At 57.8% G+C, this 55,971-nt stretch carries 55 protein-coding genes, 3 tRNA genes and 1 pseudogene (1 of these 59 only partly in view); 23 read left to right on the forward strand and 36 right to left on the reverse strand.

What is annotated here, in order from left to right; translation table 11 throughout:
- The first annotated feature begins 200 nt into the window (after positions 1 to 200).
- Entirely contained in the window at positions 201 to 575 is a 375-nt protein-coding gene (locus ACI3K0_RS24765) for a hypothetical protein (RefSeq protein WP_183821867.1), read from the forward strand.
- Between the two features lie 65 nt (positions 576 to 640).
- Here the strand turns inward: ACI3K0_RS24765 and ACI3K0_RS24770 are convergent, their stop codons facing one another.
- From ACI3K0_RS24770 to ACI3K0_RS24785, 4 genes are all read right to left on the reverse strand, one after another.
- Positions 641 to 1,126 carry a hypothetical protein gene (locus tag ACI3K0_RS24770; RefSeq protein WP_183821869.1) on the reverse strand — a complete coding sequence of 162 codons (486 nt, stop codon included), beginning with the start codon at positions 1,124 to 1,126 and terminating at the stop codon, positions 641 to 643.
- 137 nt (positions 1,127 to 1,263) lie between these two features.
- Positions 1,264 to 2,886 carry an ABC-F family ATP-binding cassette domain-containing protein gene (locus ACI3K0_RS24775; protein WP_183821871.1) on the reverse strand — a complete coding sequence of 541 codons (1,623 nt, stop codon included), beginning with the start codon at positions 2,884 to 2,886 and terminating at the stop codon, positions 1,264 to 1,266.
- Between the two features lie 88 nt (positions 2,887 to 2,974).
- On the reverse strand, positions 2,975 to 4,447 hold the full coding sequence (gene tig, locus ACI3K0_RS24780; RefSeq protein WP_183821873.1) for a trigger factor: 1,473 nt from the start codon (positions 4,445 to 4,447) through the stop codon (positions 2,975 to 2,977).
- 159 nt (positions 4,448 to 4,606) lie between these two features.
- Positions 4,607 to 4,691 (reverse strand) — tRNA-Leu (locus tag ACI3K0_RS24785).
- A 643-nt stretch (positions 4,692 to 5,334) separates the two neighbouring features.
- Here ACI3K0_RS24785 and ACI3K0_RS24790 point away from each other — a divergent pair.
- The 3 genes from ACI3K0_RS24790 (at position 5,335) to trmFO (ending at position 7,534) form a co-directional block, all read left to right on the forward strand.
- Positions 5,335 to 5,481: a DUF1127 domain-containing protein gene (locus ACI3K0_RS24790; RefSeq protein ID WP_112507721.1), complete on the forward strand. Its 147-nt coding sequence runs from the start codon at positions 5,335 to 5,337 to the stop codon at positions 5,479 to 5,481.
- 315 nt (positions 5,482 to 5,796) lie between these two features.
- Complete coding sequence (locus tag ACI3K0_RS24795) at positions 5,797 to 5,940, forward strand: DUF1127 domain-containing protein (RefSeq protein WP_119940433.1); 144 nt, start codon at positions 5,797 to 5,799, stop codon at positions 5,938 to 5,940.
- 184 nt (positions 5,941 to 6,124) lie between these two features.
- Positions 6,125 to 7,534, forward strand: a complete 1,410-nt coding sequence (gene trmFO, locus ACI3K0_RS24800; protein WP_183821875.1) for a methylenetetrahydrofolate--tRNA-(uracil(54)-C(5))-methyltransferase (FADH(2)-oxidizing) TrmFO — start codon at positions 6,125 to 6,127, stop codon at positions 7,532 to 7,534.
- Here trmFO and ACI3K0_RS24805 read toward each other — a convergent pair.
- The 4 genes from ACI3K0_RS24805 to yajC all read right to left on the reverse strand — a co-directional run bounded on the left by ACI3K0_RS24805 (position 7,512) and on the right by yajC (position 9,825).
- Positions 7,512 to 8,072, reverse strand: a complete 561-nt coding sequence (locus ACI3K0_RS24805; protein ID WP_246435751.1) for a hypothetical protein — start codon at positions 8,070 to 8,072, stop codon at positions 7,512 to 7,514. The two genes, trmFO and ACI3K0_RS24805, sit on opposite strands and share 23 nt — an antisense overlap.
- A 40-nt stretch (positions 8,073 to 8,112) precedes the next feature.
- Entirely contained in the window at positions 8,113 to 8,967 is an 855-nt protein-coding gene (locus tag ACI3K0_RS24810) for a phytoene/squalene synthase family protein (RefSeq protein ID WP_183821877.1), read from the reverse strand.
- A 1-nt stretch (position 8,968) separates the two neighbouring features.
- Positions 8,969 to 9,355 (reverse strand): Mth938-like domain-containing protein, encoded by a 387-nt coding sequence (locus ACI3K0_RS24815; RefSeq protein ID WP_183821879.1) that lies wholly within the window; start codon positions 9,353 to 9,355, stop codon positions 8,969 to 8,971.
- Positions 9,356 to 9,468: 113 nt separating this feature from the next.
- Positions 9,469 to 9,825, reverse strand: coding sequence for a preprotein translocase subunit YajC (gene yajC / locus ACI3K0_RS24820; protein WP_148146415.1), 357 nt, complete (start codon positions 9,823 to 9,825; stop codon positions 9,469 to 9,471).
- 182 nt (positions 9,826 to 10,007) lie between these two features.
- Between yajC and ACI3K0_RS24825 the strand changes: the two genes are divergently transcribed.
- Positions 10,008 to 10,880 (forward strand): ATP-binding protein, encoded by an 873-nt coding sequence (locus tag ACI3K0_RS24825; protein WP_404946414.1) that lies wholly within the window; start codon positions 10,008 to 10,010, stop codon positions 10,878 to 10,880.
- A 132-nt stretch (positions 10,881 to 11,012) separates the two neighbouring features.
- Here the strand turns inward: ACI3K0_RS24825 and ACI3K0_RS24830 are convergent, their stop codons facing one another.
- From ACI3K0_RS24830 to ACI3K0_RS24890, 13 genes are all read right to left on the reverse strand, one after another.
- The gene (locus tag ACI3K0_RS24830; protein WP_183821881.1) at positions 11,013 to 12,554 is read right to left on the reverse strand and encodes a LysM peptidoglycan-binding domain-containing M23 family metallopeptidase; all 1,542 of its coding nucleotides are present in this window, start codon (positions 12,552 to 12,554) and stop codon (positions 11,013 to 11,015) included.
- Positions 12,555 to 12,678: 124 nt separating this feature from the next.
- Entirely contained in the window at positions 12,679 to 13,320 is a 642-nt protein-coding gene (locus ACI3K0_RS24835; protein ID WP_148146506.1) for a protein-L-isoaspartate(D-aspartate) O-methyltransferase, read from the reverse strand.
- 8 nt (positions 13,321 to 13,328) lie between these two features.
- Positions 13,329 to 14,099, reverse strand: a complete 771-nt coding sequence (surE, locus tag ACI3K0_RS24840) for a 5'/3'-nucleotidase SurE (protein ID WP_183821883.1) — start codon at positions 14,097 to 14,099, stop codon at positions 13,329 to 13,331.
- Between the two features lie 12 nt (positions 14,100 to 14,111).
- Positions 14,112 to 15,392, reverse strand: coding sequence for a serine--tRNA ligase (gene serS, locus ACI3K0_RS24845; protein WP_148146411.1), 1,281 nt, complete (start codon positions 15,390 to 15,392; stop codon positions 14,112 to 14,114).
- Between the two features lie 50 nt (positions 15,393 to 15,442).
- Complete coding sequence (gene tatC / locus ACI3K0_RS24850) at positions 15,443 to 16,264, reverse strand: twin-arginine translocase subunit TatC (RefSeq protein WP_148146410.1); 822 nt, start codon at positions 16,262 to 16,264, stop codon at positions 15,443 to 15,445.
- Positions 16,261 to 17,094, reverse strand: a complete 834-nt coding sequence (gene tatB, locus ACI3K0_RS24855; protein WP_183821886.1) for a Sec-independent protein translocase protein TatB — start codon at positions 17,092 to 17,094, stop codon at positions 16,261 to 16,263. Before tatB ends, tatC begins: the two co-directional genes overlap by 4 nt.
- 33 nt (positions 17,095 to 17,127) lie before the next feature.
- Positions 17,128 to 17,340, reverse strand: a complete 213-nt coding sequence (locus ACI3K0_RS24860; protein WP_112507697.1) for a twin-arginine translocase TatA/TatE family subunit — start codon at positions 17,338 to 17,340, stop codon at positions 17,128 to 17,130.
- A gap of 154 nt (positions 17,341 to 17,494) precedes the next feature.
- A complete protein-coding gene (gene scpB, locus ACI3K0_RS24865) occupies positions 17,495 to 18,223 on the reverse strand; it encodes an SMC-Scp complex subunit ScpB (RefSeq protein ID WP_183821888.1) in 729 nt (242 codons plus the stop codon).
- Complete coding sequence (locus tag ACI3K0_RS24870; RefSeq protein WP_183822451.1) at positions 18,220 to 19,023, reverse strand: ScpA family protein; 804 nt, start codon at positions 19,021 to 19,023, stop codon at positions 18,220 to 18,222. Before ACI3K0_RS24870 ends, scpB begins: the two co-directional genes overlap by 4 nt.
- A 69-nt stretch (positions 19,024 to 19,092) precedes the next feature.
- A complete protein-coding gene (nagZ, locus tag ACI3K0_RS24875) occupies positions 19,093 to 20,109 on the reverse strand; it encodes a beta-N-acetylhexosaminidase (RefSeq protein WP_148146407.1) in 1,017 nt (338 codons plus the stop codon).
- A 127-nt stretch (positions 20,110 to 20,236) separates the two neighbouring features.
- Positions 20,237 to 23,233 carry an SPOR domain-containing protein gene (locus ACI3K0_RS24880; RefSeq protein WP_183821890.1) on the reverse strand — a complete coding sequence of 999 codons (2,997 nt, stop codon included), beginning with the start codon at positions 23,231 to 23,233 and terminating at the stop codon, positions 20,237 to 20,239.
- Positions 23,234 to 23,298: 65 nt separating this feature from the next.
- Positions 23,299 to 25,056: an arginine--tRNA ligase gene (gene argS, locus ACI3K0_RS24885; protein ID WP_183821892.1), complete on the reverse strand. Its 1,758-nt coding sequence runs from the start codon at positions 25,054 to 25,056 to the stop codon at positions 23,299 to 23,301.
- 63 nt (positions 25,057 to 25,119) lie between these two features.
- Positions 25,120 to 26,337 carry a deoxyguanosinetriphosphate triphosphohydrolase gene (locus ACI3K0_RS24890; protein WP_183821894.1) on the reverse strand — a complete coding sequence of 406 codons (1,218 nt, stop codon included), beginning with the start codon at positions 26,335 to 26,337 and terminating at the stop codon, positions 25,120 to 25,122.
- Between the two features lie 170 nt (positions 26,338 to 26,507).
- Here ACI3K0_RS24890 and erpA point away from each other — a divergent pair, with 170 nt between their 5' ends.
- Both erpA and xth read left to right on the forward strand, forming a co-directional pair.
- Positions 26,508 to 26,837, forward strand: coding sequence for an iron-sulfur cluster insertion protein ErpA (gene erpA, locus ACI3K0_RS24895; RefSeq protein ID WP_148146403.1), 330 nt, complete (start codon positions 26,508 to 26,510; stop codon positions 26,835 to 26,837).
- Between the two features lie 94 nt (positions 26,838 to 26,931).
- Positions 26,932 to 27,738: an exodeoxyribonuclease III gene (gene xth, locus ACI3K0_RS24900; RefSeq protein ID WP_183821895.1), complete on the forward strand. Its 807-nt coding sequence runs from the start codon at positions 26,932 to 26,934 to the stop codon at positions 27,736 to 27,738.
- Between the two features lie 47 nt (positions 27,739 to 27,785).
- Here the strand turns inward: xth and exoR are convergent, their stop codons facing one another.
- From exoR to ACI3K0_RS24930, 6 genes are all read right to left on the reverse strand, one after another.
- A complete protein-coding gene (gene exoR, locus ACI3K0_RS24905; protein ID WP_183821897.1) occupies positions 27,786 to 28,580 on the reverse strand; it encodes an exopolysaccharide production regulator ExoR in 795 nt (264 codons plus the stop codon).
- A gap of 469 nt (positions 28,581 to 29,049) precedes the next feature.
- Positions 29,050 to 30,306 (reverse strand): OmpP1/FadL family transporter, encoded by a 1,257-nt coding sequence (locus ACI3K0_RS24910; protein ID WP_148146400.1) that lies wholly within the window; start codon positions 30,304 to 30,306, stop codon positions 29,050 to 29,052.
- A 352-nt stretch (positions 30,307 to 30,658) separates the two neighbouring features.
- The gene (locus tag ACI3K0_RS24915; RefSeq protein WP_183821906.1) at positions 30,659 to 33,574 is read right to left on the reverse strand and encodes a valine--tRNA ligase; all 2,916 of its coding nucleotides are present in this window, start codon (positions 33,572 to 33,574) and stop codon (positions 30,659 to 30,661) included.
- A gap of 133 nt (positions 33,575 to 33,707) precedes the next feature.
- Positions 33,708 to 34,601, reverse strand: a complete 894-nt coding sequence (locus ACI3K0_RS24920) for a PopZ family protein (RefSeq protein WP_183821908.1) — start codon at positions 34,599 to 34,601, stop codon at positions 33,708 to 33,710.
- Positions 34,602 to 34,819: 218 nt separating this feature from the next.
- Positions 34,820 to 35,473: a protein-L-isoaspartate O-methyltransferase gene (locus ACI3K0_RS24925; RefSeq protein ID WP_183821910.1), complete on the reverse strand. Its 654-nt coding sequence runs from the start codon at positions 35,471 to 35,473 to the stop codon at positions 34,820 to 34,822.
- Between the two features lie 172 nt (positions 35,474 to 35,645).
- Entirely contained in the window at positions 35,646 to 35,843 is a 198-nt protein-coding gene (locus tag ACI3K0_RS24930; RefSeq protein ID WP_148146396.1) for a hypothetical protein, read from the reverse strand.
- 241 nt (positions 35,844 to 36,084) lie between these two features.
- Here ACI3K0_RS24930 and ACI3K0_RS24935 point away from each other — a divergent pair.
- From ACI3K0_RS24935 to ACI3K0_RS24945, 3 genes are all read left to right on the forward strand, one after another.
- Positions 36,085 to 36,158, forward strand: a tRNA-Cys gene (locus ACI3K0_RS24935).
- A 219-nt stretch (positions 36,159 to 36,377) separates the two neighbouring features.
- A complete protein-coding gene (locus ACI3K0_RS24940) occupies positions 36,378 to 36,635 on the forward strand; it encodes a DUF982 domain-containing protein (RefSeq protein WP_183822088.1) in 258 nt (85 codons plus the stop codon).
- A gap of 772 nt (positions 36,636 to 37,407) precedes the next feature.
- Positions 37,408 to 38,049: an exopolysaccharide biosynthesis protein gene (locus ACI3K0_RS24945; RefSeq protein ID WP_148146394.1), complete on the forward strand. Its 642-nt coding sequence runs from the start codon at positions 37,408 to 37,410 to the stop codon at positions 38,047 to 38,049.
- Between the two features lie 67 nt (positions 38,050 to 38,116).
- On the opposite strand, the gene ACI3K0_RS24950 is transcribed toward ACI3K0_RS24945, so the two are convergent.
- A complete protein-coding gene (locus ACI3K0_RS24950) occupies positions 38,117 to 38,290 on the reverse strand; it encodes a hypothetical protein (protein ID WP_183822090.1) in 174 nt (57 codons plus the stop codon).
- A 265-nt stretch (positions 38,291 to 38,555) separates the two neighbouring features.
- Positions 38,556 to 38,630, reverse strand: a tRNA-Asn gene (locus ACI3K0_RS24955).
- 153 nt (positions 38,631 to 38,783) lie between these two features.
- On the opposite strand from ACI3K0_RS24955, the gene ACI3K0_RS24960 reads away from it, so the two are divergent.
- Both ACI3K0_RS24960 and ACI3K0_RS24965 read left to right on the forward strand, forming a co-directional pair.
- Positions 38,784 to 39,107 carry a hypothetical protein gene (locus ACI3K0_RS24960; protein ID WP_183822457.1) on the forward strand — a complete coding sequence of 108 codons (324 nt, stop codon included), beginning with the start codon at positions 38,784 to 38,786 and terminating at the stop codon, positions 39,105 to 39,107.
- 172 nt (positions 39,108 to 39,279) lie between these two features.
- Positions 39,280 to 39,522, forward strand: coding sequence for a DUF982 domain-containing protein (locus ACI3K0_RS24965; protein WP_183822132.1), 243 nt, complete (start codon positions 39,280 to 39,282; stop codon positions 39,520 to 39,522).
- 88 nt (positions 39,523 to 39,610) lie between these two features.
- Here ACI3K0_RS24965 and ACI3K0_RS24970 read toward each other — a convergent pair whose 3' ends face one another.
- Positions 39,611 to 40,255, reverse strand: coding sequence for a ChrR family anti-sigma-E factor (locus ACI3K0_RS24970; protein WP_148146392.1), 645 nt, complete (start codon positions 40,253 to 40,255; stop codon positions 39,611 to 39,613).
- Positions 40,256 to 40,490: 235 nt separating this feature from the next.
- Between ACI3K0_RS24970 and ACI3K0_RS24975 the strand changes: the two genes are divergently transcribed.
- The 5 genes from ACI3K0_RS24975 to ACI3K0_RS24995 all read left to right on the forward strand — a co-directional run bounded on the left by ACI3K0_RS24975 (position 40,491) and on the right by ACI3K0_RS24995 (position 44,310).
- Positions 40,491 to 41,528 carry a cysteine synthase A gene (locus ACI3K0_RS24975; RefSeq protein WP_404946415.1) on the forward strand — a complete coding sequence of 346 codons (1,038 nt, stop codon included), beginning with the start codon at positions 40,491 to 40,493 and terminating at the stop codon, positions 41,526 to 41,528.
- Positions 41,529 to 41,550: 22 nt separating this feature from the next.
- Entirely contained in the window at positions 41,551 to 42,288 is a 738-nt protein-coding gene (locus ACI3K0_RS24980) for an alanyl-tRNA editing protein (RefSeq protein ID WP_183822135.1), read from the forward strand.
- A gap of 21 nt (positions 42,289 to 42,309) precedes the next feature.
- Complete coding sequence (gene sseA / locus ACI3K0_RS24985; protein ID WP_183822137.1) at positions 42,310 to 43,185, forward strand: 3-mercaptopyruvate sulfurtransferase; 876 nt, start codon at positions 42,310 to 42,312, stop codon at positions 43,183 to 43,185.
- A 15-nt stretch (positions 43,186 to 43,200) separates the two neighbouring features.
- Complete coding sequence (locus ACI3K0_RS24990; protein WP_183822139.1) at positions 43,201 to 43,758, forward strand: GNAT family N-acetyltransferase; 558 nt, start codon at positions 43,201 to 43,203, stop codon at positions 43,756 to 43,758.
- A gap of 81 nt (positions 43,759 to 43,839) precedes the next feature.
- The gene (locus ACI3K0_RS24995; RefSeq protein ID WP_183822142.1) at positions 43,840 to 44,310 is read left to right on the forward strand and encodes a DUF1203 domain-containing protein; all 471 of its coding nucleotides are present in this window, start codon (positions 43,840 to 43,842) and stop codon (positions 44,308 to 44,310) included.
- A gap of 87 nt (positions 44,311 to 44,397) precedes the next feature.
- Here the strand turns inward: ACI3K0_RS24995 and ACI3K0_RS25000 are convergent, their stop codons facing one another.
- Together ACI3K0_RS25000 and ald are read right to left on the reverse strand one after the other, a co-directional pair.
- Complete coding sequence (locus ACI3K0_RS25000; RefSeq protein ID WP_183822144.1) at positions 44,398 to 45,108, reverse strand: PadR family transcriptional regulator; 711 nt, start codon at positions 45,106 to 45,108, stop codon at positions 44,398 to 44,400.
- Between the two features lie 161 nt (positions 45,109 to 45,269).
- A pseudogene (gene ald / locus ACI3K0_RS25005) lies at positions 45,270 to 46,388 on the reverse strand (alanine dehydrogenase).
- A gap of 157 nt (positions 46,389 to 46,545) precedes the next feature.
- Between ald and ACI3K0_RS25010 the strand changes: the two are divergent.
- Positions 46,546 to 47,007: an Lrp/AsnC family transcriptional regulator gene (locus tag ACI3K0_RS25010; RefSeq protein WP_148146384.1), complete on the forward strand. Its 462-nt coding sequence runs from the start codon at positions 46,546 to 46,548 to the stop codon at positions 47,005 to 47,007.
- 64 nt (positions 47,008 to 47,071) lie between these two features.
- Positions 47,072 to 47,824: a pYEATS domain-containing protein gene (locus tag ACI3K0_RS25015; protein ID WP_183822148.1), complete on the forward strand. Its 753-nt coding sequence runs from the start codon at positions 47,072 to 47,074 to the stop codon at positions 47,822 to 47,824.
- A 15-nt stretch (positions 47,825 to 47,839) separates the two neighbouring features.
- On the opposite strand, the gene ACI3K0_RS25020 is transcribed toward ACI3K0_RS25015, so the two are convergent.
- Positions 47,840 to 48,673, reverse strand: coding sequence for a DMT family transporter (locus ACI3K0_RS25020; protein ID WP_183822150.1), 834 nt, complete (start codon positions 48,671 to 48,673; stop codon positions 47,840 to 47,842).
- Positions 48,674 to 48,893: 220 nt separating this feature from the next.
- Between ACI3K0_RS25020 and ACI3K0_RS25025 the strand changes: the two genes are divergently transcribed.
- The 3 genes from ACI3K0_RS25025 (at position 48,894) to ACI3K0_RS25035 (ending at position 52,241) form a co-directional block, all read left to right on the forward strand.
- Positions 48,894 to 49,232: a PilZ domain-containing protein gene (locus ACI3K0_RS25025; protein WP_148146381.1), complete on the forward strand. Its 339-nt coding sequence runs from the start codon at positions 48,894 to 48,896 to the stop codon at positions 49,230 to 49,232.
- Positions 49,233 to 49,327: 95 nt separating this feature from the next.
- Entirely contained in the window at positions 49,328 to 51,316 is a 1,989-nt protein-coding gene (locus ACI3K0_RS25030; RefSeq protein WP_404946416.1) for a bifunctional 2',3'-cyclic-nucleotide 2'-phosphodiesterase/3'-nucleotidase, read from the forward strand.
- Positions 51,317 to 51,404: 88 nt separating this feature from the next.
- The gene (locus ACI3K0_RS25035) at positions 51,405 to 52,241 is read left to right on the forward strand and encodes a PhzF family phenazine biosynthesis protein (RefSeq protein WP_183822155.1); all 837 of its coding nucleotides are present in this window, start codon (positions 51,405 to 51,407) and stop codon (positions 52,239 to 52,241) included.
- 3 nt (positions 52,242 to 52,244) lie between these two features.
- Here ACI3K0_RS25035 and ACI3K0_RS25040 read toward each other — a convergent pair whose 3' ends face one another.
- Positions 52,245 to 52,853, reverse strand: coding sequence for a DUF2087 domain-containing protein (locus ACI3K0_RS25040; RefSeq protein WP_404946417.1), 609 nt, complete (start codon positions 52,851 to 52,853; stop codon positions 52,245 to 52,247).
- Between the two features lie 202 nt (positions 52,854 to 53,055).
- Entirely contained in the window at positions 53,056 to 54,039 is a 984-nt protein-coding gene (locus ACI3K0_RS25045; protein WP_183822159.1) for a LysR family transcriptional regulator, read from the reverse strand.
- Positions 54,040 to 54,193: 154 nt separating this feature from the next.
- Between ACI3K0_RS25045 and ACI3K0_RS25050 the strand changes: the two genes are divergently transcribed.
- On the forward strand, positions 54,194 to 54,811 hold the full coding sequence (locus ACI3K0_RS25050; protein WP_148146376.1) for an FMN-dependent NADH-azoreductase: 618 nt from the start codon (positions 54,194 to 54,196) through the stop codon (positions 54,809 to 54,811).
- A gap of 14 nt (positions 54,812 to 54,825) precedes the next feature.
- On the opposite strand, the gene ACI3K0_RS25055 is transcribed toward ACI3K0_RS25050, so the two are convergent.
- Positions 54,826 to 55,971 carry the 3' portion of a diguanylate cyclase gene (locus ACI3K0_RS25055; RefSeq protein ID WP_148146375.1) on the reverse strand. The gene runs 111 nt beyond the window's last position, so 1,146 of the gene's 1,257 nt are visible here — the last part of the coding sequence; its start codon lies beyond the right edge, outside the window; it ends in the stop codon at positions 54,826 to 54,828.

The raw sequence follows: 55,971 nt of genomic DNA on the forward strand, positions 1-55,971 counted from the left end.
ATTTGATGCTGGGCCCGGTTCCAAACGTGAGCCCGTATTTCCATCTTACCGGGGGCAACCACCCATGTCAGATATTGCTGAGGCAATGCCTTTGGGCAAACCGTCCCGCGATTACCCCATGTTCAAGCTACGTTAAGGCAGACTGACGCAATGTCCGCCATCGAAGCGCCAAGACAACCCGGCGCCCAGGGACGAAACACATGAAGAAGATCGCTCTTTCTGTCCTTTCCATTGCCATTCTCACCAGCGCCGCAATGGCGCCGGCAGGAACTGCGATGGCGCAATGGCGCGATGGACCGCCGCCCCGCTGGGACGACCGCAGGCCACCACCGCCACGCTGGGATCGCGACCGTGACCGTCATCATCGCCACCACGACAATACCGGCAAGGTCATTGCCGGAGGCTTGGCTGCAGGTATTGTCGGCGGCCTGATCGGCGGGGCCTTGGCCAATAGCGGCGGTCCCCGTTACGTGGAGCCACCACCGCCTCCGCCGCGCTGCTGGTTCGAGGATCAGCGGGTTCGCAACGCCTATGATGGCGGCTGGCATATGGAATCTATCCGCGTCTGCCGTTGAGGCATATCGCGAGCTTTTTGAAAGCCGTGCATTGCGCGGCTTTTTTTCATGAAATGGCGCTCCATTCATCGCGCCTTTTTCTTGCGGGCATAAATCAGGCAATTGTCGATCATGCTGACGCAAAGACCGTTCAGATCGGTTGCGGTGTTGTTGTCACCCGCGAACTCCATCTGCTTCAGCCTGTTTTCCGCGAATCGAAACTGCGTGCTGCAATTACCGCCCGAGGAACCGCTCGTCGACGTATTCACCGCGGGTATCGCGCCGAAAAGGGTGAAGGACGGATTGACGACGTTCCAGTTTCCGCGCGGCATGTCACGGCGATAGGCCCAGATCGTGCCGCCGTCGGCCGTCACAGTGCTTGCTGTCGGAAAGCCCGCACACATGCGAACATCGTCTTCATCCAGCCCGACGAGTTCAGTTCGCGCCGCGGCTATCGTAGAATTTTCACCGATAACCCGAGATGTGTCCGGAGGGATCGTGCAGGCGCCGAGCATCAGGCTCAAAATCGATAATCGGGCGAAAGCCCGCAAATGCAGTGTCTGAAAATTCATAATCCAACATCGCCGTTTTACCTTTACCAGCCACCAGAGGACTAGCTAGGCGCAAGGCGCTACGGATCAAGACATTCAAAACCAGTAACCGGCCAGAGAACCGATCACAATTTCCAATGTTGTGCTCGACGGGGACGTCAGGCGACAAGGCCGGGAGCTTCGTAACCGGTGCGCTCGACGTATTCGCGGTAGCCGCCATCATAACGATGGACGCCTTCGGAGGAGACTTCCAGCACGCGATTGGAAAGCTCGGAAAGGAAATGGCGATCGTGGCTGACGAAAAGCATCGTGCCTTCATATTCGGATAGTGCCTTGATCAGCATTTCCTTGGTATCGAGGTCGAGGTGGTTGGTCGGCTCGTCAAGAACGAGGAAATTCGGCGGATCGAACAGCATGGCCGCCATCACTAGGCGGGCCTTCTCACCACCCGAAAGCACGCGGCACCTCTTCTCGACATCATCGCCGGAGAAACCAAAGCAGCCGGCGAGCGTCCTGAGAGCGCCCTGCCCGGCACGCGGGAACTCCGATTCGAGCCATTCGAACACGGTCTGCTCGCCATCGAGCAGATCCATGGCGTGCTGGGCAAAATAGCCCATCTTAACGCTGGCACCGATCGCAACAGATCCCTGATCCGGTTCGGCCGAACCGGCAATCAGCTTCAGAAGCGTCGACTTGCCGGCACCGTTGACGCCCATGATGCACCAGCGCTCCTTGCGGCGAATGGAGAAATCCAGGCCTTCATAGATCGTCCTGCTGCCATAAGCCTTGTGAACGCCCTTGAGGTTGGCAACGTCTTCACCCGAACGCGGCGGTGCCTGGAATTCGAAAGCGACCGACTGGCGGCGCTTCGGCGGCTCGACGCGCTCGATCTTGTCGAGCTTCTTCACCCGGCTCTGAACCTGAGCGGCATGCGACGCACGCGCCTTGAAGCGCTCGATGAACTTGATTTCCTTGGCGAGCATCGCCTGCTGGCGCTCGAACTGCGCCTGCTGCTGCTTTTCGTTCTGCGCCCGCTGCTGCTCGTAGAACCCGTAATCACCTGCATAGGTATTGAGCGACCCGGCATCTATCTCGATGATCTTGTTGACGATCCGGTTCATGAACTCGCGGTCGTGCGAGGTCATCAGAAGCGCGCCGTCATAACCTTTCAGGAACTGTTCCAGCCAGATCAGACTTTCGAGATCAAGATGGTTGGATGGTTCATCGAGCAGCATCACGTCCGGGCGCATCAGAAGAATGCGGGCGAGCGCGACGCGCATCTTCCAGCCGCCTGAAAGCTTGCCGACATCGCCATCCATCATTTCCTGGCTAAAGGAGAGACCGGCAAGCACTTCGCGAGCCCGGCTTTCCAGCCCATAACCGTCGAGTTCCTCGTAACGAGCCTGAACCTCGCCGTAACGCTCGATGATGGCATCCATCTCGTCCACACGGTCCGGATCGACCATGGCGGCTTCGAGTTCGCGCAGTTCGGCCGCAACCGTGCTGACGGGACCCGCGCCATCCATCACTTCGGTGACGGCGCTGACGCCGGACATTTCGCCGACATCTTGATTGAAATAGCCGATGGTGACGTGCTTCTCGACCGAAACTTGGCCTTCATCGGGGATCTCACCGCCGGTGATCATCCGAAACAGTGTCGTCTTGCCGGCGCCGTTCGGGCCAACGAGGCCGATTTTTTCACCGCGATTGAGCGCAGCCGAAGCCTCGATGTAGAGAATGCGATGGCTGTTCGACTTGCTGATATTTTCGATACGGATCATGGCTCGGCAAACGTCAGTTGATGGGTTGTAGACAATAAAAAAGCCGGATCGTTGCCGACCCGGCTTTTCCAATCATTTTCTGCGAAGATTATTCGGCGCTGTCTTCAGCGGCCTTCTTCTTCGGAGCAGGCTTCTTCTTCGGAGCGGCTTCTTCGCCTTCCGCAGCTTCAGCCTTGGCCTTCTTCGGCGCAGCCTTCTTCTTGGCCGGCTTGTCGTCGCCTTCGGCTTCGTCGTCAGCCATCAGCTCTTCCTTCGTGACGGTCTTGTCGGTGACCTTCACTTCGGTAAGCAGCTTGTCGATGACCTTTTCTTCGAAGATCGGAGCGCGCAGCGAGTTGGAAGCACCAGGCGTGTTGCGGAAGAAATCGAGGATTTCCTTCTGCTGGCCCGGGAACTGCTGCAGCTGTGCATAAAGCGCGCGCTGCAGCTCTTCTTCGGTCACTTCAACACCAGCCTTCTCACCGATTTCGGAGAGAACGAGGCCCAGACGAACGCGACGCTCGGCAAGCTTGCGGTATTCCGCACGGGCTTCTTCCTCAGTCGTTTCTTCGTCTTCGAAGGTCTTGCCGGACTGGGCAAGATCGGTGTTGATCTGGCGCCAGATGTTGTCGAACTCGGCGTCAACGAGACCCTGCGGGGTGTCGAACTGGTACATTTCATCGAGCTGGTCGAGGATCTGACGCTTTACCTTCTGGCGTGTCAGGTTGCCGTACTGGCTTTCGATCTGGCCGCGAACGATTTCCTTCAGGCGATCGACTGATTCGATGCCGAGCTTGGAAGCGAGTTCGTCGTTGATTTCGACTTCGCCCGGAGCAGCAACATCCTTGACGGTGATGTCGAAGGTCGCTTCCTTGCCTGCGAGATTTGCAGCCGGATACTGTTCCGGGAAGGTAACCGTGATGACCTTTTCGTCACCAGCCTTAACGCCGACCAACTGGTCTTCGAAGCCCGGGATGAACTGGCCGGAACCGAGAACCAGTTCGGCATCTTCGGCAGCGCCGCCATCGAAGGCTACGCCGTCGACCTTGCCGAGGTAGTTCATGGTGACGCGGTCGCCGTTGGCGGCCTTGCCCTTCTTGGTTTCGTAAGTACGAGCGCTTTCAGCGATCTTGACGATCTGCTCGTTGACTTCTTCGTCAGCGATTTCGACGACTTCACGAGTAACCGTGATCTTGTCGGTCGACTTCAGCTCGATCGGCGGAATGACTTCGTAGGTGAGCGTGAACTCAAGGTCAGCCTGTGCGGACAGGATCTTTTCGGCTTCTGCCTGATCCTCGGTCATAGCGATCGACGGCTGGGTTGCCGACTTCTCACCGCGATCTGAGAGAATCTTGCCCGGACGGTCGCGGATGATCTCGTTGACGAGATCTGCCATGATCGACTTGCCGTAGGTCTTCTTGAGGTGCGCCAACGGCACCTTGCCCGGACGGAAGCCGTTGATGCGGACCTTATCCTTCGCATCGGCAAGGCGCACGTTCAGCTGTGCTTCCATCTCCTGCTTAGGGATGACAACTTTGATTTCGCGCTTCAGCCCTTCAGCGAGCGTTTCGGTAACCTGCATTTTCAAACCTTCATATCGTGGCGGCGGCACCAACTATCCGGCATCTCCAGCCGTTCAACAGTCAGCACATCGCCGGAACTTCAAAGAGACCAGCCGCGGCATTAAAGGCGCCGGTCGTTCGCCCTATTCTTTGGCTCAAGACCACACCTTGGCGGTGCTTGGTGCGGGTAGAGAGACTTGAACTCCCACGCCTTGCGGCACCAGAACCTAAATCTGGCGTGTCTACCAATTTCACCATACCCGCGCCCCAAACCGCGTCGAAATACCTCGTCGCCGGAGGCCTTCCAGAGCGCGCGTCTCTATATCATCCGTTTTCCTGCACGCAAAGGAAAAATGACAGGGACAAAAGAAGACTGTCAGAACAGGATGAAAGCGGGGGATATTCGTTCTGGCGGCGTCAGCACAATCTCCCAGACGCCACGTGCGCCGACCAAAACAGCCATGCACAGAAAGCATGCCATCCATTCAGCGTTTGCAGTGCACAATTTATCTTCCTTTATATAGGTTCAGCTTAACGAACGAAGCAGTGATCAGGCCGGGGCAAACGCCTCCTAAATGCGAAAGCTTTAAAGGCGGATTTTCCCGCAAGACATTCGGGGCACGCACTCCTCCTCCCAGCGTTGTCCCGTACAGACCGGCGAGACTCCTTCTCCCATTTGCCGGTCATTCATATGACGCCCACCGGACCTCCTCCCCCGGTGGGCGTTATTTGTTTCAGCAGTGTCTCCATCACCGAACATACCAGAGCCACGCACCTCCATATCGCAATGCGCCAGACGCATAGGTGGCATACGTAACGGGCGCTGTTTTTTGTGCAGAAGAACATTTAAAACGATTAGCAGATGAAGAGGGCGGATATGACGCCCACAGGGCAAAGGATCCCCACAATGAGCATCGCAAAGAAATTCAGCGACTGGCGCAAGTACCGCGAAACCGTTTCCGAGCTCGGCCGCATGACCGACCGCGAACTGGGTGACCTCGGCATCGGCCGTGCAGACATCCGCCGCGTAGCTCGGACTGCAGTCGGCTTCTAATAATACCTCGACTCTCCAGTCGGTCGAAAGCGCCTCCTTCGGGAGGCGTTTTTCGTTTGTGCAGTTCATTATTGCCTGGAAGCCTTTTCGCCTGCTGTTGAAACGCGAAATCGCTCTGTCTTTTGCTAGAATTGCCATAGCGCAAATTCTCAGCTCATTTTTCGCCCATCGCCCAGAAAAGCGACAATTCACCGCACAAATGCATGGCAGTTGCACATAATTTGCACTGCACATTCTTATTATTCGGTCGTATAAGAAGCACATCGCCGGAGCCGATAACGAGCGCCGGGAAAAAGACGACTTGAGGAAACCACCATGAACCCGATCCGCATCGCAAAGAACTGGGTCAGCTACCGCCGCACGATGAACGAACTCGGCAACCTGTCGAACCAGGCCCTCTCCGACATCGGCCTGACCCGTTACGATATCCGTAACATCGCTGCTCGTTCCTTCCGTTAATCCCTGACGGGGGCGGTATCCCAACCGCCGGAGGAACAAGTCTAGCGGCTGAAATGCCCAAGGATGATCAAAGGCACCTTCTCAGGTGCCTTTTTGATTCTAGTTCGCCTCAGGCGCCAAATTGACTTCGAATGAAGTGCTTTTTGATTCCTGTCGGCAGCTTGTCGTGATAATGACGCGGCCCATGACAGAGACATCCTATTCCCCCATTCACGTGATCGGCGGCGGCCTTGCCGGCTCCGAAGCAGCCTGGCAGATCGCACAGGCCGGCATCCCGGTCATCCTGCACGAGATGCGCGGCGTTCGCGGCACCGATGCCCATAAAACAGACGGCCTTGCCGAACTGGTGTGCTCCAATTCGTTCCGCTCCGATGATGCGACAGCCAACGCCGTCGGCGTGATCCATGCAGAGATGCGACTTGCGAACTCGCTGATCATCGCCTCGGCCGACAAGCATCAGGTTCCGGCGGGTGGCGCTCTTGCCGTCGACCGCGACGGATTTTCGGATGCGGTCACTGCCGCAATTTCCAGCCATCCGCTGATCACAGTTCTCCGAGAAGAAATCCAGGGACTGCCACCGAAGGAATGGGACCTGGCAGTGGTCGCCACCGGCCCCCTCACCTCGCCTTCGCTTGCCGCATCCATCCAGGCGGAGACGGGTGAAGACCAGCTCGCCTTTTTCGACGCGATCGCACCCATCATCCATCGCGATTCGATAGATATGGATACATGCTGGTACCAGTCGCGCTACGACAAAGTCGGCCCTGGAGGCAACGGCAAAGACTACATCAACTGCCCACTCGACAAGGATCAGTACGACGCCTTCGTCGACGCCCTGATCGCCGGCGATACGGTCGGGTTCAAGGAATGGGAAGGAACACCCTATTTCGATGGCTGCCTGCCGATCGAGGTGATGGCGGAACGCGGCCGCGAAACCTTGCGCCACGGACCTATGAAGCCGATGGGCCTCACCAATTCGCATAACCCGACGGTCAAGGCCTATGCGGTCGTGCAGCTGCGCCAGGACAATGCGCTTGGCACGCTCTACAACATGGTCGGCTTCCAGACGAAGCTGAAATACGGCGCGCAAGCAGAGATTTTCCGCATGATACCCGGCCTGCAGAATGCCGAGTTTGCGCGGCTCGGCGGCCTTCACCGCAACACCTATATTCAGTCGCCGATCCTGCTCGACAAATCACTGACGTTGAAAAGCCGGCCCGGCTTGCGCTTTGCCGGCCAGATCACCGGCTGCGAAGGGTACGTGGAAAGCGCCGCGATAGGCCTCCTTGCCGGACGATTTGCGGCTGCCGAGCGGAAGGGGGAACCGCTTGCGCCACCTCCTGCCACCACAGCCTTTGGCTCGCTTCTCGGCCACATCACCGGTGGCCACCTCATTCATGATGAGGAGCCCGGCAAACGATCCTTCCAGCCGATGAATATCAATTTCGGCCTTTTTCCAGAACTCGAGCCCGGCTCGATCGTCAAGCCGGAAGGCGTCAAACGTTTTCGTGGCAAGGACAAGACCGTTATGAAACGGCAGTTATTGTCGGCGCGGGCGCTGAAAGATTGCGCTAATTGGCTCGGTCTGGCGTAGAGGCATCACCATCGGCGGCGGCCATTTCACGCCCGCCATCCGGCTGGCCGTCGTCGCTGATTTTACCTGTAACGCTGACATAATTGTCGAGCAGCCAGAGAGAAACTTCGGCTGCTTCACTTTCCTTCACGAATACAAATTCGCCATTCAATGTCGGTGCATCGAGAAATTCAGCAACGAACCCTTTAGCATTTGCCAAGGGAACGATCCGCACTCGACCGGGCTGGATGAGATGGCAGGCATAGTGGTTGCGTCGATTACGCATGAAGCCCGTCTTGTCATTATGCAAGCGAACGAAGACATCACCATCCTTTGTGCCATGCAGGCTGCGAATCGCTTCTTCCGGAAAGGCCCGGCCGAATTCGAGGATTGCGGTCCCGAGATCGTAACGCCCCTGTTCGTCGTTCCTACGGGCAATTCGCCTTATGTAGAAAACGAGAATGAGAATCAGCGCAACGATCGTGATCCAGATGATAAGGGCACTCAAACCGCTTCTCCTAGGCATAGAAGGTTTGGGGGGCAGGTTTTTGGGTTGCATAGTGCCTAACGCGCGAGGCTTGCGCGAGTGTTATGTCGCATCAGAAGCGGCGAAGCAGCGTCGCTTTCATCATGCTGATCTGGCGACGCCATTGCGGTTGCTGCAATCCACCGAAAAGCGCCGAAGCGCCCAGTTTTCTGGCCCGCTTCAAAATGTGCTCCGCCAGAGAGACGGGCAAAAAGGCCGGAAAAAGTGGTTTGGCGATCGGCCCTGCATGGCGGGCCTTTTGCAAATGCTCCAACCCTAGGCCGGAAAAAGCCTCGATCGCTGCCGAGATACGCGTCTTGTCCTCGCCGGCCAAAAAGCCGTCACGATCAAGGCCTGTTGCGGAAAGGATATCGAGCGGGACATAGATCTGCCGCCTGCGGTTATGGATCGGCAAAAGCATCAGCAAGCCGGCTATCGACTGTGCCACGCCCGCATGCCCGGCAGCATCGGCCGATTGAGTCGCATCTTCGGGTGACAAGACAAGACCAGCAAGCTGGATCAAAGCCGATGCTGTCTCACCCGAATAGCCCTCCAGCGCGTTTTGGTCGGGCATGGCATCGTCATAGAGGTCGAAGATGCGTGCCTCTGTCATGGCAACCAGTGTTTGCCGTGGCAAACGATAACGGTCTATGGTCTCCAGCAGACCAGCGGCGAGCGGATTGCCGCCGGTATCTCCTGCGGCTCCACCTTCCAAGAGATCCCGCCACCATTGCAGGCGGATTTCGCCGGGGAGCGGCTCACGCACCACGTCGCGAACGCGGGCAATTTCCGCATTGAACGCATAAAGTGAGGCAAGTGCACCCCGCTTGTCTTCAGGCGAAAGAAGACAGGCCAGATAACGGTCGCGGTCCGTCTCCCGCAGCATGGAGAGGCAAAGCGCGCCGTTTTCGGAAAGGGTATCGGTCATGTCAAACCGCGATGAGAGCCGCCGCGACAGCGCGGGATTCGGCCAGCATGATGTTGAATGTGCGCACGGCTGCACCGGTGCTCATCGGATCGGAAGAGATGCCTCTGGACTTCAGCGCAGCTTTCACGTCAGCGGGTATAGGCCTGAGGTTGGCCCCTGCGCCGATCAGCAGCACTTCGATGCCGGATGCATCGGCCAGTACGCGCTCCAGAGAGGCGATCGTCAGGAGATCGCCCTCCCGCATGTCCCAGCCATGAATGCCAGAGGGCAAGCATAGAATGGAGCCGCGATGGGACATGTCAGCGAAACGGAAACCACCATTGCCGTAGGCATCGATCGGCGCGCGGCCCGGAAAATGAGCGTCTCGGATTTCGATGCCTTTCGCCATTGGCATGGCTTCCTTCCAGAACAACTTTGCCCGGATCAAGCCTCCGTCGGATAGACAGAAACGATCCGGGCAATCAGGTAGCCGACTTTCGAGCAAGCCGGTTATCGTGCCGCTTACTTGGTCGGAGCAGATTCGGTCTTGACCGGTTCGCCCTTTACCTTGACTTCGGCGATATAGGCACGCTGGGCGCGGATCTTGACGCCTTCGGCGATTTCGACTTCCAGTTCGTTGTCGTCGATGACCTTGCTTACCTTGCCCGTGATACCGCCACCGAGAACGACCTGATCGCCACGACGAATGTTATCAAGCGTTTCCTTGCGCTTCTTGGCCTGGGCACGCTGCGGACGGATGAGAAAGAAATACCACACCACCATCAGGGGTGCGAACAGCATGACCATCTGCAGGATGGAATCGGTGCCCGAGGGGGCTGCTGCGCCACTCGCCTGGGCGAATGCTTCGGTAATGAACATCGAGAACTCCTAAAACTACCGGAGACTCCCCGCCCCCGTTCAAGCCGCCGGAATATAGTTGCGATGGCCCGGAATGCAACAGAAAGCGGCAATTTGCGTACCGAATCCACGGCTCAAAGCCTTTCTATGCAATGACGAGCGTGTTACCCGGCCCGAAACACAGGAAAAGGAAGGGCAGCGTCATGAGCGAGGACATTAACGCACAGGTGCTTGCCGAAATAAGGCGCCTTGCCGATGCGGTCGAACGTCTTGCGGGACCGCCTCCCGCAGTCAACGACTGGGATGCCGCCGATTGCTTCGTCTGGGTGCCATCCAACCTGAAACTCCAGCCAGTGCCGCGGCCGAACCGTATCGCGTTGACGCTGATCCGCGGGGTCGATCATGTGCGCGATATCCTGCATGAAAACACGCTTCGTTTCGCCGAAGGATATCCGGCAAACAATGTGCTTTTATGGGGCGCGCGCGGCATGGGCAAATCGTCGCTCGTCAAGGCCGTGCATGAAGATGTGCGTGTTGCAACCGGCTCATCGCTCAAACTCGTAGAGGTTCACCGCGAGGATATCGCTTCACTGCCCGGCCTTCTGGACATTCTCAAATCATCGAAACGGCGCGTCATCCTTTTCTGCGACGACCTGTCTTTCGACCATGACGACACCGCCTACAAGTCGCTCAAGGCCGCGCTCGACGGTGGCATAGAGGGGCGACCGGACAATGTGCTCTTCTATGCAACGTCCAACCGTCGCCATCTCCTGCCCCGCAACATGATGGAAAACGAGCAATCGACGGCCATCAATCCCTCGGAGGCCGTGGAAGAAAAAGTCTCGCTTTCCGATCGTTTCGGCCTGTGGCTCGGCTTCCACAAATGCAGCCAGGACGATTATCTGGCAATGATCGACGGATACGCAGCACATTTCAACCTGGGCCTGGGTCAAGAAACACTTCACGCCGAAGCACTGGAATGGGCAACGACACGCGGAGGCCGTTCGGGTCGTGTGGCCTGGCAGTACATTCAGGATCTCGCCGGCCGACTGCGCAAGCCGCTGGATCGCATATAACGCCACAAAACTCGATCGCCAGGGCATAATTCCGGAAAGAACAACGGCTGCCGCTTCTACTGGATCAAGTGAAAAACGCAAAAAAGCCCGGCAGAGCCGGGCTTTTTCGTTGTCCCCTTGAAACGCACTACATTATTCAAGGTAGGTATTCGGATTGACCGGCGTTGCGTCCTTGCGGACCTCGAAGTGAACCTGCGGACGCTGTGCGTCGCCGCTCATACCCGAAGAAGCAAGCGTCTGGCCGCGGGTAACCTTCTGGCCACGGGTCACGTTGATCGCGCTGGCATGGCCGTAAACGGTGACCTTGCCGTCGTCGTGACGTACGAGCACGGTGTTGCCGAGTTGCTTCAGACCATTGCCTGCGTAGATAACGACACCGTTTTCGGCTGCCTTGATCGGCGTACCTTCCGGAACCGAGATGTCGATACCATCATTGCGGCTGCCATTGACGTTGGAGCCGTAGCCGGCAATGACCGCGCCATTGACCGGCCAGCGGTACTTCTCGATCCCCGTGGACTGTGGGGCGACAGACGCAACATCAGCTTTCTTTTCGACTTCGCTGAGCGATGCATTTTCTGCAGCGGCAGGCTTGGATGGTGCTGCTACGGCAGGCTCAACCTTGGCGACGGCCGGCTGCTGCGGAGCTGCAGCCTTCGGCGCTGCGTGCATAGGCTCGGCAGGTTTCTGCGGAACCGAGGCAGTGCGAACCGGGTCGGTCATGCCATTGGCAACCTTGAGCGTCTGGCCGATACGAACGGTGCCATCGGTCATGCCGTTCGCAGCCTTCAGCGCCTCGACCGATGTGCCGGTTTCGCGGGCGATCTTGGTCAGCGTGTCGCCGGGCTTGACGGTGTATGTGCCACCAATCGGCTTGCCGCCAGGAGGCGTGATCTTGCCCGGCTCCGCCAGCGACTTGTCACGCGACGGCAGAACAGCGAGCTTCTGCTCGGACTGGTTTTCCGGTGCATGTGCATTGTTCTGAAGATCGATATCGCTAGCGGCAGTCTTGGCAGTATTGCGCGCAGGACCAAAGGTCGGAATTACGACCGACTGGCCGGCTGCGAGCGTACCGCCATTTGCCCGCAGGATTTCCTTTTCAGGAACGCCATAACGGTTTGCCAATGTCTTGGCAGACTCGCCTGGCCTCAGCGTGACACGCGGCGCATTGACCGTTGACCAGCCGGACATCGGCTTGACCGTGCCGGTTGTCAGGTTGTCTGCACCACGAACCGGAGCAGTGTTCGACTGCTGCGGAAATGGCTGAGCCATGGCCTGCTGGCGCATCGAAGAATCGGATCCGGACACCGGAGGAAGACTGCTTGGAGCAGACAGCTCCGAACGCTGAACGCTCGAAGGCGCGGAAGCGACGCGCGCCGGCGACGAATAGCCACCCGAAGGCGGATAAGACGGAGACGAAGCAACGTTATTCGAACCGTACTGCGGCTGCATGCCCTGAGACGAAGACACGTCACCACGCGGAACCGGAGCCTGACCGTATGCACCACCTCCCTGCCGCTGAGGAATGGATGCCGTGGTCATATTGTCCGTACCGTCGAACAGACCGGAAAAACGCGTAGCGTCTGAACTGCAACCGGTCGCAGCGCTGGCCAGCAAGGCTGCCGCTGCGAACTTTACAACGGATGTACCGAACTTGGATGAACTCTTGAAACGCATTGACTCGACCTACTCATGACGCCACCATCATGAGAGTCATTAAAACCTGTTAGTCTTACTGGCAGGTTAAGGCGCCGCACCAAAAGTCGGTATTTTGTCAAATTGCTAACCATGCCAACCAAGCTCAGAGAGCTTCGGCCACGTGCGGAACAAGCGGAAGATAGGGGGCCGGGAACAGATCCTCACGCTCGAAACGGCTGCCGGTCTTGGTCAGACGCGTCATGAGGCAGGTCTCGTCATCAAGGATGAGCGGAGCGATCATGGAGCCGCCATGCGTGAGCTGCTCGGCATAAAACCGCGGTAAAGTGGTAAATGCGGCAGTCACCAGAATGCGGTCGAAAGTTCCCTCACCCGGCTGGCCGTTGCTACCGTCCGCCTGTCGAATGATGACGTTGCGAAGACTCAGTGCGTCCATTCGGGCGTTGGCTGCCGTAACCAGCGTGCGGTAACGCTCGACGGTCGTCACGCGCTCGGCAATTCGCCCCATCACCGCAGCGGTAAACCCACTACCTGTGCCAATTTCGAGCACACGATGACCAGGCTTTACCTGCAGACGATGCAGAAGGCGCACAGCGAGGTCGGCGCCTTCCATAAAGGCACCGCAATCGATCGGGATCGTGCGGCTGGAATAGGCTTCCTCGGCCAGCGGAGCTGGTACGAACTGGGAACGAGGTGTCTGCTCCACGGCTGTCAGAAGATCCAGATCGGAGATGCCCTCGGCCCGCAGGCGCAGGACGAGTGCAGCAAACCCTTCTTTTTCGACCATCCCAGTTTTCAACCGGCAACTCCTGCTCCCAGCGCGGATGCCAAGCGATCCTGAACCGAATAATCGGTCAGGTCCAGCTTAAGCGGCGTTACGGAAATCTTGTTTTCCTTAAGCGCCTGGATATCCGTGCCGTCACGGAAATTTCCTTTCCGCTCCGAAAATTTCAGCCAGTAATAGGGTCGGCCGCGACCATCCTCTCGCGCATCTATCATCAGGCCGAAATCGAGCTTTCCTTGTGAAGTGACCTCTACACCCTTCACTTCCTCCGGCGCACAATGCGGGAAGTTCACATTGAGGAAAGTTCCGTCAGGAAGCTCGACCTCTATCAACTTGCGAAGAAGATCGGCAGCGTATGATTCGGCAACTTCCCATGGCGTGAAACGGCCATTTTCCTTACGCGCAGCCTGGCTTATCGCGATCGAGCGCACGCCCTGAAGCGTTCCCTCGATCGCACCAGCGACCGTGCCGGAATAGGTGATGTCGTCGGCCATATTGCCGCCGTCGTTTATGCCCGATAGGACGAGATCGGGTTTGCCGCCCATGATCTCGCTGATGGCCATGATGACGCAATCTGTCGGCGTGCCGCGCAGTGCATAACGCTGGTCGTCGATCTTCCTCAGCCGAAGCGGCTCGGACAGGGTCAGCGAATGCGCAAGACCGCTCTGGTCCGTCTCCGGCGCAACGATCCAGACATCGTCAGAAATCGTCCGTGCAATCCGTTCCAGGACGCCAAGACCTTCTGCGTGGATACCGTCATCGTTGGTGAGCAGAATGCGCATCGTGATATATCCTTATGCCTTCTCGATCTTGGTCAGGCCGCCCATGTAAGGCAGAAGCGCATCAGGAATTGTGACGGAACCGTCTTCGTTCAGGTAATTTTCCAGAACCGCGATCAGGCAGCGACCGACGGCAGTACCCGAACCATTCAGCGTATGAACGAAACGAAGCGCCTTCTCGTCCTTGACGCGATAGCGCGCGTTCATGCGACGGCCTTGAAAATCGCCGCAGACCGAGCAGGACGAAATTTCGCGATAGGTGTCCTGTCCCGGCAACCAGACCTCGATGTCGTAGGTCTTGCGAGCGCCAAAGCCCATATCGCCGGTGCAAAGCGTCATGGTGCGGAAATGCAGGCCCAGACGCTTCAGAACATTCTCGGCGCATTCCGTCATGCGCTCGTGTTCAGCGATCGCGCTTTCCGCATCGGTGATGGAAACCAGTTCGCATTTCCAGAACTGGTGCTGGCGCAGCATGCCGCGCGTATCACGGCCGGCAGAACCTGCTTCCGAACGGAAGGACGGCGTCAGCGCGGTAAAGCGCAGCGGCAGTTTTTCCTGCTCAAGCGTTTCGGCCGAAACGAGATTAGTCAGCGTCACTTCGGCCGTCGGAATAAGGTAACGGCCGTCGGTCGTCTTGAACAAATCTTCCTCGAACTTCGGCAACTGGCCGGTGCCATACATGGCCTCGGCCTTCACCATCAGCGGTGAGGAGACTTCCGTATAACCGTGCTCCATGGTGTGCATGTCGAGCATGAACTGGCCAAGCGCCCGCTCAAGACGGGCGAGCTGGCTGGTCAGAACCGTGAAGCGTGCACCCGACAGCTTCGAGGCGCGATCGAAATCCATGTAACCGAGCGCTTCACCGATATCGAAATGCTCCTTCGCCGGATGGTTCCAGCGCGGCTTTTCACCAACGACGCGTTTCACGATATTGTCGTGTTCGTCCTTGCCGACCGGCACGTCATCGAGCGGGATGTTGGGAAGACGCGACAGCGCGTCATCAAGCGCAGCAATTGCCTCGCGCTCTTGCTGCTCCGCGGCGGGCATGGTTTCCTTGATCTCGGCGACTTCTGCCTTGAGCTTGTCCGCCAGTTCAAGGTTCTTCTGCGCCATGGCAGCGCCGATCTCCTTGGAGGCAGCGTTGCGGCGGGACTGCATGTCCTGAAGCTTCTGGATTATACTGCGGCGACGTTCATCCATCGCCACGAGTTCAGCGGCCATCGGCCCGGCGCCACGCTTGGCGAGCGCCTCATCAAGAGCCTGTTCGTTTTCACGAATCCATTTGATATCAAGCATAATCCTAGCCTTCAACGCGAGACGCCGCGCGCATCAGGCCAGGAAAATCCTCAAGCCTTATCGGTCTCGGCGACTTCCGAGGAAGATTCTGCAGTTTCAGAATCTTCACTGCGTTTGCGCTCGACGAGTCGCGCGGCATAGATGGAAATCTCGTAGAGAAGGATGGTCGGTATAGCAAGACCGATCTGAGACATCGGATCCGGCGGCGTCAGGATTGCTGCGGCAATGAACGCGATGACGATCGCATACTTGCGCTTTTCCTTCAGCCAGTCGCTTGTCAGCAGACCGACGCGGGCGAGCAGCGTGGTGACAACCGGCAGCTGGAAGACCAGACCGAAGGACAGGACCAGCGTCATGATCAGGCTGAGATATTCCGACACGCGCGGCAGAAGCGAAATACCGACTTCACCTTCGGTCGGAGCCTGCTGCATCGCAAGGAAGAACCACATCACCATCGGCGTGAAGAAGAAATAGACCAGTGCGCCGCCCAGAAGAAACAGGATCGGTGATGCGATCAGGAACGGCAGGAATGCAGATCGCTCGTTCTTGTAGAGGCCGGGCGCGACAAACTTGTAGATCTGCGACGCGATCACCGGAAAAGCGATCACCAATGCACCGAACATCGCGACCTTCACCTGGGTGAAGAAGAATTCCTGTGGGGCGGTGTAGATCAGTTCGGACTTGGCGATATCCAGCCCCGCCCAAACCACAGCCCATTTGTAGGGAATGACGAGCAGGTTGAACAACTGCTTGGCAAAGAAGAAGCAGACGACGAAAGCGATGAAGAAGGCGCCGATCGACCACATCAGTCGGGTGCGCAACTCCATCAGGTGTTCGATAAGCGGCTGCGGCTTGTCCTCGTAGTCGCTCATGCTTCGTCCTTCGGAGTATCAGTCTTTTTGGGCGTGCGCTTGCGGGCGGGCGCCTTGGTAACCGGTGCCTCAACGGCAACGGATGCGGTTTCGACAGTCTTCTTCGGCGCGGCCTTGGCCCGCTTGGGCCTTTCAACCACAGGTGCGATTTCTGCAATCGTCTTGCTGGAACCCGCAGAATTCTTGGAAGACTTGCTGCGCACCTTGGCTTCTCCGCCGGCCTTCACCACCGACGTGCGGGGTGCACGAGGTTTTGCAACGGCAGCCTCTACCTTGGCCGGCGTCGCAGCCACAGGCGCAGCTTGAGCGAGGTTTTTCGCATCGGCAACAACGGGTACCGGCGTTACCGGGGCTGACACCGTATTTGCGGCTACAGCTGTAGGAGCAGCTGTTGCAGCGGCTGCCGGCTCGACGCTTGCCGGAACTTCAGGAGCAGCAGAAATCGGCTCGGCCCCTTCGATCGACTGCTGCGCCTCAGCATCTGTCGGTGAAAGTTCGGTCGTGTTTTCGGCGAGAGGACTAGGAATCTGCGTCGCCTTCTGCAGGTCCGACTTGATATCCTGCCCCATCTGCCTCAGCGGATTGATAGCATCACGCAGGGCATTTGTCGGATTAAGCTTTTGCGCATCCGATATGGTTTTGCGGACGTCATCCATATCCGCTTCACGCAAGGCTTCATCGAACTGCGTGCGAAAATCACCAGCCATCTTGCGGAAGTTGGCTGTCATTTTACCAAATGCGCGGATCATGGGTGGCAGATCCTTCGGACCGACCACAACAATAAGTACGACCGCAATGACGAGCAGTTCGGTCCAACCGATATCAAACATGCAACGAAGCTCCTGAAGCCCCTACCCGTTCCACTAGGACCGGGTGGTTTCCTTCGCCTCGTCAGCCTTGTGGTCGACGGTCTTCGCAGTGGTCGTTTCCGGGGCGTCCTCGTCGGTCATGCCCTTCTTGAAGCTCTTGATACCCTTTGCGACGTCGCCCATCAGCTCCGGAATCTTACCGCGCCCGAACAAGACGAGCACGATGACCAGAACGATCAACCAATGCCACACACTGAAAGAACCCATTAGTCCAACTCCAATTCGAATTAGTCTTCGATGTAAGCGCTTTGTGGCGCTTTTTCAAACAGCAAATTTGCATGATACATCGCTAATCACGCGCTCGTTAGCGCCATGCGAGATCATTGGCCGCCGATACACGCTCTGCGATAAATTGCGAAAACTAATCGTCCGAAGCACCGCCAGGGCTCAGCAGACCTAGTTCCTCAAGATCAAGCTGAGTGATTGGATCTTCTTCATCCGACAGATCAGTATCCGCACCCGGCATGGGAATATGGAACCCCGGCGGTATACGGCCGCTTAACAGGCCGGCACCCTTCAACTCTTCCAGTCCGGGAAGATCACGCAGTTCCTCGATACCGAAATGATCGAGAAAATCCGTTGTAGTCCCGAGCGTGACCGGGCGACCGGGCGATCGCCTGCGACCGCGAAAACGAACCCAACCGGCCTCCATCAGCACGTCCAGCGTACCTTTGGAGGTTTGAACGCCACGGATATCCTCGATCTCCGCGCGGGTGACAGGCTGATGATAGGCTATGATCGCCAGCACTTCGAGCGCTGCACGCGACAGCTTCCTGACCTCGTTATCATCCTTGCGGATAACGAAGGAAAGATCGGGAGCCGTGCGGAAGGCCCAGCAATCTGCCATGCGGACAAGATTGACGCCCCGGCCGGCATAATTTTCTGCAAGTCGGCCCAAAAGCGCCGGGATATCCGTTCCGCGCGGCAGTCTGTCGACCAGAAATCGCTCAGGAACAGGCTCGGCCGAGGCAAAAATCAGTGCCTCGGCGATGCGCTCGGCTTCGAGGTCCGAAAATCCCCCGCCATGACCGTCATCCACATCGTGACCAGCGTTCGAAAAGATTTCGATTCCGTCGGTTCCGGACGTCATTCGCCACCTCCAGGCACCTGGGCGGATCGCTGCCGGTTGCCACCACGAAGATAAATCGGCTGGAAGGCGCCGTCCTGGCGTATTTCCAGCTTCCCCTCACGCACGAGTTCCAGAGACGCGGCGAAGGCGCTTGCCGTTGCCGTTACCCGATCCTCAGGCGGCAGATAGGGAAGCAGATAGGTCTGCAATGCCGTCCAGTCAGCGATCTCGCCCAGCATGCGCGTCAGCAACTCTCGTGCATCCACCAGCGACCAGACCTTACGCCTCTCGATCGTGACCTGGGTGATCGCCGTGCGCTGCCGAAGGTTGGCGTAGGCTGACAAGAGATCGTAGAGGCTCGCATCGTAGGCGGATTGAACGCGATGCGGAATATGTTCCGGCGCGCCACGGGCAAAGACATCACGTCCCAGCCGGTTGCGATTGACAAGCTGGCTTGCCGCTTCCCGCATTGCCTCCAGGCGCCGCAAACGAAAGGCAAGTGTCGCCGCCATCTCTTCGCCGGTCGGACCATCATCACCCTTGACCTGCTGAGGAATGAGCAGGCGTGATTTCAGGTAGGCAAGCCAGGCCGCCATCACCAGATAGTCGGCGGCGAGCTCTATGCGCACACGCCGCGCGCTATCGACGAAGAGAAGATATTGTTCTGCAAGCGCGAGCACGGAGATGCGGGAGAGATCCACCTTCTGGCTACGGGCGAGATGCAGGAGAAGATCGAGCGGACCTTCGAATCCGGCAACGTCGATGACAAATGCCGGGTCGTCGGCAGCACGTTCGGACACGTCCTGCCAGAGCTTGTCCATTGGAATGGCGCCCTGCCCCGAATTCCCCGCCAAACCAGTTCACCTCTCTCGTTCGGCAGCCCTACCTCGTCAGGCGACCGCCATCATTTCGTGAAATTCTGCACGCAGCGCCTGTTCGTCGGACGCATCGGGAGCTGCAAAGCCGCGCTCGACGGCCTCGGCGCGCTGCAAAGCCTTACCAGACAAAGGCACAACTTCCTTCACTACCGCTTTCATTTCGTCCATGAGGCCGTTGCAATGCAAGACAATATCGCAACCTCCCCCCATGATTCGTGCGGCACGTTCGCCGATCGTGCCTTTCAGGGCATTCATCGATGTGTCGTCCGAGACCAGCAGGCCGTCAAACCCGATATGACCGCGAATGACATCTTCGATCACCACCGGCGAAATCGTTGCCGGATCGCGATCGTCATAGGCGGTGAAGACGATATGTGCGCTCATCGCCATCAACTCGTCCTTCATCGCGACGAAGGGTACGAAGTCATGACCTTCGAGTTCGGCGCGCGAAGCGGTGACGACCGGCAGTTCATGATGAGAATCGGCCATACCTCGGCCGTGGCCCGGCATATGCTTCATGATCGGAAGCATGCCACCCGCCTTCAGCCCTTCGGCTGCTGCCTTGCCCATTGATGCTACCGTTTGCGGATCGAACCCATAGGCGCGATCACCGATGACATTGCTCGCCCCCTCGACAGGAACATCGAGGACGGGGAGGCAATCGACGGTCACGCCGAGCTTCATGAGGTCGAAGGCATGCAGGCGCGACATCAGCCAAGCAGCGCGCAGGCCCTTTTCTCTGTCCTGCCGATAGATTTCACCCAGAGCGGTGGCCGAAGGATAACGCTCGATCATCGGCGGACGGATACGCTGCACACGGCCACCTTCCTGGTCAATCAGAACCGGTGCATCAGGCCTGCCGACTGCGTCACGCATGGCGGCAACGAGATCGGCAATCTGAGGAAGTTCGATGCAGTTGCGGGCGAAGAGAATGAACCCCCAGGGCCGCTCATCACGATAGAGCGAGATTTCGTCGGCAGTCAAAGTCGCGCCGCCAGCGCCGAGAATCATGGATTTCGAAACACTCATATCAAACTACCCGCTGTGATGATCTGGAGCATTTCCGGACGCAAAACCGTTTTTTTTCAATTTTGCTGGAATTGCCCTAACGAAAACGGGGCGCCGCGCGCCCCGTCTGTTTCGGCTGAATCAAGTCTTATCGCGCCACAAGGCAGCTGCCGCCGGCCGAGCGATATTTTTCGCAGAGTGCGACAGCCTGCTCCTTGCTACCGGCCGGGATACGGACGCGGTAGAAAGTCCCCTTGCCGGCAACTTCGGCAGCCTTGATATCGACGCCACGTCCACCAATCACACTGCCGAACTTATTCGAAAGGCTCTGGTAGGACTTCTGCGCATCGGCCTGGGACGGCAGTGAAGCAATCTGGATCACGTATCCACCTTCGCCAAGCGAAGCCACCTGCGTATTCTGCGCAGCCGGAGCGGCGGCGGCAGGTGCTGCGGTGCGAACATTGCCCTGATCACTGACACTGGCGACGACATTGGCAGGTTGAGTCGACGGACGAGTGGTCGGAACAGGAGCCCGAACGGCGGCAGCCGGTGCGGTATCCGCCAGTTGCTCGATCGATGCCGGAGCCTGGGCGGCGACCGGCATGGTCGATACAGTATCGGCTGGAGCCGAGACCGGAACGATACCTGTCGAAGGTGCGGCAGGAGCCGGGGCGGCGGTCGGGAAGGCTGCAGCCGTCTGCTGTGCCGGAGCATCAGCCCGAACCGGAGCCGCAGCGATTTTTGCCGTAGTGGCAGGTTCGACTTCCTGCTCGACCAGCTTGCCGTCGGCGCGAACGATCATTGTCTTGACCTTGCGCGGCATAACCGTGACGGCCTGCTGTTCACCGGCCTGCTGCTGATCCTGCGGCAGAAGACGTGGATCCTCGGTCTCTGCTACGTCGGTCATCTGCACGTCGTTTTCCCCTTCAAGCGGAAGGGTATCCGGCATCAGAGTCTTCTGGACGACGTCAACCGGTTCTTCGCTGCTCGAAATCAGCTGCTGCTGCTTGGGAGTTTCCGATCCTGCACCGGCGACGCGGTCGTAAACGGCCTTGTCCTGGTTGGGCACGGTCTTGCCGCCCGGGTTCGCCGGCGCAATCTTGACCGGCTCGCTGTCGGCAGCGATCACCATCGGCTCACCATTTCCGCCAAGACCGGACGTGGAGTTTCCAAACCATGCAAAGGCACCCGCGCCGCAAACGGCGACAAGACCAACGGCAACGAGAGGAGCAATCCAACGTCGCGAAGATCCACGCTGTTCGACGTCATCGACATTCTGCTCATAGTCTTCGGCCTGAGCATAACTTTCATTGGCGGTAAGCGGGGTTGCAAGACTGCGACGGAAATCCTCTTCGAGGGCCCGCTCGAAATCATCCAGATCCGCGTAAACGGATTTCTGAGCAGCCGGTGCTGAAGCAACAGCCGCGAGCTGCGGTTGGACACTTCCGCGCTGGAGCGATGCCGCAGTCTCAGGTGCCTCCAGAAGAGAGGCGAGTTCCGCGTCGATATCGAGATCGAAATCGTTCCGATAAGCAGGCTGCTCTTCCTTCTCCTCTACAGGAAGGGTCGGCACATCGAGTTCTGCAATCGCTTCCGGCTGTTCTTCAGGTTCGGAAAGCAGAGCCGGATCGAACGGCACGTCGTCTTCAGGCTCCAGGTCGAATGCCGGCGCAGCGGAATATACCGGGGCCGCAGCATAGACGGGCGCTGCAACAGCCGGAGAGGCGACCGGCGCCGGAGCAGGCTGTGCGACGGGAGCAACCGTGGCAGGAGCGGAGACGTTGGGGTCGACAGAGGCAACGACTGGAGCAACAACCTTGCTATTCTCCTCGACCACCATATCCGTTAGGTCGAGTTCCAGAGCGTCAAGCGCCAACTCGAAATCCAGATCGGCAAAGGGATCGGAGGCTTCGTCGACCGATTCGGATGGAACAGATGGCGCAGTGGGGGCTGCGTATACCTGCGGCTGCGCGGGAGCTAGCGACAGGAGTTCGCTGTCGACAGAAACCTGCACGGTCTCAACGACCGGAGCCACAGTGCGCGAGGAGACCGAATAATGATCAACGCCTGAAAGAAGGGCATCCAGATCAGCGAACTGATCTTTCGGCAGATCCGGCGCGACCTCCCCTACAGGTGCGACAACCTTGGCGGCAATCGGCTCAGCCGGGCCAGCAAGGGGAATATCCATCGCGGGGATTGGCAAATCCGAGATGACAGGGGCAGAAACCGCAACCGACACCGGCGCGGCAACATTCCATCCATCGAAAGAAACCGGTTCAATCTTTGACGGAGCAGCCTGCAGCTCGACTTTGGCCTCTGTCCGCTGGTGGGACGCCACGCCTGCACCTGACTGGAAGTTTGCAAGAGGCATGCGGAAGCTTGGCGTATATCCTGCCCCTTTACGTTTCGCATCCATCGGCGGCGACTGAGCCTCCACAGACAGGGGCTGAGTCGCAACAACGGGGGCGACAACCGGCGTGGAAACGAAGGACGTTTCCAATTCCGCGGCCAGATCGAATTCGTCGAATGACAGATCCTGATCCGCCAACGAAGCGACTTGATACGCCGGAACTGCATCGACAGCCTCATTCGGCACACGCCACGAGCCGGCCTCTTCAGGCTCTGTAGGTAGCGTGTCCGGAAGGCTTTCTACGTAAGCGTGATTGGCAACTCCGCGATCGCCGCCATCGACCAACTCTGCTTCGTAATCCGAAGCTTCATCGTTCGAAGCCACGGCATCATTAGAAATGTCGTCTGAAGCCCACGGCTCCAGCGGATCGCCTTCAGCCTGAGCCTGATCTTCGCCTGTTGCCTGATCGAGACCGGAAACAAACCGGTTGCCTTCGAACACAGGCTCGACGGAAACATCATCCATCGCAGCGATCGAAGGCTCTGCAACGACAAGATCATCGACAGGATCGAGCCGAGGCGCATCGTAACGCTCGAACTCGCGGAGAAGTTCATCTTCAAGGTTGAAGACCGGATCGGTCCGCCTTGCCGCTACGGGCTCGGCAACAGGAGGAGCCGGGTTTGCAACAACCCGATCCTCATAACCGACGATCCGCGCCAGTTCAGCCAACGGATCACCATCAGCAAAAAATTCCGGCACATCATTCCGGCTACGCGCAAGGTTATTATCCGCCATGACGTCGTCCACTCACCTACATTACTACGCTTCTGCCAGAGCAATATGGGCAAATGAGGGCGTTTTTAGCGCATCTCCTCCGGCGCAGCCGTACCCGTAATTGTGAGGCCAGACCTCAATACGGAAGCGACTGCACGCACCAGCCCAAGTCTGGCGATGCTCAATTCTCGGTTTTTATCGTTAACAAAACGTAATTCAGGTTGTTCCTTACCTTTATTCCAGTGCGCATGGAAGAAGCTGGCCAGATCATAGAGGTAAAACGCTATGCGATGCGGCTCTTGCGAAAGCGCTGCGCTTTCGACGATTCGCGGGTATTCGGCGAGCTTTCCAACCAGCTGCAACTCGTTCGGATCCGTTATTTCACCGACGGTCGAGGCCAGATCGAGCGAATCGATATCAAGACCCGGAAACGCATCCTTAGCTTGCCGGAATACAGACATGCAGCGCGCATGTGCATACTGGACATAAAAGACCGGGTTATCCTTCGACTGTTCAGTAACTTTTGCGAAATCGAAGTCCAGAGGCTCGGAATTCTTGCGGTAAAGCATCATGAAACGAACCGAATCACGACCGACCTCATCGACGACTTCGCGCAATGTGACGAAATCGCCGGAGCGTTTCGACATCTTGACCGGCTCGCCATCGCGATAAAGCTTGACCAGCTGGCACAGAAGCACGGTCAACTTCGCCTTGCCGTCGGATACGGCACGGGCGACCGCCTCGAGCCGCTTCACATAGCCGCCATGGTCGGCGCCGAGCACATAGATCATCTCGTCGAAGCCGCGGTCGTACTTCTCCTTGAAGTAGGCGACGTCGGCGGCGAAATAGGTGTAAGCGCCATCGGACTTGATCAGCGGCCGGTCGATATCGTCACCGACTTCGGTCGAGCGGAACAGCGTCTGGTCGCGATCTTCCCAATCTTCCGGAAGCTGGCCTTTCGGCGGCGGCAGCTTGCCCTTGTAGACATGGCCTTTGAAGGTAAGGTCGTTGATCGCCGCGCGGATCAGCTTGGCGCCTTCGGCATGCAGCGTGCGCTCGGAGAAGAAGACGTCATGGTGGACGTTCAGAGCCTCAAGATCCTCGCGGATCATCACCATCATCGCGTCAACCGCACGATCCTTGACGAGCGGAAGCCATTCTTCTTCCGGCATGCTGTGCAGCCGCGGGCCGAACTCTGCAGCAAGTTCCTTGCCGACGGGAACGAGATAGTCGCCCGGATACAAGCCGGCCGGGATATCGCCGATATCCTCACCCAACGCCTCGCGGTAACGCAGGAAAACGGAACGGGCGAGCACGTCAATCTGGCCGCCCGCATCGTTGATGTAATATTCCTTGACGACATCGTAGCCGGCAAAGGACAGGAGGTTGGCCAAAGCGTCGCCAACCACCGCACCACGGCAATGGCCGACATGCATAGGCCCGGTAGGGTTGGCCGAGACGTATTCGACATTGGTCTTCTTGCCCGAACCGAAAGTCGAGCGACCATAATCGGTTCCGGCTTCGATTATCGAGCCAAGGATACGCTGCCAGTAACCGGTCGAAAGGCGGATATTGATAAAGCCGGGGCCGGCCACAGAAACTTCGCTGACGTCGGGATCATTGCGCAATGCTGCCGAAATCAGGTCGGCAAGCGCGCGCGGATTGGTGCCGAGCGGCTTTGCCAGGACCATAGCTGCGTTGGTCGCCACATCGCCGTGGCTCTGGTCACGCGGCGGCTCGACAGTCAGTCGTCCGAAATCGATTTCACTGCGCTTTTCCTTGATAATATCAATTTTTTCCAGCGCGTTCTTAATTCTATTATCGAAGTCAGCAAAAAGATTCATGTCTCGTATCCACGCGTAATGCGAAGCGGGCTTTTGTAAAGCCGGTGGTGTTTGGAGGTCGGCCTAGCGCAAATCGGGAGTCTGGTCAAACAGCTCTCCATGTACTCGGACGGCATAGGTGTCGGTCATTCCGGCCAGATAATCGGAAACGTGACGGGCCTTGGCGGCCTCTTTCAACCCGGAAATATGATCCACCCAATAGTGGCTGCGCATCAAGGTCGGGTCATTCATGTAGGCCTCGAAGAGATCGGTGACGATCTTGGAAGCGCCAGCACGGATGCGCATAATCTCCGGATGGCGATAGATGCGGGCAAACAGCAGCTTCTTGATCAGCTGATCCGTCTGCGCCATTTCTGGCGAGAAGGTTGCGATCACCCGGCCTGCCGTCCGGACATCGGCAGCACTTTGCGGGCGGATATCGGCCAGATTGGCCTGCGCCACACCGATCACGTCCTCGACCATATGGGTGATCTGCCGGCGCGTCACCTCATAGGCGAAGCGGCTCGGCTCAAGATGTGGATATTTTGCCCTCACCTGCCGCATCAGACCGGACAGAAACGGTACATCTTCCAGCATCTCGAAGGTCAGCAGGCCAGAGCGCAGGCCGTCATCTATGTCATGAGTATTATAGGCGATATCGTCCGAGATCGCAGCGACCTGAGCCTCAAGGCTGGCGAAACTCGCCAGTTCGAGATCGTGGAGTTCGCAATAATCGCGGATCGGTTGCGGCACAGGCCCGTCCAGCCCTTCGCCGCCTGCTGTCATCAGCGGACCATTATGCTTGACCAGACCTTCAAGACTTTCCCAGGTCAGGTTGATGCCATCGAATTCCGCATACCGGCGTTCCAGCTTGGTCACGATTCGTAGCGATTGGGCGTTGTGATCAAAGCCGCCGAAAGGTTTCATCACCTCGTCGAGGGCGTCCTCGCCTGTATGGCCGAACGGCGTGTGGCCGAAATCGTGGACAAGTGCGACGCCTTCAGCCAGGTCCTCGTCGAGCTTCAAGGCGCGCGCCAGTGCGCGGGCGATCTGGGCGACTTCAATCGTGTGAGTGAGACGGGTGCGATAGTGATCGCCATCGGGGCTGATGAAGACCTGTGTCTTGTGCTTGAGGCGACGAAAGGCGGTGGTGTGGACGATGCGGTCGCGGTCACGCTGGAACTCCGAGCGCGTCAGACTGCCATCTTCGGCAAACATCCGCCCCCGGGAATTCCAAGGGTCCGACGCATAAACCGCCCGTTCGCCGCTACCGAAACCGAGCGTCCTGGTATCGATCGTCATGCCTTCACCTGCATTTCCATTGCAATTCCGTTCCGCACGGCCCATTGACGTGCCGTTCACGCCTTCATACCTATAGTAAAGCCGCGCGCAAAGCCGGTGACGATTATCTTCGAGTTATTCAGGCACCGGCCTGAAACTCACCGGGCCTTTACCCCGGCAGGAGACACTAGATGACTGAAAATGTAACCCTCTCCGATGCCGCAGCAAAGCGGATCTCCCAGATTGTCTCGGCCGATAGCGGCAAGCAGGCACTGCGCGTCTCCGTCGAAGGCGGCGGCTGTTCCGGCTTTTCCTACAAGTTCGATCTGGCCGAGGCGCCGGAGGCAGACGACATCGTCATTGAAAACGGCAATGCCAAGGTTCTGATCGACAGCATGTCGTTGATTTACATGGCCGGATCCGAGATCGATTTCGTCGACAACCTGCTCGGGCAGTCATTCCAGATCAAGAACCCGAACGCGGTTGCCAGTTGCGGCTGCGGTACCAGCTTCTCCATCTGATCCTTTTTTCTGGCCGGCATTTCAATCCAACCCGGCTTCCTTCCTGCGCCTGATCGTCTAAAAGGGACGATCAGGAACATGAAGTGGATGACGCATGAAGATCGCGACCTGGAACATCAACGGCGTCAAGGCGCGGATCGATAATCTGCGCCAGTGGCTCGCCGATTCGTCACCGGATATCGTATGCCTTCAGGAGATCAAATCGGTCGATGAGCGCTTTCCGCGGCTCGAGATCGAAGCGCTCGGCTATCATGTGGAAACGCATGGCCAGAAGGGCTTTAACGGCGTCGCGATCCTGTCGAAGATCAAGCCCGACGAAGTGATGCGCGGTCTACCCGGCGGTGAAGGGCCGGATGGCACTCTCGATGAGCAATCGCGTTATATCGAATGCGTGTTCTCTATTGCCGGCGGCGTTATAAGGGTCGCGTCGATCTATCTTCCGAACGGAAATCCGGCCGATGATCCGGTGAAATACCCTTACAAGCTCGCCTGGATGGAAAGGCTTCGCCGCCATGCGGAAGCCTGCCTTGCGCTGGAAGAGCCACTGATCCTCGCCGGCGACTATAATGTCATTCCGGAACCGCATGACTGCTTCGATCCGGCCGTGTGGGCGACAGACGCACTGTTTCTGCCGCAGACGCGTGAGGCCTTCCGCAGGCTCGAAAATCTTGGCCTGATCGACGCGGTGCGCGCCACGACCGACGCAACCAAACTCTATTCGTTCTGGGATTATCAAGCCGGCGCATGGCCGAAGAACAACGGCATCCGCATCGATCACCTGCTGCTGTCACCGGAAGCAGCAGACCGGCTGAAGGCAACCTCGATCGAACAACACGTGCGTGCGTGGGAAAAGCCATCCGACCACGTTCCGGTGGTCGGCATATTCGATTTCGCAGCCTGATCTGCAACGCCAGGGCGACGCGAACGCGCTTTAAAGCGCGGTTCGGGTCAGTCGTCGGTATCTGCCAGCTGGTGCGACAGCGCAACCGCACCGCGGCGGTCCCGTTCGTCGGCGACCGAGAATGCCTGTTCCTGAAGCTGCTCCATCCAGCCACAATCCTTGGCGATGCAGCGGTCCAGCGCAGCCGTCATGAATGCCAGCCCGCGAACCGCCTGCCCTTCCTGGAAGAGGATATTGCCGAATACCGCCATGGCGCCGGCATGGCCGGTCTTACGGGCCTGATTGAGCCACTTCTTGGCCTGCTGGATGTTTGAGCCGCCGCCCTCACCCGACAGCATCATTCGGGCAAGCTGATACTGCGCTTCGGCCACACCGAAGGTGGAGGCTACCTGGAAATAGAGCTGACGCGCCTGATAAAGGTCGGGCTTTACCGGGCTGCCTGGAATGCCATGGCTGTAATAGCTCGCAAGCGACAGAAGCGCATTGACGAAGAAGCCCGTGTCCTCGGAGCCCGGCTCGACGCCCTGGGCTGCAATCTCGTTATAGATCTTGAAGGCCGTATAATCGTCCTTGGTCACACCATCGCCATAGGCATACATGTTGGCAAGCGCCCAGCGCGAACCGGTATGACCTTTTTCGGCAGCATAACGATAGGCTTCGACCGCATCTTCCTTCTGACCGTTCTTGTAAGCCTTGAAGCCGAACTTGAAGAGATCGAAAGGACCAGATTCTTTCGACACACCTGCCTTGATGTCGAAGGCAAGAGCGTTCCCGGCACAGATTGCCGCCAGCGATATTCCAAGAAGCAATACTCTCATGGATCCAGTGCCAGACTTCCGCATGGTTCAGTTTCTTTCGACCCGCTCGCGGCTGGGAGCCGAAGCGTGCATTATTGGCCGTGCGGACAGAAGATCAGGACAAGACGATCCCGACATTCTGCCTCCCGATGGGCGAGAGAAACTGTAGGTTCCATTTCCGGCAAGACTTGGACCCCTAAACAAGATCGCGGCAGCAGCGGAAAACGAATTCGCTATCCGCTTGCCCAATCCAGCAAAGCCCCGTTTATCTTCAGAAAACCCGCCCATGATACTCCAACACGCACGTTCCGCCCCCGCAGTTCGTGCTCTCTACTTACATACCGCTGCGCCTCGTTTGTGGCGGGAAATGGACAAAAGTCCTAGCCTTGAAACGCGCCGCGATCGTCACAAAAAAGTGTTGCGAAATCGTCACAGTATTTTAGCAGCCAAGCGAATAACCGCGACAAGCAAAAGCCCGGTCGAAACCGGGCTTTTGTCTTTGATAAAGCAGAGATCAGAAACGGACCTTTATACCCGTCGAAATAGCGGCAACGATATCGTCGTCGAAATCGTAATTGGCTCTTTGCCCATAAGTCAGGCCATCCAGTACAACGGTACGGGAAGAACCACCGGTCATCAGACCAAGAACCCCGGCAAGGCGGAATTCGACATTTTTCGTCGGTGAATAGCTGCCAAGAACGCCGAGCGCCCAGGTATCCGTCTGTGATCCAAAGCCTTGCGACGTTCCACGATCCCAAGTCAGGCTGACAGCGCCACTCCACTGCTCGTTGAACTTATGGCCGATGCCGCCCATGACAGTCCAACCATCCCGATAGCCGAGGTCGAGTGTTGTGACCTGAGTGCCGGAGGCGCAGACACCTGCAACTCCGGAAGAGCAGAAGAACGGCACCTTCTGCAACTGGCTCCAATCCGTCCACTTCACGGAACCGAATGCCAACCAGTCGGGCGCGATACCGGATTGCACCTTAAGCTCAAGAACATCAGGCATCGCCTGAGAGCCATAGACATCAAATTTGGGAGTTCCCGACACCTGGGAGAGATCGAGTGTGCCGGTAATATCGTTCAGCTTGACCTCACTGTTATAAACGAGGCTAGCGCGGAACGCATATTCTGGAATTTCGTAGGCGACACCCGCGCGCCAACCCCAGCCGTCACCTTCCAGATCGAGGCGACCAACGCCCGAAAGGGGAAATCCGGCCGGAAACGCCTGAACCAGACGTTCCTGAAATCCATAAACCTCCTGATAGAACCCGCCGCCAATCAGGCGAAGCTGGCCCGGCCCCATATCAAATCGGTAGGAACAGGTCGCAGCATAGTTGCGGCTTTCAACCTTGGTCTCGATATCCTCGTTTGCACCGGCCCAATCGCGTCCCGGATTTTTGTGCGCACCCCATGGCTCCGAATAATCAAACATGCAGTCTGCCGCGTCTCCGATACCGGCCTTTATCCCAATGCGGGGAGACCAATAATTTTCGCTGCCATCTGCCGATGTCGAGAGGCCGGTCAGATCGCCACCACCCGCTGTTCCGCCAGCAGGGTTAAACGGGGTCGGATCAGTGTCACGGACATTCTTCAGCTTGCGGTCCGGCATAACGAAGGTCGACGTCGCCTCTGCCGTAAATCTGGACGTATCGAACAAGAGATCGATGTTGTAACCGCCGCGCTCAAGCCCCCCAGCGAGCGCTGGCGTTTGCAGCATACCGACCGCCGCCGCAGCCAGAACTCCGCCTGAAATAAAGTGTCTTACCATGTTTTCTCCCACTCCCGGTAAGTTACCGGCATCACTGTAGATCGTTGATCCTAAACAACAACTTTCGGGCGTCGGGACGATTGCAATGCACAATCGCTCAAAATTTACGTAACCTATTCAGCAACGGGGAGAGAATCGACCGACAGGAGATGAAATTACCGCAAAATTGACGAATCGCAGTCGATCTTGGAATTTTATCTTGTGGTAATATGCGTCTGTGACCTTCACGCAACAGAGTCCTTTTCTCCGGCCACGCATCTGCACAATAAATCAATTGGACATCCAAGCGCATACGAAAATGCCGCACCCATGGCTGGATGCGGCATTTGACATCGCTGAGTCGTCTCTAAAATCAGCCGGCTTCGGCGATCCGCGTCAACGCGATCTTGAGATTGGCAAGCTGAACTTCGAGTTCGGCATAACGCTCGCGATCGGCAGCAACGACTTCCGGATCTGCATTGGCGATGAACTTCTCGTTGGAGAGCTTCTTGTTCAAGCGCTCCATCTCCTGTTCCGTCTTGCCGATCGCCTTTTCGATACGGGCCTTTTCAGCGGCCAGATCAATCAGGTTGCCGAGCGGCAGGCAGGCTGTCGCCTCGCCGACGACGATCTGGGCGGCGCCCTTGGGTGCGCTATCGGCCGGTTCTATGCTTTCGACGCGCGCCAGGCGCTTGATCGCAGCCTCATGGCGACGCATGCGGAAGGCCGTTACCTCATTTGCGCCGACGACGATCAGCGGTGCGGTCGCCGACGGAGGAACGTTCATTTCCGAACGCGCCGAACGCAGACCGGAGACGAGATCGACCAGCCAGTTGATTTCACTGGCGGCTTCTTCATCACTGAAATCAGCAGCCGGCCAGTCGCCATGAGCCAGAAGACCATCACGCTCTGCCGTGTGCGCCCAGAGTTCTTCGGTCATGAACGGCATGAACGGGTGCAGAAGCGCGTAGGTCTTTTCCATGACGTAAGCCATGCAAGCCTGGGCTTCCGCCTTCGCCTGCTCGTCCTCGCCCATGAAGACCGGCTTCAGGAGTTCGACATACCAGTCGCAGACCTGATTCCAGACGAAACGATAAAGACCGCCAGCCGCTTCATTAAAGCGATAGGTCTCGATTGCCGTCGTGACTTCCTCGACCGTCTTCGACAGTTCGGTGAGGATCCAGCGATTGACCGTCAGCTTTGCGTCTTGCGGCCTGAAGTCGGCATTGCGGGTAACGCCGTTCATCTCGCCGAAACGCGTAGCATTCCACAGCTTGGTGCCGAAATTGCGATAGCCGGCAATGCGGGCCGGATCGAGCTTCACATCCCTGCCCTGCGCTGCCATGACCGCCAGCGTAAAGCGCAGCGCATCAGCGCCGTATTCGTCGATCAGGTCGAGCGGGTCGATGACGTTGCCCTTCGACTTCGACATCTTCTGACCGTTCTTGTCACGCACCAGCGCGTGGACATAGACGGTGTTGAACGGCTCGACCGGATTTCCTTCCTCATCCTTCATGAAATGAAGGCCCATCATCATCATGCGGGCGACCCAGAAGAAGATGATGTCGAAACCAGTGACAAGAACGTTGGTCGGATAATAGCGCGCAAGCTCCGGCGTTTTGTCCGGCCAGCCGAGCGTCGAGAACGGCCAGAGCGCAGACGAGAACCAGGTGTCGAGCACGTCTTCGTCGCGGGTCAGGATTTCACCCGGCGCAAAATTTTCGAGCTTTTCCTGAACCCAGGCCTTCCACGGACCTTCATGCGCCAGATAGTGCTGGACGGCCGCGTCGAGCGCTTCTTCCTCGGACTTTTCGACGAAGCACTGGCCATCCGGTCCGTACCAGGCCGGAATCTGGTGACCCCACCAAAGCTGGCGCGAAATGCACCACGGCTCGATGTTTTCCATCCAGTCGAAATAGGTCTTTTCCCAGTTCTTCGGAACGAAGTTGGTGCGGCCTTCGCGAACGGAAGCAATCGCCGGCTCGGCCAGCGTCTTTGCATCGGCAAACCACTGGTCGGTTAACATCGGCTCGATGACGACGCCGGAGCGGTCACCGAACGGCTGCATGATCTTCTTCTTCTCGACATAGGGAATGTCGTTGCCTTCGGCATCCTTGACCGTGACGGCCAAGCCTTCGGCATTAATCGCCTCGATGATTCTCGTACGCGCGACCATGCGGTCGAGGCCGCGATACTCTTCCGGAACGAGGTTGATCTCGTCGACATCGCTCTCGCTCGGCAGTTCGCCGGACTTGGTGATGGCAAGCGCCCTCGCTGCACATTCGGCGTAAGAATCGCCGTCCTCGCGCATGGAAGCGACCGTATCCATCAGACGATAGAGCGGGATCTTGTTACGCTTGGCGACTTGGTAATCGTTGAAGTCATGCGCGCCGGTGATCTTGACGGCACCCGAGCCGAAATCCGGCTCCGGATATTCGTCGGCGATGATCGGGATCAGGCGGCGATGCTCCTTCGGACCGACCGGGATTTCACAGAGCTTGCCGACGATCGGCGCGTAACGCTCGTCCGACGGATGAACGGCAACCGCGCCGTCACCCAGCATGGTTTCCGGGCGGGTTGTGGCGATCGAGATGTAGTCGCGTTCTTCCGACAGGATGACGTTACCGTCGGTATCCTTCTCGACATAGGTATAGGTTTCGCCGCCGGCCAGCGGGTACTTGAAGTGCCACATGTGGCCGTCGACTTCCTTGCTCTCGACTTCGAGATCAGAAATCGCCGTTTCGAATTTCGGGTCCCAATTGACCAGTCGCTTGCCGCGATAGATCAGGCCTTCCTTGTAGAGCGTGACGAAGACTTCGAGCACGGCCTTGGAAAGACCTTCATCCATGGTGAAGCGTTCGCGCGACCAGTCGCAGGATGCACCGAGGCGCTTGAGCTGATTGAAGATCAGCCCGCCGGATTCGGCCTTCCAGTCCCAGACGCGATTGACGAAGGCTTCGCGGCCCATGTCGCGACGACCGGGAAGCTGGCGCTCCATCAACTGGCGCTCGACAACCATTTGCGTCGCGATGCCGGCATGGTCCATGCCCGGCTGCCACAACACGTCCTTGCCGCGCATGCGCTCGAAGCGGACCATGATGTCCTGCAGCGTATTGTTGAGCGCGTGGCCCATATGCAGCGAACCGGTAACGTTCGGCGGCGGGATCACGATCGTGAAGGCGTCCGCACCCGGCTTGGCATTGGCGCCGGCGCGGAAAGCATCCGCATCGTCCCAGGCTTTTGCGATCTTCGGTTCGACGGCGGCGGAATCGTAGGTCTTTTCGAGCATTTCCTGACCCGTTTTTATTTATGAATGAGATGGTCGGTTGTTAAAGATGTGGGGGGTGACAAGTCAATAAAAAAGCCGCCCCGTTTCCGGAGCGGCCATATTCAATGGCGTAAGCGGCGATTTGACGGCGCGTTTATCTGCGCGGGCCGCGGGCGACGCGCTCAATTTCTTCCCGAACAAGCCGCTCGACGAGCGTTGGCAGGTTGTCATCGAGCCATTCCTGCAGCATCGGCCGCAACATTTCCTGCGTCATATCCTCGACAGAGCGCCGCTCCAGGCCATCGAACACGTCGGCGAGCTCGCCAAAGGACTTCGCCACCTGGGCACCGGCAGTTTCAGAAAGAAGGCCGGCCATCATGGCAATCGAGGCTCCCGCCTGTACTGCTTGCGGCCTTACCTCTGTGGACACAACAGGTTCCGGCTTTACATGATCGGAATTGACAGCCTCAGGCGCCGAAATTGCGGGGAGCTGACTCGGCTTCTCTTCTGCAAGCTTTACGGCCTCGACACTCGCCGGAGCGACCGGCGGCCTTATCGCGCTATCTTCGAAAGACGGGCGCAGCTCGGGCAACGGCAAGGGGATCACAGGCGCGGAAGGTTCGCTGAATACAGTCTGCGACGGAACTTCATTCGCGGGCGGCGCAGTATCGCGCATCAACGGGATGCCGACATCGGAGGGGCGGCCGGAGCCGGATATCGCCATATCCTGGTGCCGTGCGGAGGCTGCGCGAACCCGGGCGGCGACATCAGCAAGCGACAGGGATCGTTCTGTCGCTGCTGGAGCCGCGACCGGCTCCCGCTGGATAGAAAACTCCGGTTGCCTCGGCAAACCGGCATCGTTAGCCACCAAATCGGGAACGAAAGCGGCAGTTTCGTCAAAATCCTCGATCTCGTCGTCTTCAAAGGTCGAGGAAGCGTCGTGCAGGCCAGCCGCGTCTGAACCGGGATCATTGCTTTCAATGATCCGACGGATCGAAGCCAATATCTCCTCCATGGAAGGTTCACGCGCTACATTTGGCTGAGCCATTTCATCCTCGCAGTTGCCGAGTGCTACCGTCTTCTCGACGGTGGTAAACTCGTTGCTAGTGTAAGGGCTTGGCGACAAGACACAATGTGACGGGGATAAGCAAAGGCAGCGATACACAGCTTTTGCACAGACATAGAGTCCCGTTTGCAACAGCCGATATTGGCTAAAAACAAAAAGGGGCGCCCGGCGCCCCTCGTGTCACGACCATTATACCGATGTCAGAAGACGAATTCCTTGACCTTGGCGAAGCCCGGTAGCGGCTTCACGGAAAGATTGAAGCGGGAGCTTTCAGAAATAGAACCATGTTCCTTGAGCAGAATCTTTGCCTGCGCAGCGTTACCGTAGCCGATCACAGCAACGAGGCGCCCGCCTTCCGCCAACTGCTCCAGAAGTGCGGCAGGCACCTCCTCCACCGAGCCGTTGACGAAAATGAGATCGTATGGCGCAGCCGCCGCATATCCCTTGGTCAACTCGCCCGTCACGACGGTGACGTTCTGACAGCCCAGCGCATTCAAATTGGCCGCTGCAAGCTCGCACAATGCACCATCGCTCTCGAGCGCAGTGACGGAACCGGCCAAATGCGAAAGCAACGCCGCCACGTAACCGCTGCCTGCACCGACGTCGAGCGCGCGATCGTTCTTGGTAATCTCGGCTGCCTGAAGCAGCTTAGCCAAAGGGGAAGCTTCCATCAGGTAACGGCCAGGCGAAAGCTCGATATCCGCATCGAGATATGCAAGCGGCTTAGCCTTCTCGGAAACAAAAGCCTCACGTGGCACGGAAAGAAACGCACGCAGAACAGAGTGCGACGTTACGTCAGTGGTCCGGATCTGATGTTCAACCATCTTTATCCGGGCGGCCTCGAAATCAATCATGTCCTGCGCCTCGTATACTGTCTGCCGACCGTATTACTGGCGCAGCCCACTGGTTTCAAGACGGCGCATGGCGGCTCATTAAAAAACCTTCAGAGAGTGCCGTTACCGAAGCCGAAAACGCCAGATAAAAGAGAATCGAGGAGACAGGCCCGGCGTCTCACTCAAACAGGCGTCATGAATGTGGCCTTAGCGGCTGATTCAACTTTTTCGCCGCCAGATAATCTTTCTCGTAGGAGGATCGCAAACCGCTCGCACCGTCAAATTCCAGCTGATTTGCAAGCGCGGCGGCAAAAAGACCATCAGGATAGGTTCCTGTTCCCTCAACCTCGGCGACAGACGGGCGAAACGCGTTGACGAATTTGGTGAGCACGGGCAAATCCTCCATTCACTTCAAGTACAGCCTTAAAAGCGCATGACGCGCCTTCGGTTCCAGGCTCGCGTAAAGAAGTTAAAAATTAACCATGATCCGTGGCGGGACTTGGGTGGTTGCATGAAATTTCTGCGACACAAGATGCGACAAGAAAAATATGCGCATTGATCGTCAAGGCGCTTGCACAGCGTTTCGATTCGTTCTAAACGCCCCGACACACACCGCAAACTACTGCATGGATGGCCTCGTGGCGGAGTGGTGACGCAGAGGACTGCAAATCCTCGTACCCCGGTTCAATTCCGGGCGAGGCCTCCAATTTTCCCCGATATTTAAGTGGACATTGCCCCATATGGCAAAAGCCTCCTCATCGGTTAATTTCATTTATCTACAACATGTTAGCAATCGGTATCCGCGCCGAAACTTGAGATCGTGATCGCCTCTCCTGTCTGGCGAATTCGGAACACAATTTTGCAAGAATTTGGGAACCGAACCGAACGCAGCCCGTTTTCTGCGCCGCAAATAAAGGTGCAGGACATGGACGACAGGCACATCCAAGATACGATTCTCTGGTCAGAGCCCGTCAGGGTAAGGGTGGGCTACGGCTTTATAGAAACCATCAGGGGACCACGTGAAGCGCTCGAATACCTCAATTGGCGCTGGCCGGTTCGCTACGGTGACTATTACGCAAAAGCGCTGAATGAATGCGCAGCATGTCTGCAAAGACGGGTTCCGCTCGACGAGGTCAGGGAAACCTTTATCCTCGCCAGCATTGAGGCAAAGATGCTTGGATGAACGCTCAACAAGCGAGCTCTTCTTAACTGAATATTTACACTCCCCGTTAGTCCATTTTTTAAAGCGCGCCACCTAATCATGTCGTTAGCGGCGATGTTGCCGTAACCTTTTATTTCGGAAGGATCGCCATGACGGCGATGATCGACATGAAACTGACTTTTTCAGACGCCTTCGCGGCGCTCGCGACTATCATATCGCTCTCCAGCATCCTGTATGTGCTCCACATGGTGCTTGCGCTCTTCTAGCCAATTCCCCCTGCCCGACCTCCCGCGACTGAGAACAAACGCCGCTGAATCATTCCTCGCGGGCAAGCCATACAGCAGCAAAAAACGGCAGGGAGCCGGAGCACCTTGGTGCGCCGCTCACTTGGCGACCAACTCTCTTGAAGCGCCCTCACCGGTAAATTCGGCAAGATCCGCATACTGCGTCCTTTTGCCGGGTAACATATTTTTGCGTCGGGACGGCGTTGGTGATAAAATGGTTGTGTACCAGGCGGGGAAGGCGTCGGGTATCGGATATGCAGCAGGAGGAGGCTGGCATGCATTACGTCGAATTTTTCACATCCATCAATCCCATCGTGTTGGGCGTATTAGCCGTGGTGGTCGTTTGCGGTATCTATGACCACTGGCTGGAGACCCATCACAAGTAGCAAAACCACGGACATATGCCGCACTTCGCTCTCCATCTCGCGCGAGAGTAGGAGCTTCGGGTTTGCTTGACTGGCTGTTCCTGATATCCATTGCCTCCTCTGCGGCGGCAATGGAGTACTATTTTGCAGGCAAAATTCGACTTTCAGGATACCAGCACCTCCCTCAGCGAAACTCTCCGAGGTCTTATCAAAGGCATTCAGGGACCAACTGTATCGTTGCGGGATCTGATGGAGCGGATTGGAGAACAGGGACTACTGCTCGTCTGCGCCGTCGCCGCCCTGCCCTTTCTTATTCCGGTCTCCATTCCCGGCGTCAGCACGGTGTTCGGCGCTGCCATCATTCTGATCAGCATTTCAATCACACTGAACCGGATGCCCTGGCTTCCGGCAAAGATTTTGGATCGCGAACTGGACACGAAAAAACTTCTGCCTGCGCTGGATAAAGGCGCAAACATCGTGTCGCGCCTCGACCGCTTCCTCAAGCCGCGCTTGCGGGCGCTAACGACCGGAACCACCGTCAACCGACTGAACGGACTTGCCATCACTCTTGCCGGCGTACTTCTAATGTTTCCGTTAGGGCTTATACCGTTCTCAAATACACTTCCCGGCATAGCCATACTCCTGCTTTCTGCAGGCATACTCCAGCGAGACGGCGCGATCGTACTTGTAGGCCATTTATTCAACGTGATTACGATCGTCTATTTTGGCATTCTTGCCTACGCAGCTTTCAGTGCCGGCCAAGGCCTCGCGACCTTTTTCAGCTGACCAGATCAGCCCTCCTTCGTTGAGCAGAGAAGAATTCCGGCGTGGTATGGCACAGCCAGGCCGGAACCTATTGCAGGTCTAATCTCAACTGTATTCCCTTGGGAATTTTCGGCTTGCGTAGCGAGGCTATCTGTACCCGCTCGTAAACTTCCTTGCGCTGCTTATCATGTCGCTCCCGCAAAGCACGGGAGGCAGCGACCATGGCAAGCGCACGTTCAGCGACATCTTCGGCACGTTTCATCTGCACCTCCATAATGTTCACCTTACGTTCTATTATTTTTTTCGAGAAAAGTCAAGAACAGAACAGGCCATGCTGAATCGCTGTGCATCTGAAAGGCAGGGAGAGCCCGCCGTGGTCTTTCAAGACAAAGCTTCGGATCTGCTGGCGTGCAATAAATGATCATTAGCCATGCACGGCAACGACACAGAAAATATAATGGAAAAGGATATGAAATAAAAAAGCCCTGTTTTCATGGATATCCACGAAAACAGGGCTTCTTTGAATTTGGCTCCCCGGGCCGGATTCGAACCGGCGACCTGTCGATTAACAGTCGAATGCTCTACCGCTGAGCTACCAGGGAACACCGCGTCGCGGCGTGTGCGGCGGGTAATACGCATGCTTTTCCGATTTGCCAAGCGCTTTTTTACAAAAAAATGAAATTCCTTGTTTAATCCCCAACCTGTCCCCATCTCACAGGCAGATATCTCATGAAATCAAAGGGTTTTTCGACTGGATGGCATCGACACCGCATAAACGGCATTTCGGCATAGATCCTCGTAGCGGCAAACTGGCGCTCGGCACATGGCGTATTCCTATGCCGAGATCACGCGTCGGACGCATTGGCCTAGGCTCTGCCTTGATGGTGGGAGGGACGCTCGGATTTCTCCCGGTACTCGGTTTCTGGATGCTGCCGCTCGGCTTCATCGTGCTGTCGAACGACATCGCGTTTATTCGGCGCAGGCGCCGCCGTTTGGTGATCTGGTGGTCGCGGCGCAAACGAGGCTCAAAAGCCGACGCCGATATGAAGCAGAGCACGCGTCGGTCGAATAATCCATGACCGCTGCAACTTCTCCAATGCGGCTAGTGGAGCAGGTGTTTTCCAAGCATGCGGGCTTATGCGGCAACTTGGCCTAACGAGCGCAGCCTAAACGGGAAAAAAATCGTAGCCGCAACAGGGCGCTGGGTGTAGGTTCACTATTGTTCGGGGCTGAGCACTGGGAGGATCGTTCATGCCGCATGAAAATTGGCAAAAGCCGGTTCAAGTCGCATTCGGAAATCATGGGACAGAGATGATCAGCAGCCCTTCGGAGGCTTTGATGGTGCTGACCGATCGCTGGCCGGATCTGCGAGGGCCACATTTCGTCAAGGCAAGAAGCTGCTGCCGCGCAGCTCTCGACGGGCGTCGCACGCCCGAGGAGGCCCGGCAGGAGTTCGAAAACGCGGTGAGCGAGGCACAGCTTCACGTCAATTGAGATTGCCTTACTGACTTTTACGAGGTCAGATTGCGGTCACCCGTCGGGTGGCCGCATTTTTTGGCTGCGGCCATGCATCAGCTTAGCATTACATGCCCAAGATATCGCCCAGCATCCTGAAGGTCGGCCCGCTCAAGGTGATGGGCGCCAGCAGAACCGAAAAGCACAGGCAAGGACTATCGGACGCCGCGACGGGTCGATGAATGATGGTCTCGTCGGCAACGGAAACATCACCCTGCGAAAACGCACCTCGATGATCGTAAAACTGCCCCTGCAAGACAAGTGTCAGCTCGAGTCCTTTATGGTGATGATGCGGCAATGCGCGGCCGGGCCTTGCCCATAAAAGACTTGCCTCCATCCCCGACGACTTCTCGATCACATGTTGCTTGAGGCCCGGAAGCTTGGTCTTCCACGGAACATCGTCGAGATTTCTTCCAGCGTAGGAACGCAGATAATGCGGCAGCGAATCGCCTTGCCTTGCCATTGCAGGCGGCACGTCGATTTCCGGCCTCGATTGCAGGATCGCTTTCAACCGGCTTTCGGACGACGACAACTCGCTCGGCTCGGCATCTTCCAGGCTTTGTCCGGCAAGAATTTCCAGTTCGCCTGCCAACCGTCCCGATGACGGCTGCATCTCCAGATGAGAGCCCACGAGGATATGCGCCGGCTCCGGCAGGCAACCGGCGACGTAGTGAGCAACAAGCAGATCTAGCCGTTCCAGGTTCAGCAACATGTCTGTTGTCAAATTTAGAGGCCTATCGGCACAACGTAAAGATGGTAGATTTTAGGGGTACGTCTAATCGGATCACAAAATCGCGCGCATGCTTTCCGACGCGGTTTTGCGTAACCTGTCGCGAGGCAGCAGAGCTTTTCCTATCAACCGAGAGGTCGAGAACGGATTTTCTTGCACGCAAACGCTTGTCCGTGGAAAAGACGCTGATTAAATCAGCCAAAAAAGGCGCTTCATCATGGTTTCCTATCCCAACGTCATCGACATCATCGGCAACACCCCGCTCATCCGATTGAAGGATGCGTCGGAAAAGACCGGCTGCGAGATCCTCGGCAAGGCAGAATTTCTCAATCCGGGCCAATCGGTGAAGGACAGGGCTGCCCTGTTCATCATCCGCGATGCCGAGCGGAGGGGCTTGCTGAAACCAGGCGGTGTGATCGTCGAGGGCACGGCCGGCAATACCGGCATCGGCCTGACGCTGGTTGCCAAGGCGCTCGGATATCGGACGGTTATCGTCATTCCCGAGACCCAGAGCCAGGAGAAGAAGGATGCCCTGCGGCTGCTCGGCGCGGAACTGGTCGAGGTTCCGGCGGTTCCCTATCGCAACCCCAACAATTACGTGAAGGTCTCGGGCCGGCTTGCAGAGCAGCTCGCCAAGACAGAGCCCGCAGGTGCGATTTGGGCAAACCAGTTCGACAATGTCGCCAACCGTCAGGCCCATATCGAAACCACGGCACCAGAAATCTGGGAACAGACCGGCGGCAAGGTGGACGGGTTCATCTGCTCGGTCGGCTCAGGCGGCACGCTGGTCGGCACGGCCATGGGCCTGAAAGCCAAGAATGCCGACATCAAGATCGGCATTGCCGATCCCGAAGGTGCGGCACTCTATGAATATTACGCCCATGGCGAGCTGAAGTCGGAAGGCAATTCGATCACCGAAGGCATCGGCCAAGGCCGGATCACCGCCAATCTCGAAGGGTTCACCCCGGACTTCTCCTATCGCATCCCGGACGCGGAAGCCCTGCCCTATATTTTCGATCTGGTCGAGACAGAAGGTCTTTGCCTCGGCGGTTCCTCCGGGATCAACATTGCCGGCGCTATCCGGCTTGCCCAGGACCTCGGACCGGGACATACGATCGTCACGGTGCTCTGCGACTATGGCAACCGTTATCAGTCCAAGCTGTTCACCCCTGACTTCCTGAAGTCGAAAGGCCTGCCGCTGCCGAAATGGCTGACGCAGAAGCGGCAGATATCCGTGCCCTTCGAGACGGCCTGATCACGACATCTGCGAGCATCCCATGTCTTCCCAACTGCTTTATCGCGACGACTTTTATCTGACCACGACAGAGGCCGTCGTGACATCCGCGCATGACGATGGCGGGATCGAGTTCGATCGAACCTGTTTTTACGCGACCTCCGGCGGCCAGCCGGGCGACACCGGTTTTCTCGACCGGGCGGACGGAAGCCGCATTCTGCTCGGCCAGACCCGACATGGGGCGACAAAAGATATCGTCATTCACGTTCCGGTCGAAGGCCAGGCCCAGCTTCTGGTCGGCGAGACGGTTACGCTGTCGATCGACTGGCCGCGCCGTTTCAACCTGATGCGCATGCACACCGCCTGCCATCTGCTTTCGGTCGTCTGCCAGTATCCGATTACCGGGGCTGCCGTCGGCGAGGAGGAATCGCGGGTCGATTTCGACATGACCGACACGATCGACAAGGACGACGTCACGGCAAGGCTGATGGAACTCGTCGATGCGGATCACCCGGTTTACCTGCAATGGATCACCGACGAGGAACTGGCCGCCAATCCGGGCATCGTGAAGTCGAAGAATGTCCGCCCGCCGGTCGGCCTCGGGCGAGTCAGTCTGGTCTGTATCGGCGAAAACTCCACCATTGACAGCCAGCCTTGCGGCGGAACACATGTCGCCAGAACAAGCGAGGTCGGGGCGATCCATATCGCCAGAATAGAAAAGAAGGGCAAGGAGAACCGCCGCTTCCGGATCAGGTTCGGCGAGCCCGAAATACAGGCCTGAAAAGGCCAAGGGAGAAATGGCATGAGCGACGCGATTGAGAGAAAGACGAGCCGTTTCGTGGTCTCGTCGGACTGGCTGGCAAACGAACTGGGGGCGAGCGACCTGAAGGTTATCGATGCCTCCTTCTATCTGCCGGCGCAGGGCCGCAACGCAGATGCCGAATATCTTGCCGGCCATATTCCCGGCGCCATCCGCTTCGATCACGACAAGGTCGCCGATCATTCGACCGGCCTTCCGCACATGGTCCCTGCCCCGGAGTTATTTGCCGAGGCTGTCGGCAAGATGGGCATCAGGGAGACAGACCGGATCGTGGTTTACGATGGCCCCGGCATCTTTTCCGCGCCGCGCGGATGGTGGTTGTTCCGGATCATGGGGGCTGAAAACGTCTTCGTGCTCGATGGTGGGCTGGACGGCTGGAAGGCCGAAGGGCGGCCGCTGGAGACAGAGACCCCGGCGCCTTCGACCACCACATTCAAGACCGATCTGCGCCTCGACAAGGTGATCAATTTTCGCGAAATGCTGTCGATCGTCGTCGACGGCAAGCGGCAGATCGCAGATGCGCGCAGTGCCGGCCGGTTTGCCGCGACAGAGCTTGAAACGCGCCCGGGCTTGCGCTCCGGCCACATGCCGGGCGCCCGCAGCCTTCCTTCCGGCACATTTTCCGTCAACGGCAAGCTGCGCAGCCTGCCGGAGCTGCGTCAGGCGATCGAGGATGCGGGGATCGACTTCGGCCAGCCGGTCGTCACCACCTGCGGATCGGGTATCACCGCCGCGATCATTACGCTGGCGCTGGAATCGCTCGGTCACGAGGACAATGCGCTTTATGACGGGTCCTGGACAGAATGGGGCGGGCGAGACGATGCTCCGGTTGTGACCGGACCGGCAGATGCGCGATAGGCCGGAACAGTTTTCATGGCAAAGAAACCGCTCCCGCTGAAAGTCCGTGTCACTCGGCTCGAAATGACGGCGGCACCTCGCAGCAGTCTGCCGGTGCCGGTCAATGTGCAAACAGCGATCATGCGTTCGCCGGAAATCCCGCTGCATTTCTACCGCTATCTCTACCGGCAAGTGGGGAAGCGATGGCAATGGTATGAGCGGCTGCGGCTGAGCGACGAGGAACTGGCCGCTATCATCCATGGCAAGCCGGTTTCAATCAGCGTGCTTTATGTCGACGGCGCGCCCTCGGGTTTCTTCGAGCTTGCCAAACAGCCGGAAGACGTTGTCGAGCTTTCCTATTTCGGCCTGTTCGAACGGGCTATGGGACTTGGCATCGGCAAGTGGTTTCTGCTGCAGGCGCTTTATGCCGCCTGGCAGGACAATCCGTCGAAGGTGACGGTCACCACCAACAATCTCGACCATCCGCGGGCAATCCAGCTTTACCAGATGATGGGTTTTTCGCCGGTAGGCACCAGCGAAGAGGCGATCGTGCCGATTACGGATGCGGAGCTTCTCAAGGCGCTGGACGGATAAGGGCCAAGGCCGGCAAGAAACGGGTGGCGGTTTTGGCCGAGCACCGCCATCACATGGCTTTTCCAATTCAAGGAGAGGCCAATGTCTACAATTCGCTTTCAAGCCATGCCGACGAAAGAGGCCGAGGCCCTCTGGAACGGCGGCGCCGATGCCTATGAAAACAGGCCCGAAACGATGGTTTCGGATGGTCCGGGCCATCCCTGCCGCCACTGCCTGCAGAACATAGACGAAGGAGAAGGCCTGCTTGTGCTTGCCTATCGGCCCTTTCCCTCGCTGCAGCCTTATGCCGAGACAGGCCCGATCTTCCTGCATGCGAACCCCTGCCCACGTTATGCCTGCGAAGAGGGTTTGCCGCCGATCCTTTCTAGCCCGGACTATATCGTTCGCGGCTACGGCTTCAACGACCGTATCGTTTACGGCAGCGGCGCGGTAACGCCGACCGACACCATTGCCGAACGCGCGGCAAGCCTGTTGGAACGCGACGAAATTGCCTATGTGCATGTGCGCTCGGCCCGCAACAACTGTTATCAGTGCCGGATCGATAGAGCTTAATTCACCAGCCTGTCCTTCAGCACTTTTCCCCGCAAGCGAAGGTTATCCAGAGAGCAACAACTTGTTCTCTGGATTGGTGCCTAAAGGTCAGCTCAAGCCACCGGTATCCTTGTTCCCGTCACGATCGAGATCTTCGGCCATTTGCAGCAGAAGCTTGACGAAATCACCGGCTTTCCTTTCGTCCGTCGCCAGCTTGGCGGCGATGACTTCGCGCAGGTTGAGGAGCGCCGCGTCGACGCTGCGCGGCAGTTCCGGGCCGTGTTCGCGGCGCTGGTGATGTTCGTTGCGTTCCTGCCGCTGCTTGATGCGTTCGGCGAGCTCGGAAAGCCTGCCGAGAATGGTGGAGGCAAAGCTGCGGTTTTCTTCGAGATGGGCCCTGCCCTCTTCGGTGATGGCGTAACGCTTCTTGTTGCCATCGGCTTCAGAGACCACATAACCGGCCTCCTCGAGATAGGTCAGCGTCGGATAGATGACGCCTGGGCTTGGCGCGTAAAAGCCGTAGGTCATGTCCTCGATATGCTTGATGATCTCATAGCCATGGCGCGGTTCCTTTTCGATCAGCGCCAAGACAAGGAGGCGAAGATCGCCCTGCATCAGGAAGCGGCCGATACGACCGTCACCTTCATCACCGAAGCCATGACCGCCGCCCGGGCCACCTCGCCCACCACGGCCGGGACCGCCAAAGCCGCGACCGAATGGGCCGCCGCGCGCGGCAAAGATTTCCTCGAAGCCCTTGCTGCCTCCCCGGCCCCCGTGTTCGCCGCACCGATCGCGGCCATCAAACCTGTGTCCAAACATTTCCGTCTCCTTAGACTGTCTTTCGATATATCTAAAGATAGCCCAATAAACTCACAACGCAAGCCTTTCGATATATCTAAATAATATCGAATTGATTTTACGTGCAAAAAAACGCCGGGCGCTGCTGCACCCGGCGTTCAGACTGGCAGAATTGAGGCAGATCAGGCGACGTTCAGCAGGCTTTCAGGGGCGAAGGCTTCGTAACCGAGTGCTTCGGCAACGGCCCTGTTGGTGACCCGTCCCTTGTGCACGTTTAAGCCGTTGCGCAGATGCCTGTCTTCGGCGATGGCGCGTAAGCCCCGATCGGCGAGAGCGAGGCCATGCTGAAGCGTGGCGTTGTTCAGCGCATGTGCGGACGTGATCGGTACCGCGCCCGGCATGTTGGCGACGCAATAATGCACGATGCCATCAACCTCATAGGTTGGGTCGGAATGGGTAGTGGTATGGGATGTCTCGAAGCAACCGCCCTAATCGATCGCAACGTCAACCATGACCGCGCCCTGCTTCATACCGGACAGCATTTCGCGCGTGACAAGTTTCGGGGCTGCAGCGCCAGGGATGAGCACTGCACCGATGACAAGATCGGCCGAGAAGGTTTCTTCTTCGAGCGCATCGATGGTCGAATAACGGGTATGGACGCGGCCGGCGAAAATATCGTCGAGCTGGCGCAGGCGCGGCAGCGAGCGATCGAGAATGGTTACATCGGCTCCGAGGCCTGCCGCCATCCGGGCAGCATGAAGCCCGACGACGCCGCCTCCGATAACGGTGACCTTGGCAGGCGCAACGCCGGGCACGCCGCCGAGCAGGATACCACGACCGCCATTGGCTTTCTGGAGGGCCGTTGCACCGGCCTGAATTGCCAGCCGACCGGCGACTTCCGACATCGGCGCCAGAAGCGGAAGGCCGCCGCGCTCATCGGTGACCGTTTCATAAGCGACGCCGGTTACGCCGGAGGCGAGCAGGCCCTTGGTCTGTTCCGGATCGGGAGCAAGGTGAAGATAGGTGTAGAGGATCTGGCCCTCACGCAACTGTGCCCACTCTGCCGGCTGCGGCTCCTTGACCTTGACCACCATGTCGGATTTTTCGAAGACATCCTTGGCCGAAGCGACGATTTTTGCGCCAGCCGCCTGATAGGCGGCGTCATCCGCGCCAATACCGGCACCAGCCTTCGTTTCCACGATCACATCATGGCCATGCGCCACATATTCACGCACGGCACCGGGCGTGAGACCGACACGATATTCATGGTTCTTGATTTCCTTCGGGCACCCGACACGCATACAGCATTCCTCTCTTTTATATTGGCTATCGCCAGTTGATTTTTTGCCCGACGAGCACATCAGAAAAGCGACGGAATGTCCTTGCGAAGAGTGATTGCTGCAACCCTGATTTTCGGGGATTATTGCGCCAGATCGTCATTTTTCGGAAGAAACCGCAATGAGCAGCTTTGATGCCATCGATCGTGCGATCATGCGGACATTGCAGGATCACGGGCGAATATCCAACGCGGAACTGGCCGAGCGTGTCGGGCTTTCACCATCCGCCTGTTCGCGCCGCCTCGACATTCTGGAAAAAAACGGCACGATCAGCGGCTATCACGCACGCCTTTCCAATGCCGCGCTCGACTACAAGATGATGGTCATCGTCCACATCTCGCTATCGGGCCAGTTCGCCAAAACGCTGACCGAATTCGAAGCCGCGGTGAAATTGTGCCCCAATGTGCTCGTCTGCTATCTGATGTCCGGGGAATATGACTACATCCTGCGCGTCGCGGCCAAGGATCTTGAAGACTACGAGCGTATTCATCGCGACTGGCTCTCGGCTCTACCGCATGTGGTGAAGATCAATTCAAGTTTCGCGCTCCGTGAAATCATCGATAGACCCAATGTCGGCCTATGATTATTTAGGGTTGCATAAATCCAAAATACACCCAATCTTGAAGCGCCATTCAAGGGAGGGGTAGATGAAGCGAAGTTCACTGGAATTAGGCGCGGGTATCGTCAGCATTATTTCCATATTGCTCGTCATCGGAGAGGTGATCGGGTATCAAAGCAGTGACAGTGCAAAGATCGCCACATATCTTGCCATGGCGATCATAGCGTTGCTTGCTCCAAAACTTGCGAGCATTAGTGTCGGCAAAGATGGTCTCGTAGCCTCCCTGGCCGAGAAAGTGGAAGAAAATGGCCAGCGTATCGAGCGGACGAAAAACGTTGCGATCGAGCTCGATGAACAGTTGAACCAGAAGATCTCGCAGATATTCGAGGAGCTTCGACAGCTACGGCAATTTTCCTCCAGTCTCGAAAGCGGCTTTGAGGCTCAGAGTATTTCCACCACCGACAAGCCCGAATTGCCGGCGATCACCGTCGCCAATGATCCGCAGAAACAGCGTTTCGGAGGTCAGGAAACCAATAAGGGGCTGCAGATTGCCGCCATAGTCGAGAAATCTGATGTCGGCGGCGATTGGCAGAAGGTCTCGATCACCGTTCGGGCGACAAAGGACACCATACTTACGGGAGTGGTCGATTTCTTCCTGCATGATAGTTTCCAGCCCAATCAATACCGCGTTCCGGTGACCAAGGGTGAAGCCAAGCTGGTCATCAGAGCCTGGGGAGCCTTCACCGTGGGGGCACTTGCAGGCGAAAAACGCATTCCTCTTGAACTTGATCTGGCAACCAGCCCCAATGTGGTTGCACCTATGAGCTGGAAATCCCGTTAAAGATGGGTCGCGGCGTCACGAAACCCCAATAAGGATGGCGCCGGCGGCAACCACGATGCATGCAAGGATTCGCCTCGGCGTCAGGCGCTCCCCCAGGAACTTCCATCCGATGAGAGCAGCGAACACCACGCTGGTCTCCCTGAGTGCCGATACCGGACCGGCCGGTGCCAATGAATAAGCAACCAGAACAGTGCCGTAAGAGAGAAGCGAGACCAGGCCGCCGCCGATCGCCTTGCGGGTTTCCGGTGAGCGGATATCGATATGCAGAGGCCCACGTATAGCCGTGTAGGCCGCGGAAAGAAGAATGCCCGGAAGAATGAACACCCAGGCAATATAGGCTACTCGTTCTCCTGCCACCCGGATGCCGATGGCATCAAAGGTCGAATAACCCGCGATCGCCACGCCGGTCGCAAGTGCAAACAGCATGGACGTGCCGGATGCCCTCGCCTTGCCGAGCGCCAGCGTCATGATGCCGAGCACGATGCACAGAACGCCGAGCATAGCCAAGGGCTGGAGCACTTCGCCCATCAGGAAGAAAGTGCCAACCGTGACCAGAAGCGGTGCACTGCCACGGATGATCGGATAAACCTGCCCGAGTTCACCATGCCTGTATGCGGCGACGAGCAGAAGGCCGTAGGCGACCTGAAACAGCGAAGAGCCGATGATATAGGGCCATGCATCCGCGACCGGCACGGGAAAGATGAGCACAACCGGAATGGCGGCAACCGTGATGGCAAGGTTCATGACCGTCATCATCCAGAAGCGATCGGCACCCGAACGCAGGAAAGCATTCCAGCTGGCATGAAGAACTGCAGCAAACAAAGCCAGAAGCACGACCGATGTGCTCATCCGGCATCCATTCCGGTCGTGGCAGTATGGCCAAAATATCGAGGCAAATGCAGATCCTCCGCGGCGAGAGAATCAGCTTCTCTCCCTCCTCCATTCGCGCCAGACGCAGGCGGATGTAAAGCGGCGGTTACCCGATCTGTTACAATTTTATGACGCAAACTAAAGGCGTTTCAATTCATGCCAGATATAATCCGGATAAAAGGTCAGGAGGTATCAGGACATGGCAGTGAACAATCTCAACATGAAGGTGCGCTCTGCTCCTCGGCGCAAGGCACGCATTCCCGGAACGCTGAAATATTACGGGCAATCGGTCAATGCTCGCGTCGTCGATATTTCGGCGACCGGTCTGGCGCTAGACCTCGGCGCACCACTCAATGCCTCCATCGGAAGCCCCGTCAGGATTGACAGTGAGGAGCTGGGTGTTCTGGAGGGTATGGTGAAGTGGAGCCATAATGGACGCCTCGGCATCCAGTTTCGCCCCAATACGAACGCAGCAGCACAGGTCGCAGCCTATTTCCGCTTCTTCCATCAGGACATCCAGCCCGTGCTGAAGCGGTAGGCCAGAGAAGGATTATTCCCCCTGTCATTTTGGTGATGCAGGCTCATGCGAATGCGCCTAGTGTTACGCCTTTCGATGACGAATAGGGAGATATCATGCCGTCCTCCACTTTATCCTTTCAGCTCTCGCGCCGTTCGGTTCTCGGTGGGATTGCCGCCTCTTCCGCACTGGTCGCGCTGCATCCTTTCGCCGCGCGAGCGCAGGCCAACCAGGCACATCTTCGGATCATGGAAACGACGGATATCCATGTCCACGTCTTCCCTTACGATTATTACGCCGACAAGCCGAACGACACGCTGGGTCTCGCCCGCACCGCCTCGATCGTCGACGCGATCCGCGCCGAGGCCGGCAATTCGATGCTGATCGACAATGGCGACTTCCTGCAGGGCAATCCGCTTGGCGATTACATTGCTTATGAGCGTGGCATGAAGGAGGGTGACAAGCATCCCGTAATCAGCGCGATGAACGTGCTTGGTTATGACGTCGGGACACTTGGAAACCACGAGTTTAATTATGGCCTAGACTTCCTCAACAAGGTGCTCGCCGGATCGGGCTTTCCATACGTTTGTGCGAATCTAACCAAAGGCATGTTGGCATCCGATGCCAAGAAGGATGAACTTTTCTTCAAGCCCTATGTGATCCTCGAAAAGCAGATCCGTGACGGGTCAGGAGCCACCTCGCCGATCAAGGTCGGGTTCATCGGTTTCGTGCCGCCACAGATCATGGTCTGGGATGCCAAGAACCTCGAAGGCAAGGCGCAGACGCGCGACATCGTCGATGCAGCCAAGGCCTGGGTGCCGCAGATGAAGGAGGAAGGTGCTGATATCGTGATCGCGCTTTCACATTCCGGCATCGACGGTTCCGGCCAGAGCGAGCGGATGGAAAATGCCTCACTCTATCTCGCCGGCATCGAAGGGATCGATGCGATCTTCACCGGGCACCAGCACCTGGTTTTCCCCGGGCCGAAGGATTTTGACGGGATTGCCGGCGCGGATGCCAAGAAGGGCACGTTGATGGGCAAGCCCGCAGTGATGGCCGGCTTCTGGGGCTCGCATATGGGCCTGATCGACCTGCTGCTGGAAAAGGATGGCAACAGCTGGAAGATAATCTCGTCCACGTCGGAAGCACGGCCGATCTACCATCGCGACGAGAACCGCAAGGTGGTCGCCGATGTCAAAGACAAGCCGGAGGTTCTGGCCGCGGCCAAGGCCGAACATGAGGCGACGCTCGCCTATGTGCGCAGACCTGTCGGCAAGACCTCGGCACCGCTCTATTCCTATTTCGCGCTGGTGGCCGACGATCCTACGGTGCAGATCGTCTCGAATGCGCAGAGCTGGTATATCAAGCAGATGCTGAAGGATGGCCAGTACAAGGACTATCCGGTGCTTTCGGCTGCGGCACCATTCAAGGCCGGCGGACGTGGCGGTGCCGAATATTATACCGACGTGCCGACCGGTGATATCGCGATCAAGAACGTCGCCGACCTCTATCTCTATCCGAACACGGTTCAGGCGGTACTGATTACCGGCGCGCAGGTGAAAAACTGGCTGGAAATGTCGGCGGGCATGTTCAATCAGGTCAAGGCGGGAGCCAAGGATGCGGCGCTGCTGAACGACGGTTTCCCTTCCTACAATTACGATGTCATCGATGGCGTGACCTACCAGATCGACCTGTCGCAGCAGGTGCGCTTTGACAAGGACGGCAAGCTGATCAATGAAGATGCACACCGCATAACTGACTTGAAGTTTGACGGGAAACCGATTGATCCACTTAAGAAATTCGTCGTCGTGACAAATAATTATCGTGCTGGTGGTGGCGGCAAGTTCCCGGAAATTGCCGGTGATAAGGTGATCTTCGTCGCGCCCGATACCAACCGTGACGTGATCGTGCGCTATATCGTAGAACAGGGGACGATCAACCCGACGGCCGACGGCAACTGGTCCTTCAAGCCGTTGCCGGGAACGACGGCGGTGTTCGAGAGCGGACCGAAGGGGCGCCATTTCGCCGGCGAGATCAAAGGGGCAAAAATCGAGGATGCCGGCGACGGTGAAAACGGTTTTGCGAAGTTCCGGCTGGTGCTGTGAGGCGATCAGCCACCTGGCAAATCATTTGCGGAATCAAACGGCAGCTGAAAGGCTGCCGTTTTCGTTTCAACCGGATGCAGTGATCCCTATGCCAAGCTTTTCCTTCCAGCAGGTCGATGTCTTTTCCAGCCAGCCGATGCGCGGCAACCCGCTTGCGGTCGTCATCGGCGCAGATGCGCTCGATGACGCGCATATGCAGGCCTTTGCCAACTGGACCAATCTCAGCGAAACGACCTTTCTTTTGGAGCCGACAACGGCGGAGGCGCATTACCGTGTGCGGATCTTTACGCCGACACAGGAGCTGCCGTTTGCAGGACATCCGACGCTCGGTAGTGCACATGTGTGGCTGAGCCAGGCGGCGAATGCGCCTCAGGGCGAGATCGTTCAGGAATGCGGCGCCGGGCTGGTGCGGATCCGCCGCGATGGCCAGAGGCTTGCCTTTGCCGCACCACCGCTCGTGCGAAGCGGCCCGGTGGAGCCGGCATTGATCGAGAGGATAGCCAAGGGGCTCGGCATCCCGGTCTCGATGATCGAGGACGCCAACTGGGTCGAGAACGGCCCGGACTGGATCGGCGTGCGCCTGCCTGCGCGCGCAGATGTGCTGGCGGTCAGGCCGGACTATTCTATTCTTGCAGGTGTGCGGGTCGGGCTGGTCGGCCGTTTCGATCCGCAATCGGATGGTGAAGACGCGCAGTTCGAAGTGCGCGCCTTTACCCGTAACGGCTACGAGGACCCGGTGACGGGAAGCCTGAATGCCGGGCTTGCACAATGGCTGATCGGCTCCGGAATTGCGCCGGAAAGCTATGTCGCTGCGCAAGGCACGGTGCTCGGCCGCGCCGGCCGGGTGCATGTCGACAAGGCCGGCGACGACATCTGGGTCGGCGGCGAGGTCGCGACATGCATTTCGGGCACGCTGACGCTATGACGGTCAGGCCGGGCTTGCCGTTTGCGGCAAGCCGGCCGCCGGTCCCTGCCGGGTCGGGGTTTTCACCAGCAAGGTTGCGACCTTGCGCAGGAGAAGCCCTAGTTCCGGTGGCGGCTTTTTCTCGATGCGGCGATAATCGCTCCCGTCACGATTGCGGGTGACGAGGCCGAGATCGAAGAGATCTCTTCTTAGCAATGCGGCATCCTCGAAAAGGTGCTGTCCGTTCAGGAATACGCTGATCTCCCGTTCGGAAAACATTCTTCCGCGCGGGATCTTCGACCAGAGGAACCAGAGGCAAAGCTCCTGCTGCGAGCGTTTTCCCGGCCAGCGGATGATACGCCCGTCCCGGTCGAAGACGCGAAGCGTGTGCATGACACGACGTTCATTTGCCTGCGGTTCCGGCTCGGCCGTGGTGTGGCTCATCTCGACGGGATCGGCGCTATCGGCCGTTGCGCGAAAATGCTGGTAATTGCGGAAACCCGCGGCGCGGCTCAGGAGATTGAGCATCTCCACATGGGTCGGCTTGTGATCGAGCCTGTCGATCTGGTCTCGCAGGGATTTGGCGAAGGCCGACATATCTGACACGGCCATCGGAAAGATGGTTCTGGGCATGGCTTATCCTTTAAAGCGTGCCGGTCCGTCTGGTATGTCGCTGGTCACCGTCTTGTCGACTTCGGCACAGGATAAGTGCTGATATCTGAATGTGCAGGTTTAGCTTCCCATAAGGGACGGCGACGCCTCGGTGAACTGCTGACCGTGATGCGATCTATATCAAGATCAGCCCGACGCGGTCAATCGCACGGATTGCGCCGGCCTACTCCGCCGCCTCGGGATAGGCAGGCACATCGATGGGCTTGTCGATATCGGCGCGGAGCAGGGTGGTGAAATGCTGCTTGTTCGGGCAGGTCGAAAGCCTGCGGGCGAAGCTCTCGATCAGCCATTGGCCGGCAGGACCGGGCGGGCTTGCCGTCCTGCGCAGCGCATAAAGCGGGTATTCGCCCTGCTCGTAGGCTTCGATATCGAGAACGACGAGATTGCCGTCACGCACATCATCACGCACCAGCGACGCCGGCAAGCCGCCCCAGCCGAGCCCACCCTTGACGAGATGATGCTTGGTGGCGATGTCGCTGACCCGCCAGATCTTGTAGGAGAGAACGTTGAAATCGCGACCGGCAGTGATGCCCGATGCGTCGGTGACGACGAGCTGCGTCTCCTCACGAACATCGGCAAGCGTCAGCGGTCGCCCGAGCTTGGCCAGCGGGTGGTCGGCGGCAGCGACCGGTAGCAGGAAAGCGTGGCCGATCTTTTCCGCGATAAGCGAATCGTCCTGTTTCAACAGCGCCCCGCCAATGCCGATATCCGCCTTGCCGTTCATGACAAGGTTCATCACCATGCCGAGTTCGCCGACATTTAGGTTGAGCGCGACGGTCGGGAATTCGATCCTGAATTCCTTGAGTTCGGCAACAAGCGCGTCGGCCGGAACCATGACGCTGATCGCCAGCGTGATTTCCGCCTCAAGCCCCTGCCGGATACCCTTGGCGCGCGAGCGCATGACCTGCAGGTCGGCAACAATCCGGCGAGCATCGGCCAGCATCGCCCTACCCGCTTCGGTGAGTTTTGGCTGGCGTGCACCGCTGCGCTCGAAAAGCGTGACTTCAAGCTGGGCTTCCAGATTGCCGATCGTGTAGCTGACCACGGATTGCGCCCGGTTGAGCGAGCGGGCCGCGGCCGAAAAGCTTCCCGTTTCCGCAACGGCGATGAAGACCTGCAACTGGTCGAGGGTCGGATTTGCATCCATGAGAGCTATCCAGATATTCGATAAGAACCTTCGATATTATCCCCGTTTTATCGATGTCGGTCCAGACCTATTTGTCAGCTACACGAGCCTCCAGTCTCGCCCCATATATCGAGGTCGCAAGAAGACCTCCAAGACAAATCAAGGAATTGGCACCATGTCTTCCATTCTTCTCGTCACCTCTAGCCCGCGCGGCGACGAATCCCTCTCGACCAAGATCGCCAACGAATTCGTCGATAAGCTGAAGGCGAAGAACGCTGGCGCAACTGTTGTCAGTCACGACCTTGGTCAGAATCCGATTTCCCATCTCGACACCGTAACGACCTCGGCTATCCGCAAGCCGGCTGACCAGCGTAATTCCGAGGAAGCGGCTGCCGCCGAACTGTCGGACAAGCTCACTGCCGAACTGCTGGCCGCCGACACTGTCGTGCTGGCAACTGGCCTGATCAACTTCAACATCTACTCGCAGCTGAAGAGCTGGATCGACAACGTTGCCCGCGCCGGCCTCACCTTCCGCTACACGGCCGAAGGCCCGCAGGGTCTTGCCACCGGCAAGAAGGTCTATGTCGTCCTGTCGGCCGCAGGCATCTATTCCGAAGGCCCTGCCATGGCGATGAACCATGCCGTTCCTTACCTGAAGACCGTCCTCGGCTTCATGGGAATGACCGATGTCGAAGTCATCTATGTCGAAGGCACGGCTTTCGGTCCGGAAGCCTTCGAAAAGGCAATTGCTTCGGCCCAGGAACGGACTGAGCAGCTGGCTCTCGCTGCCTAATTTCCTGAATACGTTCAGAACTTTCCAAGACGGCCGTGAACCCTATCACGGCCGTTATTTTTTGCCTGATAGAGCCGTTCGTCGGCCCGGCTCAAGATGAGATCCAGCGTTCGGCCATCCTCCGGCGCAGTCGCAACGCCGATCGAAACCGTAAGCGGCGCGCCATCGGGGCGCGTGATGTTGGCGGCAATATCCACCCGAAGGCGCTCTGCGACTTCCAGAGCCTTTTCATGGTCGGTGTCCGACAAAAGGATCACGAATTCCTCGCCGCCGAAACGGGACAAATGATCACTTGAGCGAGCGCTCCTGCTCAGACAAGCTGCCAAATCCCGCAAAACCGTATCACCACGCTGATGGCCGAATCGATCATTGACCTCCTTGAAATGATCGGCATCGACAATGACCATGCTGATCGACTGGCGCATTGCGAGGCTTTTTCGCACCAGTTCAGGTCCGTCCACCTCATAACGGCCGCGATCCAAAAGACCGGTCAGTCCGTCCACACCAGCCTTTGCCAGCAGAGCCTGATAACGCTCGCGAAATGTGAGGTCGTGAAAAATGTCCTTGATCTGCCGTGACGACGCGAACCATCGGTCGTTTTGATCGATCCTGAGATAGACTGCAAAGAGGCTCGAATAGATAAGCACCGCGAGTAACTTCGCATACCAGCCACCGAAGAAGACAGGCAACGGCACACCAAGCAAGATGTGGAGTACAGAGAAAAAAGCTACCTGATCAAACGTCAGCATAACGGCGCCGCTGATGGCGAAGCGCACGACCACATTGTCGACGAAACGCCCCAACCGCTCGTAAAGCAGGATGATGGCAATCGCATCGACATAGAGGATCGTCGTGCCCCAGACCATGAGCCAACCCATCTCATCGAGAAAGGCCATATCGGCAGCGCGTCCGCCCGGCAGCGTTACAGCCGCGTGCAGCTGCAATATTTGGGCGATGCCGACCGTCAGGAGATTGCCGAGAAACAGTCCGTAGATGGGCTGCCGCACCGTTGCTGCGTCTTCCTTGATATAAAGCATCAGGATCATCATCAGCTTGCCGGCAAAAAAGATGGAGGAACCTGGCGATACCGTTCCGAATGGAAGCTCGACGTAAAAGACCGCCGCCAGGTAGGTCTCCATGAAGTGCATCACACCGAGCGC

Source organism: Rhizobium sp. ZW T2_16 (assembly GCF_044987325.1).
Taxonomy (GTDB): Bacteria; Pseudomonadota; Alphaproteobacteria; order Rhizobiales; family Rhizobiaceae; genus Neorhizobium; species Neorhizobium cellulosilyticum.

Bases quoted from the DNA above. Each gene is read 5' to 3' on its own strand.
- ACI3K0_RS24940 (WP_183822088.1), top strand. From the start codon at position 36,378: ATGGACGACAGGCACATCCAAGATACGATTCTCTGGTCAGAGCCCGTC.
- ACI3K0_RS24795 (WP_119940433.1), top strand. From the start codon at position 5,797: ATGAACCCGATCCGCATCGCAAAGAACTGGGTCAGCTACCGCCGCACG.
- ACI3K0_RS24805 (WP_246435751.1), bottom strand. From the start codon at position 8,072: ATGCAACCCAAAAACCTGCCCCCCAAACCTTCTATGCCTAGGAGAAGC.
- trmFO (WP_183821875.1), top strand. From the start codon at position 6,125: ATGACAGAGACATCCTATTCCCCCATTCACGTGATCGGCGGCGGCCTT.
- ACI3K0_RS24825 (WP_404946414.1), top strand. From the start codon at position 10,008: ATGAGCGAGGACATTAACGCACAGGTGCTTGCCGAAATAAGGCGCCTT.
- ACI3K0_RS24765 (WP_183821867.1), top strand. From the start codon at position 201: ATGAAGAAGATCGCTCTTTCTGTCCTTTCCATTGCCATTCTCACCAGC.
- tatC (WP_148146410.1), bottom strand. From the start codon at position 16,264: ATGAGCGACTACGAGGACAAGCCGCAGCCGCTTATCGAACACCTGATG.
- ACI3K0_RS24835 (WP_148146506.1), bottom strand. From the start codon at position 13,320: ATGGTCGAAAAAGAAGGGTTTGCTGCACTCGTCCTGCGCCTGCGGGCC.
- nagZ (WP_148146407.1), bottom strand. From the start codon at position 20,109: ATGAGTGTTTCGAAATCCATGATTCTCGGCGCTGGCGGCGCGACTTTG.
- ACI3K0_RS25045 (WP_183822159.1), bottom strand. From the start codon at position 54,039: ATGGATGCAAATCCGACCCTCGACCAGTTGCAGGTCTTCATCGCCGTT.
- ACI3K0_RS25015 (WP_183822148.1), top strand. From the start codon at position 47,072: ATGAAGCGAAGTTCACTGGAATTAGGCGCGGGTATCGTCAGCATTATT.
- ACI3K0_RS24960 (WP_183822457.1), top strand. From the start codon at position 38,784: ATGGCATCGACACCGCATAAACGGCATTTCGGCATAGATCCTCGTAGC.
- sseA (WP_183822137.1), top strand. From the start codon at position 42,310: ATGAGCGACGCGATTGAGAGAAAGACGAGCCGTTTCGTGGTCTCGTCG.
- ACI3K0_RS24890 (WP_183821894.1), bottom strand. From the start codon at position 26,337: ATGACGATCGATACCAGGACGCTCGGTTTCGGTAGCGGCGAACGGGCG.
- ACI3K0_RS24980 (WP_183822135.1), top strand. From the start codon at position 41,551: ATGTCTTCCCAACTGCTTTATCGCGACGACTTTTATCTGACCACGACA.
- ACI3K0_RS25050 (WP_148146376.1), top strand. From the start codon at position 54,194: ATGTCTTCCATTCTTCTCGTCACCTCTAGCCCGCGCGGCGACGAATCC.
- serS (WP_148146411.1), bottom strand. From the start codon at position 15,392: ATGCTTGATATCAAATGGATTCGTGAAAACGAACAGGCTCTTGATGAG.
- ACI3K0_RS24770 (WP_183821869.1), bottom strand. From the start codon at position 1,126: ATGAATTTTCAGACACTGCATTTGCGGGCTTTCGCCCGATTATCGATT.
- erpA (WP_148146403.1), top strand. From the start codon at position 26,508: ATGACTGAAAATGTAACCCTCTCCGATGCCGCAGCAAAGCGGATCTCC.
- tatB (WP_183821886.1), bottom strand. From the start codon at position 17,094: ATGTTTGATATCGGTTGGACCGAACTGCTCGTCATTGCGGTCGTACTT.
- ACI3K0_RS24950 (WP_183822090.1), bottom strand. From the start codon at position 38,290: ATGAAACGTGCCGAAGATGTCGCTGAACGTGCGCTTGCCATGGTCGCT.
- ACI3K0_RS25020 (WP_183822150.1), bottom strand. From the start codon at position 48,673: ATGAGCACATCGGTCGTGCTTCTGGCTTTGTTTGCTGCAGTTCTTCAT.
- ACI3K0_RS25000 (WP_183822144.1), bottom strand. From the start codon at position 45,108: ATGTTTGGACACAGGTTTGATGGCCGCGATCGGTGCGGCGAACACGGG.
- ACI3K0_RS24810 (WP_183821877.1), bottom strand. From the start codon at position 8,967: ATGACCGATACCCTTTCCGAAAACGGCGCGCTTTGCCTCTCCATGCTG.
- ACI3K0_RS24990 (WP_183822139.1), top strand. From the start codon at position 43,201: ATGGCAAAGAAACCGCTCCCGCTGAAAGTCCGTGTCACTCGGCTCGAA.
- ACI3K0_RS24965 (WP_183822132.1), top strand. From the start codon at position 39,280: ATGCCGCATGAAAATTGGCAAAAGCCGGTTCAAGTCGCATTCGGAAAT.
- ACI3K0_RS24880 (WP_183821890.1), bottom strand. From the start codon at position 23,233: ATGGCGGATAATAACCTTGCGCGTAGCCGGAATGATGTGCCGGAATTT.
- ACI3K0_RS25010 (WP_148146384.1), top strand. From the start codon at position 46,546: ATGAGCAGCTTTGATGCCATCGATCGTGCGATCATGCGGACATTGCAG.
- argS (WP_183821892.1), bottom strand. From the start codon at position 25,056: ATGAATCTTTTTGCTGACTTCGATAATAGAATTAAGAACGCGCTGGAA.
- xth (WP_183821895.1), top strand. From the start codon at position 26,932: ATGAAGATCGCGACCTGGAACATCAACGGCGTCAAGGCGCGGATCGAT.
- tig (WP_183821873.1), bottom strand. From the start codon at position 4,447: ATGCAGGTTACCGAAACGCTCGCTGAAGGGCTGAAGCGCGAAATCAAA.
- ACI3K0_RS24915 (WP_183821906.1), bottom strand. From the start codon at position 33,574: ATGCTCGAAAAGACCTACGATTCCGCCGCCGTCGAACCGAAGATCGCA.
- yajC (WP_148146415.1), bottom strand. From the start codon at position 9,825: ATGTTCATTACCGAAGCATTCGCCCAGGCGAGTGGCGCAGCAGCCCCC.
- surE (WP_183821883.1), bottom strand. From the start codon at position 14,099: ATGCGCATTCTGCTCACCAACGATGACGGTATCCACGCAGAAGGTCTT.
- ACI3K0_RS25035 (WP_183822155.1), top strand. From the start codon at position 51,405: ATGCCAAGCTTTTCCTTCCAGCAGGTCGATGTCTTTTCCAGCCAGCCG.
- ACI3K0_RS24970 (WP_148146392.1), bottom strand. From the start codon at position 40,255: ATGTTGCTGAACCTGGAACGGCTAGATCTGCTTGTTGCTCACTACGTC.
- ACI3K0_RS25040 (WP_404946417.1), bottom strand. From the start codon at position 52,853: ATGCCCAGAACCATCTTTCCGATGGCCGTGTCAGATATGTCGGCCTTC.
- scpB (WP_183821888.1), bottom strand. From the start codon at position 18,223: ATGACGTCCGGAACCGACGGAATCGAAATCTTTTCGAACGCTGGTCAC.
- exoR (WP_183821897.1), bottom strand. From the start codon at position 28,580: ATGCGGAAGTCTGGCACTGGATCCATGAGAGTATTGCTTCTTGGAATA.
- ACI3K0_RS24975 (WP_404946415.1), top strand. From the start codon at position 40,491: ATGGTTTCCTATCCCAACGTCATCGACATCATCGGCAACACCCCGCTC.
- ACI3K0_RS24790 (WP_112507721.1), top strand. From the start codon at position 5,335: ATGAGCATCGCAAAGAAATTCAGCGACTGGCGCAAGTACCGCGAAACC.
- ACI3K0_RS24995 (WP_183822142.1), top strand. From the start codon at position 43,840: ATGTCTACAATTCGCTTTCAAGCCATGCCGACGAAAGAGGCCGAGGCC.
- ACI3K0_RS24910 (WP_148146400.1), bottom strand. From the start codon at position 30,306: ATGGTAAGACACTTTATTTCAGGCGGAGTTCTGGCTGCGGCGGCGGTC.
- ACI3K0_RS24815 (WP_183821879.1), bottom strand. From the start codon at position 9,355: ATGGCGAAAGGCATCGAAATCCGAGACGCTCATTTTCCGGGCCGCGCG.
- ACI3K0_RS25025 (WP_148146381.1), top strand. From the start codon at position 48,894: ATGGCAGTGAACAATCTCAACATGAAGGTGCGCTCTGCTCCTCGGCGC.
- ACI3K0_RS25030 (WP_404946416.1), top strand. From the start codon at position 49,328: ATGCCGTCCTCCACTTTATCCTTTCAGCTCTCGCGCCGTTCGGTTCTC.
- ACI3K0_RS24830 (WP_183821881.1), bottom strand. From the start codon at position 12,554: ATGCGTTTCAAGAGTTCATCCAAGTTCGGTACATCCGTTGTAAAGTTC.
- ACI3K0_RS24860 (WP_112507697.1), bottom strand. From the start codon at position 17,340: ATGGGTTCTTTCAGTGTGTGGCATTGGTTGATCGTTCTGGTCATCGTG.
- ACI3K0_RS24925 (WP_183821910.1), bottom strand. From the start codon at position 35,473: ATGATTGATTTCGAGGCCGCCCGGATAAAGATGGTTGAACATCAGATC.
- ACI3K0_RS24920 (WP_183821908.1), bottom strand. From the start codon at position 34,601: ATGGCTCAGCCAAATGTAGCGCGTGAACCTTCCATGGAGGAGATATTG.
- ACI3K0_RS24775 (WP_183821871.1), bottom strand. From the start codon at position 2,886: ATGATCCGTATCGAAAATATCAGCAAGTCGAACAGCCATCGCATTCTC.
- ACI3K0_RS24870 (WP_183822451.1), bottom strand. From the start codon at position 19,023: ATGGACAAGCTCTGGCAGGACGTGTCCGAACGTGCTGCCGACGACCCG.